Source organism: Streptomyces sp. SP17BM10 (genome assembly GCF_036322405.1).
Taxonomy (GTDB): domain Bacteria; phylum Actinomycetota; class Actinomycetes; order Streptomycetales; family Streptomycetaceae; genus Kitasatospora.
The window spans coordinates 282495-337883 of sequence record NZ_JAQYXB010000623.1 but is presented as its reverse complement, the minus strand read 5'-3'; the positions used below and the strand labels follow the sequence as shown (position 1 = coordinate 337883).

The 55389-nt window shown below is 73.4% G+C and carries 54 protein-coding genes (2 of these 54 running past the window's edge); 20 read left to right on the top strand and 34 right to left on the bottom strand.

Going from position 1 to position 55389, the window contains the following annotated elements:
• The 3 genes from PUR71_RS25985 to PUR71_RS25975 all read right to left on the bottom strand — a co-directional run.
• Positions 1 to 2428 carry the 5' portion of an FAD-binding and (Fe-S)-binding domain-containing protein gene (locus PUR71_RS25985; RefSeq protein WP_329929532.1) on the bottom strand. The gene continues 578 nt to the left of window position 1, outside the view, so 2428 of the gene's 3006 nt are visible here — the first part of the coding sequence; the start codon lies at positions 2426 to 2428; the stop codon falls past the left edge of the window.
• A 125-nt stretch (positions 2429 to 2553) separates the two neighbouring features.
• A complete protein-coding gene (locus tag PUR71_RS25980) occupies positions 2554 to 3570 on the bottom strand; it encodes a glycosyltransferase family 2 protein (RefSeq protein ID WP_329929531.1) in 1017 nt (338 codons plus the stop codon).
• Positions 3571 to 3775: 205 nt separating this feature from the next.
• Complete coding sequence (locus tag PUR71_RS25975) at positions 3776 to 4468, bottom strand: transglycosylase SLT domain-containing protein (RefSeq protein ID WP_329929530.1); 693 nt, start codon at positions 4466 to 4468, stop codon at positions 3776 to 3778.
• A gap of 607 nt (positions 4469 to 5075) precedes the next feature.
• Here PUR71_RS25975 and PUR71_RS25970 point away from each other — a divergent pair.
• Positions 5076 to 5843 (top strand): S1 family peptidase, encoded by a 768-nt coding sequence (locus PUR71_RS25970; protein WP_329929529.1) that lies wholly within the window; start codon positions 5076 to 5078, stop codon positions 5841 to 5843.
• A 281-nt stretch (positions 5844 to 6124) separates the two neighbouring features.
• On the opposite strand, the gene PUR71_RS25965 is transcribed toward PUR71_RS25970, so the two are convergent.
• From PUR71_RS25965 to PUR71_RS25955, 3 genes are all read right to left on the bottom strand, one after another.
• Positions 6125 to 7288: a helix-turn-helix transcriptional regulator gene (locus PUR71_RS25965; protein WP_329929528.1), complete on the bottom strand. Its 1164-nt coding sequence runs from the start codon at positions 7286 to 7288 to the stop codon at positions 6125 to 6127.
• A 192-nt stretch (positions 7289 to 7480) separates the two neighbouring features.
• Positions 7481 to 8929 (bottom strand): amino acid permease, encoded by a 1449-nt coding sequence (locus tag PUR71_RS25960; RefSeq protein ID WP_329929527.1) that lies wholly within the window; start codon positions 8927 to 8929, stop codon positions 7481 to 7483.
• 241 nt (positions 8930 to 9170) lie between these two features.
• Positions 9171 to 9392 (bottom strand): hypothetical protein, encoded by a 222-nt coding sequence (locus PUR71_RS25955; protein ID WP_329929526.1) that lies wholly within the window; start codon positions 9390 to 9392, stop codon positions 9171 to 9173.
• Between the two features lie 92 nt (positions 9393 to 9484).
• Here PUR71_RS25955 and ku point away from each other — a divergent pair, with 92 nt between their 5' ends.
• Together ku and PUR71_RS25945 are read left to right on the top strand one after the other, a co-directional pair.
• Positions 9485 to 10432 (top strand): non-homologous end joining protein Ku, encoded by a 948-nt coding sequence (gene ku, locus PUR71_RS25950; RefSeq protein ID WP_443077567.1) that lies wholly within the window; start codon positions 9485 to 9487, stop codon positions 10430 to 10432.
• Positions 10433 to 10497: 65 nt separating this feature from the next.
• Positions 10498 to 10782 (top strand): hypothetical protein, encoded by a 285-nt coding sequence (locus tag PUR71_RS25945; protein WP_329929525.1) that lies wholly within the window; start codon positions 10498 to 10500, stop codon positions 10780 to 10782.
• 30 nt (positions 10783 to 10812) lie between these two features.
• Here the strand turns inward: PUR71_RS25945 and PUR71_RS25940 are convergent, their stop codons facing one another.
• A complete protein-coding gene (locus PUR71_RS25940) occupies positions 10813 to 12201 on the bottom strand; it encodes an NADP-dependent succinic semialdehyde dehydrogenase (protein ID WP_329929524.1) in 1389 nt (462 codons plus the stop codon).
• Positions 12202 to 12324: 123 nt separating this feature from the next.
• Positions 12325 to 12606: a DUF6158 family protein gene (locus PUR71_RS25935; RefSeq protein ID WP_329929523.1), complete on the bottom strand. Its 282-nt coding sequence runs from the start codon at positions 12604 to 12606 to the stop codon at positions 12325 to 12327.
• A gap of 206 nt (positions 12607 to 12812) precedes the next feature.
• Here PUR71_RS25935 and PUR71_RS25930 point away from each other — a divergent pair, with 206 nt between their 5' ends.
• Positions 12813 to 13811 carry an adenosine deaminase gene (locus tag PUR71_RS25930; RefSeq protein ID WP_329929522.1) on the top strand — a complete coding sequence of 333 codons (999 nt, stop codon included), beginning with the start codon at positions 12813 to 12815 and terminating at the stop codon, positions 13809 to 13811.
• A 50-nt stretch (positions 13812 to 13861) separates the two neighbouring features.
• Here PUR71_RS25930 and PUR71_RS25925 read toward each other — a convergent pair whose 3' ends face one another.
• From PUR71_RS25925 to PUR71_RS25910, 4 genes are all read right to left on the bottom strand, one after another.
• Positions 13862 to 14476: a vitamin K epoxide reductase family protein gene (locus tag PUR71_RS25925; RefSeq protein ID WP_329929521.1), complete on the bottom strand. Its 615-nt coding sequence runs from the start codon at positions 14474 to 14476 to the stop codon at positions 13862 to 13864.
• Positions 14473 to 15264, bottom strand: a complete 792-nt coding sequence (locus tag PUR71_RS25920; RefSeq protein WP_329929520.1) for a DsbA family protein — start codon at positions 15262 to 15264, stop codon at positions 14473 to 14475. Before PUR71_RS25920 ends, PUR71_RS25925 begins: the two co-directional genes overlap by 4 nt.
• Positions 15265 to 15394: 130 nt before the next feature.
• Positions 15395 to 16057 (bottom strand): hypothetical protein, encoded by a 663-nt coding sequence (locus tag PUR71_RS25915; RefSeq protein WP_329929519.1) that lies wholly within the window; start codon positions 16055 to 16057, stop codon positions 15395 to 15397.
• A 106-nt stretch (positions 16058 to 16163) separates the two neighbouring features.
• The gene (locus tag PUR71_RS25910; RefSeq protein ID WP_329929518.1) at positions 16164 to 16607 is read right to left on the bottom strand and encodes an SRPBCC family protein; all 444 of its coding nucleotides are present in this window, start codon (positions 16605 to 16607) and stop codon (positions 16164 to 16166) included.
• 211 nt (positions 16608 to 16818) lie between these two features.
• Between PUR71_RS25910 and PUR71_RS25905 the strand changes: the two genes are divergently transcribed.
• Entirely contained in the window at positions 16819 to 17688 is an 870-nt protein-coding gene (locus tag PUR71_RS25905; RefSeq protein ID WP_329929517.1) for an Fpg/Nei family DNA glycosylase, read from the top strand.
• A gap of 36 nt (positions 17689 to 17724) precedes the next feature.
• Here PUR71_RS25905 and PUR71_RS25900 read toward each other — a convergent pair whose 3' ends face one another.
• Both PUR71_RS25900 and PUR71_RS25895 read right to left on the bottom strand, forming a co-directional pair.
• A complete protein-coding gene (locus PUR71_RS25900) occupies positions 17725 to 18585 on the bottom strand; it encodes an SAM-dependent methyltransferase (protein WP_329929516.1) in 861 nt (286 codons plus the stop codon).
• 199 nt (positions 18586 to 18784) lie between these two features.
• A complete protein-coding gene (locus PUR71_RS25895) occupies positions 18785 to 19117 on the bottom strand; it encodes a hypothetical protein (protein ID WP_329929515.1) in 333 nt (110 codons plus the stop codon).
• Between PUR71_RS25895 and PUR71_RS25890 the strand changes: the two genes are divergently transcribed.
• The 4 genes from PUR71_RS25890 (at position 19101) to PUR71_RS25875 (ending at position 22903) form a co-directional block, all read left to right on the top strand.
• A complete protein-coding gene (locus PUR71_RS25890; protein WP_329929514.1) occupies positions 19101 to 19718 on the top strand; it encodes a polysaccharide deacetylase family protein in 618 nt (205 codons plus the stop codon). The genes PUR71_RS25895 and PUR71_RS25890 overlap by 17 nt on opposite strands.
• A gap of 160 nt (positions 19719 to 19878) precedes the next feature.
• Positions 19879 to 20208: a hypothetical protein gene (locus PUR71_RS25885; RefSeq protein WP_329929513.1), complete on the top strand. Its 330-nt coding sequence runs from the start codon at positions 19879 to 19881 to the stop codon at positions 20206 to 20208.
• Positions 20209 to 20339: 131 nt separating this feature from the next.
• On the top strand, positions 20340 to 21212 hold the full coding sequence (locus PUR71_RS25880; protein ID WP_329929512.1) for a sulfurtransferase: 873 nt from the start codon (positions 20340 to 20342) through the stop codon (positions 21210 to 21212).
• A gap of 191 nt (positions 21213 to 21403) precedes the next feature.
• A complete protein-coding gene (locus tag PUR71_RS25875; RefSeq protein ID WP_443077576.1) occupies positions 21404 to 22903 on the top strand; it encodes a M1 family metallopeptidase in 1500 nt (499 codons plus the stop codon).
• A 154-nt stretch (positions 22904 to 23057) separates the two neighbouring features.
• Here the strand turns inward: PUR71_RS25875 and PUR71_RS25870 are convergent, their stop codons facing one another.
• The 7 genes from PUR71_RS25870 to PUR71_RS25840 form a co-directional block, all read right to left on the bottom strand.
• Positions 23058 to 24029 carry an NAD-dependent epimerase/dehydratase family protein gene (locus tag PUR71_RS25870; protein WP_329929511.1) on the bottom strand — a complete coding sequence of 324 codons (972 nt, stop codon included), beginning with the start codon at positions 24027 to 24029 and terminating at the stop codon, positions 23058 to 23060.
• A 160-nt stretch (positions 24030 to 24189) separates the two neighbouring features.
• On the bottom strand, positions 24190 to 25137 hold the full coding sequence (locus tag PUR71_RS25865) for a PfkB family carbohydrate kinase (RefSeq protein ID WP_329929510.1): 948 nt from the start codon (positions 25135 to 25137) through the stop codon (positions 24190 to 24192).
• A gap of 80 nt (positions 25138 to 25217) precedes the next feature.
• Positions 25218 to 26000: a CPBP family intramembrane glutamic endopeptidase gene (locus PUR71_RS25860; RefSeq protein WP_329929509.1), complete on the bottom strand. Its 783-nt coding sequence runs from the start codon at positions 25998 to 26000 to the stop codon at positions 25218 to 25220.
• 7 nt (positions 26001 to 26007) lie between these two features.
• The gene (locus PUR71_RS25855; protein ID WP_329929508.1) at positions 26008 to 28560 is read right to left on the bottom strand and encodes an MMPL family transporter; all 2553 of its coding nucleotides are present in this window, start codon (positions 28558 to 28560) and stop codon (positions 26008 to 26010) included.
• On the bottom strand, positions 28557 to 29492 hold the full coding sequence (locus tag PUR71_RS25850; RefSeq protein ID WP_329929507.1) for a class I SAM-dependent methyltransferase: 936 nt from the start codon (positions 29490 to 29492) through the stop codon (positions 28557 to 28559). The genes PUR71_RS25855 and PUR71_RS25850 overlap by 4 nt, the downstream gene beginning before the upstream one ends.
• A 73-nt stretch (positions 29493 to 29565) precedes the next feature.
• Complete coding sequence (locus tag PUR71_RS25845) at positions 29566 to 30156, bottom strand: hypothetical protein (RefSeq protein ID WP_329929506.1); 591 nt, start codon at positions 30154 to 30156, stop codon at positions 29566 to 29568.
• Entirely contained in the window at positions 30153 to 31403 is a 1251-nt protein-coding gene (locus PUR71_RS25840) for an aminotransferase class I/II-fold pyridoxal phosphate-dependent enzyme (protein ID WP_329929505.1), read from the bottom strand. Before PUR71_RS25840 ends, PUR71_RS25845 begins: the two co-directional genes overlap by 4 nt.
• Before the next feature lie 638 nt (positions 31404 to 32041).
• On the opposite strand from PUR71_RS25840, the gene PUR71_RS25835 reads away from it, so the two are divergent.
• The 3 genes from PUR71_RS25835 to PUR71_RS25825 all read left to right on the top strand — a co-directional run bounded on the left by PUR71_RS25835 (position 32042) and on the right by PUR71_RS25825 (position 33590).
• Positions 32042 to 32614 (top strand): TetR/AcrR family transcriptional regulator, encoded by a 573-nt coding sequence (locus tag PUR71_RS25835; protein WP_329929504.1) that lies wholly within the window; start codon positions 32042 to 32044, stop codon positions 32612 to 32614.
• Between the two features lie 171 nt (positions 32615 to 32785).
• Positions 32786 to 33118, top strand: coding sequence for a DMT family transporter (locus PUR71_RS25830; RefSeq protein WP_329929503.1), 333 nt, complete (start codon positions 32786 to 32788; stop codon positions 33116 to 33118).
• A 28-nt stretch (positions 33119 to 33146) separates the two neighbouring features.
• Positions 33147 to 33590 (top strand): DUF5360 family protein, encoded by a 444-nt coding sequence (locus PUR71_RS25825; protein ID WP_329929502.1) that lies wholly within the window; start codon positions 33147 to 33149, stop codon positions 33588 to 33590.
• Positions 33591 to 33742: 152 nt separating this feature from the next.
• Here PUR71_RS25825 and PUR71_RS25820 read toward each other — a convergent pair whose 3' ends face one another.
• A complete protein-coding gene (locus PUR71_RS25820; RefSeq protein ID WP_329929501.1) occupies positions 33743 to 34555 on the bottom strand; it encodes a class I SAM-dependent methyltransferase in 813 nt (270 codons plus the stop codon).
• Positions 34556 to 34782: 227 nt separating this feature from the next.
• Between PUR71_RS25820 and PUR71_RS25815 the strand changes: the two genes are divergently transcribed.
• On the top strand, positions 34783 to 35292 hold the full coding sequence (locus PUR71_RS25815) for a DinB family protein (RefSeq protein ID WP_329929500.1): 510 nt from the start codon (positions 34783 to 34785) through the stop codon (positions 35290 to 35292).
• Positions 35293 to 35448: 156 nt separating this feature from the next.
• Positions 35449 to 36594 (top strand): NADH:flavin oxidoreductase, encoded by a 1146-nt coding sequence (locus PUR71_RS25810; RefSeq protein WP_329929499.1) that lies wholly within the window; start codon positions 35449 to 35451, stop codon positions 36592 to 36594.
• Between the two features lie 61 nt (positions 36595 to 36655).
• Here the strand turns inward: PUR71_RS25810 and PUR71_RS25805 are convergent, their stop codons facing one another.
• Both PUR71_RS25805 and PUR71_RS25800 read right to left on the bottom strand, forming a co-directional pair.
• Positions 36656 to 37123, bottom strand: a complete 468-nt coding sequence (locus PUR71_RS25805) for a hypothetical protein (protein ID WP_329929498.1) — start codon at positions 37121 to 37123, stop codon at positions 36656 to 36658.
• A gap of 244 nt (positions 37124 to 37367) precedes the next feature.
• Positions 37368 to 39029, bottom strand: coding sequence for a CehA/McbA family metallohydrolase (locus PUR71_RS25800; protein ID WP_329929497.1), 1662 nt, complete (start codon positions 39027 to 39029; stop codon positions 37368 to 37370).
• 422 nt (positions 39030 to 39451) lie between these two features.
• On the opposite strand from PUR71_RS25800, the gene PUR71_RS25795 reads away from it, so the two are divergent.
• Positions 39452 to 40165 (top strand): polysaccharide deacetylase family protein, encoded by a 714-nt coding sequence (locus PUR71_RS25795; protein WP_329929496.1) that lies wholly within the window; start codon positions 39452 to 39454, stop codon positions 40163 to 40165.
• A 35-nt stretch (positions 40166 to 40200) separates the two neighbouring features.
• Here PUR71_RS25795 and PUR71_RS25790 read toward each other — a convergent pair whose 3' ends face one another.
• The 3 genes from PUR71_RS25790 to PUR71_RS25780 form a co-directional block, all read right to left on the bottom strand.
• Positions 40201 to 40584, bottom strand: a complete 384-nt coding sequence (locus PUR71_RS25790; RefSeq protein ID WP_329929495.1) for a barstar family protein — start codon at positions 40582 to 40584, stop codon at positions 40201 to 40203.
• Positions 40585 to 40660: 76 nt separating this feature from the next.
• The gene (locus PUR71_RS25785) at positions 40661 to 41314 is read right to left on the bottom strand and encodes a 4'-phosphopantetheinyl transferase family protein (RefSeq protein WP_329929494.1); all 654 of its coding nucleotides are present in this window, start codon (positions 41312 to 41314) and stop codon (positions 40661 to 40663) included.
• Between the two features lie 168 nt (positions 41315 to 41482).
• A complete protein-coding gene (locus PUR71_RS25780) occupies positions 41483 to 41671 on the bottom strand; it encodes a hypothetical protein (protein ID WP_329929493.1) in 189 nt (62 codons plus the stop codon).
• 248 nt (positions 41672 to 41919) lie between these two features.
• Here PUR71_RS25780 and PUR71_RS25775 point away from each other — a divergent pair, with 248 nt between their 5' ends.
• Entirely contained in the window at positions 41920 to 42858 is a 939-nt protein-coding gene (locus tag PUR71_RS25775; protein ID WP_329929492.1) for a phosphatidylinositol-specific phospholipase C, read from the top strand.
• Between the two features lie 60 nt (positions 42859 to 42918).
• Here PUR71_RS25775 and PUR71_RS25770 read toward each other — a convergent pair whose 3' ends face one another.
• Entirely contained in the window at positions 42919 to 44544 is a 1626-nt protein-coding gene (locus PUR71_RS25770) for an alpha/beta hydrolase (protein WP_329929491.1), read from the bottom strand.
• 171 nt (positions 44545 to 44715) lie between these two features.
• Between PUR71_RS25770 and PUR71_RS25765 the strand changes: the two genes are divergently transcribed.
• The 4 genes from PUR71_RS25765 (at position 44716) to PUR71_RS25750 (ending at position 47447) form a co-directional block, all read left to right on the top strand.
• A complete protein-coding gene (locus PUR71_RS25765; RefSeq protein WP_329929490.1) occupies positions 44716 to 45678 on the top strand; it encodes a DUF6528 family protein in 963 nt (320 codons plus the stop codon).
• 266 nt (positions 45679 to 45944) lie between these two features.
• A complete protein-coding gene (locus tag PUR71_RS25760; RefSeq protein WP_329929489.1) occupies positions 45945 to 46256 on the top strand; it encodes a hypothetical protein in 312 nt (103 codons plus the stop codon).
• Entirely contained in the window at positions 46253 to 46822 is a 570-nt protein-coding gene (locus PUR71_RS25755) for an acyl-CoA thioesterase (protein WP_329929488.1), read from the top strand. The genes PUR71_RS25760 and PUR71_RS25755 overlap by 4 nt, the downstream gene beginning before the upstream one ends.
• A gap of 229 nt (positions 46823 to 47051) precedes the next feature.
• Positions 47052 to 47447 carry a DUF2267 domain-containing protein gene (locus tag PUR71_RS25750; protein ID WP_329929487.1) on the top strand — a complete coding sequence of 132 codons (396 nt, stop codon included), beginning with the start codon at positions 47052 to 47054 and terminating at the stop codon, positions 47445 to 47447.
• On the opposite strand, the gene manA is transcribed toward PUR71_RS25750, so the two are convergent.
• From manA to PUR71_RS25720, 6 genes are all read right to left on the bottom strand, one after another.
• A complete protein-coding gene (manA, locus tag PUR71_RS25745; protein WP_329929486.1) occupies positions 47411 to 48682 on the bottom strand; it encodes a mannose-6-phosphate isomerase, class I in 1272 nt (423 codons plus the stop codon). The genes PUR71_RS25750 and manA overlap by 37 nt on opposite strands.
• A 24-nt stretch (positions 48683 to 48706) precedes the next feature.
• A complete protein-coding gene (locus PUR71_RS25740; RefSeq protein ID WP_329929485.1) occupies positions 48707 to 49636 on the bottom strand; it encodes an ROK family protein in 930 nt (309 codons plus the stop codon).
• Positions 49637 to 49742: 106 nt separating this feature from the next.
• The gene (locus tag PUR71_RS25735; protein WP_329929484.1) at positions 49743 to 52784 is read right to left on the bottom strand and encodes an alpha-mannosidase; all 3042 of its coding nucleotides are present in this window, start codon (positions 52782 to 52784) and stop codon (positions 49743 to 49745) included.
• A gap of 25 nt (positions 52785 to 52809) precedes the next feature.
• Positions 52810 to 54075 carry a glycoside hydrolase 5 family protein gene (locus PUR71_RS25730; protein ID WP_329929483.1) on the bottom strand — a complete coding sequence of 422 codons (1266 nt, stop codon included), beginning with the start codon at positions 54073 to 54075 and terminating at the stop codon, positions 52810 to 52812.
• A gap of 31 nt (positions 54076 to 54106) precedes the next feature.
• The gene (locus PUR71_RS25725; RefSeq protein ID WP_329929482.1) at positions 54107 to 54961 is read right to left on the bottom strand and encodes a carbohydrate ABC transporter permease; all 855 of its coding nucleotides are present in this window, start codon (positions 54959 to 54961) and stop codon (positions 54107 to 54109) included.
• A gap of 4 nt (positions 54962 to 54965) precedes the next feature.
• Positions 54966 to 55389, bottom strand: the final stretch of a protein-coding gene (locus tag PUR71_RS25720) for a carbohydrate ABC transporter permease (RefSeq protein WP_329929481.1). Its footprint extends 449 nt past the window's final position; only the last 424 of its 873 coding nucleotides appear in the window; the start codon falls outside the window, past its right edge — the gene reads right to left on this strand; it ends in the stop codon at positions 54966 to 54968.

Below are 55389 nucleotides of genomic sequence, written 5' to 3'. Positions count from 1 at the left end.
GCAGGCCGGCCGCGTCGAGCGCGCGCAGGCTGCGGCGCAACGCCCGGCGGGCGGCGTCGAGTTGACCGGTGGAGTACCACGTGAGGCCGCAGCAGACCGGGCCGGCGGGCAGGCGGACGTCGAAGCCCAGGTGCTCCAGCACCTCGACGGCCGAGCGCGCCACGCTCGGCTGGAGGTGCTCGGAGAAGGTGTCCGGCCAGAGCAGGACGGGCGGTGCGCCCGCCGGCGCCGGGTGGGCGGCGCGGTGCCGGCGGTACCAGCGGGTGAAGGTCTCCGGCGGGAGGACGGGCAGGACGCGCCGCCGGTCGATCCCGCCGAGCCGCTTCAGCAGGGTGGCGGCCGGGGAGCGGGCGAGGGCGTTGGCGGCGCCGGGGGCGAGGGCGGCGGCGCGCAGCCAGAGCGGCAGCCAGCCCATCGAGTAGTGGGAGCGCGGGCGGACGCGATGCCGGTAGTGCTGGTGCAGGAACTCCGTCCGGTACGTCGCCATGTCGACGTGCACCGGGCAGTCGCTCGCGCAGCCCTTGCAGCCCAGGCAGAGGTCCAGCGCCTCCCGGACCTCCTCCGAGCGCCAGCCGTCGGTGATGGCGGCCTCGGAGGGGTGGCCGGGGGGCGTCCCCGCGCCGCGCAGCATCTCGGCGAGCAGCCGGGCCCGGCCCCGGGTGGAGTGCCGCTCCTCGCTCGTGACCATGTAGCTCGGGCACATCACCCCGGTGGTGGGGTCGACGCATTTGGCGACGCCGACGCAGCGGTGCACGGCCTTGGTGAGGCTGCCGCCGTCCTGCTCGTACGGGAGGGCGAGCGGCAGGGCGCGGCGCGGGGCGGTGACGAAGCGCAGGTCGGCGTCGAGCGGGCGCGGGTCGACGACGGCTCCCGGGTTGAGCAGGTTCTCCGGATCCCAGATGTGCTTGAACTCCCGGAAGAGGTCGATGACTTCGGGCCGGTACATGCGCGGCAGGAGCTCGGCACGGGCCTGTCCGTCACCGTGTTCGCCGGAGAGCGAACCGCCGTACGAGACGGCCAGGTCGGCCGCTTCCTCCAGGAACTCCCGGAAGACCAGCACCCCTTGGGGCTCGCCGAGCGGGAAGTCGATCCGCAGGTGCACGCAGCCCTCGCCGAAGTGCCCGTACGGGACGCCGCGCAGGCTGTGCCGGCGCAGCAGCGCGCGGAGGTCGCGCAGGTAGTCGCCGAGCCGCTCGGGCGGGACGGCGGAGTCCTCCCAGCCCGGCCAGGCCTCCCCGCCGCCCGGCAGCCGGGTGACGGTCCCGGCGCCCGCCTCGCGGACGGCCCACAGCTGCCGCTGCTCGACGGGGTCGGTCACGAGGGCGACGGCGGCCGACGGCTCGCGCCGCACCGCGTCGGCGAGTCGGCGGGCGGCCTGGTAGGCCTCGGTGCGGGTGGTGCCGCCGACCTCGAGGAACAGCCAGCAGGCGCCGGCGGGCAGCCGGTCGAGCGCGGGCGGACGGGGGCCCGCGGCGAGGAGGGCCTCGATCAGGTCGGCCGCCATGCCCTCGGCGGTCAGCGGGCCCAGCGGCAGCAGGGCGGGGATCGCGTCGGCGGCGGCGCCCTCGTCCGGGTAGCCGGCCACGACGAGGGCGCGGGCGGGCGGGTCCTCGACGAGCCGGACGGTGGCGCCGAGCAGCAGCGCGCAGGTGCCCTCGGTGCCGGTGAGGGCGCGGGCGAGGTCGTGGCCGTGCTCGGGGAGCAGCGCGTCGAGTGGGTAGCCGGAGCCGCGGCGCGGCAGGCGGGCCGGGCTGGGCAGGCCCTGGCGGATGGTCGCGAGGTTGCGGTCGCTGAACTCCTGGAGCCGCGTGTGGAGTTGGCCGGCCCGACCGGGCAGGGCGCGCAGCGCGTCGCGGTCGGCGGGGGTGAGCGGCCCGCCGACGGTCAGCTCGGTGCCGTCCGCGAGGAGCAGCTCCAGCCGCTCGACGCTGTCGGAGGTGCGCCCCCAGGCGAGCGAGTGCGAGCCGCACGCGTCGTTGCCGATCATGCCGCCGATCGTGCAGCGGCTGTGCGTGGACGGGTCCGGGCCGAAGCGCAGCCCGTGCGGGCGGGCGGCGCGCTGGAGGTCGTCCAGGACGGCGCCGGGCTGGACCCGTGCCGTGCGCGTCTCGGGGTCGACGTCGAGCACCGCGCCCAGGTGGCGCCGGAAGTCCAGCACCACCGCGCCCGGCCCGATCGCCTGCCCGCCGATGCTCGTGCCCGCCCCGCGGGCCACCACCGGCACCCCGTACCGGCGGCACAGCGCGAGCGCGGTGCGGACGTCGTCGAGGTCGGCCGGCTTGACCACGCCGAGCGGCAGGTGGCGGTAGTTGGAGGCGTCGTGGCCGTAGACCGTGCGCTCGGCGGCGCCGAAGCGGACCTCGCCGCGCAGCTCGGTGGCCAGCTCGCGGGCCAGTTCGGCTCCGGGGACGGCGGACGGACGGCTCACCGGGGACCTCCGGGGCGGGGCGGCGACGGCTCCGGCCGATCATGGCAGCTCGACGCGCCGCGCGGAACCGGCCACCCCGCGCGTTCCTCCGTCGGGGTGGCCGCGCGAGGGCCGCGCCCCCGGCCTCAGGACTTGCGGCGGTTGGCCCCCGTGAGCGTGCCGCGCGCGATGTGGGACAGCTTCGCCACCTCGAACGCCGGGTACGCCCCGCCGGCCAGCAGCGCGAACTTGACGCCCTCGCGCCCGCCCGGCTTCTTGTGCCCGGGCGGCAGGAAGCGGCGGTGGTGCTCGGCGGCCCGGTGGAAGAACTGCGGCCGCTCGGCGCGCGTCACGCACCCGGCGAGGTCGAACACGAACAGGTAGTGCCGGATCATCCGGACGAACACCGCGTCGCGGACGGCGTACAGGTGCGGCTGGTCCTCCAGCAGCGCGAAGGTGCGCTCGTACTGGTCGAAGAGGTCGAAGACGCTGCCGCCGGGCGAACCGGTCGGGTGGACGGTCTCCCGGCGCCGCAGTTGCACGCACTCGCGCGGCAGGACGGCCACCCGCTGCGCGGAGAGCATCGCCTCGTACACGACCGGGACCTCCTCGTACCGGCCGTCGGGGAAGGCCAGCTTGAGCTCCGTCCAGTGGTCGCGGCGCAGCAGGCGGTCCCAGATCAGCGGTGGCGCGCCCAGCAGCTCCGGGCGGTCGAACGGCCCGGACACCTCGGCCCCGGCCGCGGCCAGCTGCTGCGCCGCGCCGCCGGCCCACTCGCGGCCGTTGTGCAGCCGGGTGTGCCCGAACTGCAGGACGTCCACCGGGCCGGTCTCGCCGAGCCGGTCGGCGAGCGCCTGGAGCCCGTCGGGCGGCAGCACGTGGTCGGCGTCCAGGAACAGCAGGTACTCGCCGGCCGCCCGCGCCGCCCCCGCGTTGCGCGCCACGCCCACCCCGACCGCCGCGTCCAGGTGCAGCACCGACACCTGCGGGTGCTTCGCCGCGAACGCGTCCACGAGGTCGCGCGGGGTCTCGGCGGAGCGGTCGGCGACCACGATCACCTCGAGGTCCCGGAAGGACTGGCCGAGCAGCGAGTCCAGACAGTCCGCCAGCTGTTCGTGCTGGTCGTAAGCGGGGAGCACGACACTGATCAGGGGTGAGGGCATGACGCCGGAGCGTAAGAGGGCGCGCGAACCGTGGCAAAGCCCTGACGCCCCGTAATTCGGACCAATCCCCGGCAAACCGTACGACCGTGCGCCATATCTTCACGCCGCCTGCCGGACGCGTCCACGCCAGAAACCTGGCCGTATCCGAACGGCACGGGCCCGCGGCGCGATGTGCGCCGCGGGCCCGTGGGTGCCGATGCTCGGCTTAGTACCAGTGGTGGGCCTGCCAGAAGGACCACGCGCCGCAGGGGCTGCCGTAGCGGGAGTTCATGTAGTCCAGGCCCCACTTGATCTGGGTGGCCGGGTTGGTGCGCCAGTCGGAGCCGGCGGAGGCCATCTTGGAGCCGGGGAGGGCCTGGACGAGGCCGTAGGCGCCGGAGGAGGCGTTGACGGCGAGGGGGTTCCAGCTGCTCTCGTGGGACACGATGTTGCTGAAGCACTGGAGCTGGCCGGCGGGCACGAGCTGGGCGGCGATCTGCTGCGGGGTGCCGGTGGGGGCCGCGGCGGGGGCGCTGAGGGCCGGGCGCTGCTGGGAGCGCGACGCGGCGGCCTCGGCGTCGGCCTTCGCCTTGGCGTCCGCCTGGGCCTTCGCGTCGGCCTCGGCCTGCGCCTGGGCGGCGGCCTGCTGGGCCTGGGCCTGCGCGGCCGCGGCGGCGTCCGCCTGGGTCTGGGCGGCCTGGGTCTGGGCGGCCTGCGCTTGGGCCTGCGCGGCGTCGGCCTGCGGGGCCTGCGGCGCCCGGGCGGCCTGGTCGGCGACCGAGACGGCGGCGACCGGGGTGGCGGCCTCGGCCGTGTCGCCGGCCTGCGGGATCGCCAGGGCGGCGGTGGCGGCGCTCGCCACGACGAGGGTGGCGACACCGGTGATCAGGGAATTGCGGCGGGCATGGCTGAGCGGCATGACTGCGGAGGGTCCTTTTCCGTCGGGCGGCATCACGCGACCGTCCTCGGACGGCTGCGGCGCCCCGGCGGAACCGGCGGGGCGGGTCGGGCGGCGCGGCGGAGGGACCGTCGGCGCTGCCTGGCGACGAGCCATTCTTGGCAGGGCCGTGGACGGGTGGCAAAGGCGCTCGCTACTACGCCGGGTCGTGGGTGCGGCAGGGTGCGGGCGCCCGGTTTGAGCGAATTGCCCGGATTGCGTGGTTGTAGGTTGCGGGCCGGTTGCGGACGGTGATCCAGAGGGCGAACGGCGTGGTGGCCTGCGTTCTTCAGGTGGGGCGAGGCGGTGGGTGGGTCCGGCGGTGGATGAGTCGGACGTCCGGTGCCGGGCTTCTGCTACGGAGGGTCGTAGACGGGGAATCGTCTGTGGGCGGCCTCACACGTTTGGCGGGCGGAGTTCGGCGGAGAGTAGTCGGATGGTCACCGCGATGGGGTGGAATCTCGCCTTGCCGTGTTCCTGCCAGGTCGGGCTGGCAGGGCTCGACCCCTCCTCGCGGGCCGCGGTGGCGCGCCACGCTCAAGCCTCCCGACGTGTCCAGGAGGCAGCGATGAAGCGTCAATTCGGAAGGATGGCAAGCCTGTTGGCCGGCCTCGTGTGCGCGGTGGGCATGACGGCCCTCCCGGCCGCGGCCGCCCCGACGCCGTCCCGGACGGTGGTCGGCGGCACCCAGGCCGCGCAGGGCGAGTTCCCGTTCGTGGTCCGGCTGTCGATGGGCTGCGGCGGCGCGCTCTACGGCCCGCAGATCGTCCTCACCGCCGCGCACTGCGTGAACGGCACGGGTGCCGACACGAGCATCACGGCCACGCTCGGCGTCGTCGACCTCGACGGCCCGGACGCCATCACCGCGCAGTCCGCGTACGTCTACCGGTCGCCCGCCTTCAGCGGCGCGGAGAACGGCGACGACTGGGCGCTCGTCAAGCTGAGCGCGCCGGTCAGCGGCGCGCGGGTGGCCACGCTGCCGATCACCACCAGCACGGCGTACGACGACGGCACCTTCACCATCGTGGGCTGGGGCGCGGCCACCGAGGGCGGCGACCAGCAGCAGTACCTGCTGAAGGCCACCGTGCCGCACGTGGACGACGCGACCTGCACCACCGCCTACCCGAACCTCGTCACCTCGGCCTCGCTGTGCGCGGGCTACGTCGACCAGGGCGGCGTCGACACCTGCCAGGGCGACTCCGGCGGCCCGATGTTCCGGGCCGACGCGGCCGGCCGGCCCGTCCAGGTCGGCATCGTCAGCTGGGGCAACGGCTGCGCCCGCCCGGGCTACCCCGGCGTCTACACCAAGGTGAGCACCTACGCCGCCGACATCGCGGCGGCCGCGGCCACGCTCTGATCGGGGATGCGGAGAGGCGCCCGGAAGCCGGTCCTCGGCTCCCGGGCGCCGGTGCGTGCGGAGGAGCCGCCTTGGGGCGGTTCGGGCGCGCGGGCGAAGGGGGCCGAGGGGGCGGGGGCGGCGGGCCTGCCGGGCGCGTGCGGGGCCGGCTGTGCGGACCGGGGGGCGGGCGTGCCGGGGGCCGCTGGGTGGCCCCCGGGCGTGGCGTACAGGCGTGGACGGGACGGGGCGTGGGCGGGATGCGCCTGGACGGGGCGTGCGTGGCTCGCAGGCGTCCCGGCCTAGCGGGCCGGGGCTCGCGACAGCAGGCAGCGGGCCAGTCGGGCCTCGTGGGCGGTGCGACCCCTCGGGGTGGGCGGGAGGTGGGCGAGGAGGGCGGACGCGGCCTCCGGGTCGCCCGCGTGGGCGTGGGCGGTGGCCAGGCGGGCCGTGACGAGGGCGTGGTCGTGGGGATGGGTGGACGGGGGCAGCTGGGTGAGCGCGGTGCTCAGGTGGGCCGCGGCGGTGCGGGCGTGGGACGGGCTGGCGAGGCTCGCGGCGAGGTCGCGGTGGCACGTGCCGTGGGCGACGGTCAGCACGAGGTGGGCGCGGGCCAGCCACGGGCTCGGTTCGCCCGCGCGCAGGGCTATCCCGGTCAGCCGCTCGGCGTCGGCGAGGGCGCGCAGGGCGTCGCCGGCGGCACCGGCGCGGCCGTGCGCGTGGGCCGCGGCGAGAGCGGCCCAGGCCTGGACGCCGGGCCGGGCGGGCAGGAGGAGCGCGGCGGCGCGGGCGGCGCCGGCGAGGGCGAGGGCCGTCGTGGGGTCGCCGCTCCACCAGTGCACCGCGCTCTGCCGGGCGAGCAGGTCGGCGACGGCGGCCCGGTCGCCGGCGGCGCGGGCCCAGGCGAGCCCGCGGCCGTACCAGGCGTGGGCGCGGGCCGGGCGGTCGCCGTCGAAGTGGGCCCAGCCGGCGAGCTCGGCGTAGCGGGCGGCGAGGGAGAGGACGGGGGCGTCCTGCCGCCAGCCGGCCAGGGTGCGGGTGTGGTGCTCGAGGACGGCGGTCAGGTCCTCGCCGCCCACGTGACCGAGGGCGGTGCGGTAGACGGCCAGCAGGCGGCGCTGGACGTCGAGGGCGGCCGCGTCGGGCCGGGCGGCATCGGCGGCTCCGGCCGTGCCGAGCGGGCCGAGGGCACCGAGGTGCTCGCGTTCCTGCTGCACGGACTGCCAGAGCCCGGCGAGTTCCCCGCCGGTGCCGAGCAGTTCGTCGGCGCGGGCGGCGAGTCCGGGCGGCGGCCAGCGGCGCGCGTTCTCGATCCGGCTGATGAGGGAGTCGTCGTAGCCGAGCCGGCGGCCGAGTCCGGCCTGGCTGAGGCCGTGGACCTCGCGCCAGTGCCGCAGCCGGTGGCCGAAGCGCAGCCGGGCGGAGACGGGGACGGCGGTGGGGGAGGGGACGAGGGGGAGCGGCACGGGGCCTCCCGGTGACGGTGGGGGTGCGCTCCGAGGGGGAAGCGCCAAGCCGGGTATCCCCATTGACGCAGACCCGTCAAACGGGTGCCTGGTCAAGCGGGAGCGGCGCTCTCCCGGAAAAACGCGAACCGGGCCCGGGAGCCTCCGCAACGGCTCCCGGGCCCGGCGTCGCGCACGCGCGGGGCGGACGGCTCAGGAATCCGCCGCCACCGCGGCCCGCCGCCGGCGGCCCACCACGGCCGAGGCCGCGAGCACGATCGCCGCGGCGACCAGCGACAGGTACATCTGCTTGCGCCCGTCGGAGTCGGTGAACATGTACGCCATCACGAACCCGATCATGCCGATCGCGAACCAGGTCAGGTACGGGTACAGCCACATCCGGACGGTCAGCCGCTCGGGCATCTCGCGCTCGATGATCTTGCGCATCCGCAGCTGGGTGCCGCAGATCACCAGCCACACGAAGAGCGCGATCGCGCCCGAGGAGTTCAGCAGGAACGCGAACACCGTGTCGGGGGAGGTGTAGTTGAAGAAGACGGCGATGAAGCCGAACACCACCGAGGACAGGATCGCGACCCGCGGCACGCCGCGCTCGGTGACGGTCGCGAACGCCTTGGGCGCGTCGCCGCGCTGGCCGAGCGAGAAGGCCATGCGGGAGGCCGTGTACATCCCGGAGTTGAGGCAGGACAGGACGGCCGTCAGCACGATCACGTCCATCACCTGGCCGGCGTGCGGGATGCCCACGTGGTTCAGCACCGCGACGTACGGGCTGGCCTTGACCTCGGCGGAGTCCCACGGCAGCAGGGTGACGACGAGCAGGATCGAGCCCAGGTAGAAGACGCCGATGCGCCAGATCACGCTGTTGGTGGCCTTGGTGACGGCCTTCTCCGGGTCCTCGGACTCGCCGGCGGCGAGCGTGACGATCTCGCTGCCCATGAACGCGAACACGACGGTGAGCATGCCGGTGAACACCGCGCCGACGCCGTGCGGCAGGAAGCCGCCGTGGCCGGTGAGGTTGGTGGTGCCGACCGAGTGGGTGCCGGGCAGCAGGCCGAACACGGCGAGGATGCCGATCACCAGGAACGCCGCGATCGCGACGACCTTGATCCCGGCGAACCAGAACTCGAACTCGCCGTAGGACGACACCGAGGCGAGGTTGGTGGCGGTGAGCACCGCCATCACGATCAGTGCGAACGCCCACTGCGGCACGCCCGGCATCCACTGGTTGAGGATCTTCGCGCCGGCGGTCGCCTCGACCGCGAGCACCACGACCCAGAAGAACCAGTACAGCCAGCCGATGGTGAACCCGGCCCAGCGCCCGAGCGCGCGGTCCGCGTACGCCGAGAAGGAGCCGCTCTGCGGGTCGGCCGCGGCCATCTCGCCGAGCATCCGCATCACCAGCACGACCAGCAGGCCGGCCAGTGCGTAGGAGAGCAGGATGCCGGGGCCGGTGGACGCTATGCCCGCGCCGGAGCCGACGAACAGACCGGCGCCGATCACGCCGCCGATGGCGATCATCGACAGGTGGCGGTTCTTGAGCCCGGCCTTCAGGTGGCCGTCGCCGCCGTGCCCGCCGTGCCCGTGCGGTCCCGCCTGCTGGGGGACCTTCGCCGTCGTAGCCGGCTTGGTGGTGTCCGCACTCATCAAGGGTGCCCTTTTGCCTTTCCCGCGCGGTGTGACCCTCGGCTCGTCTCGCCGGAGGGTTGTGGGGACAGACCCGCGCATTGCGGTGCAACCTAACTTCTACGCCCGAGTATCGGAACACGGCCTCGATAACTGTTCGGTAAGCGGACGAGAAAGCGCAGGTCAGAGCGGGTGCGGAGGTGACGTGGAAGCCTCAAATCTGACGCAGTGTCAGATGGCGGGGGGTTCCCGGGCGGGAGGTCTATGCCTCTCGAAGCTCCAGGACGACGATCCGGCGGGCGTCCGCCGGTCGCCCGGTGAGGCGGGCCGCGAGGATCCGGGGGATGTCGCCCTCCTGTGCGTGGCCGGGCAACAGCGACACCTCCGCCCATCGGACGCCGGGCTCGCCGGCGACGGCGTACGCCACCCGGTACGTCGTCCGCTCCGGCGGCGGTGCGTGCTGCTCCCGCCCGTCCGCAGTCATCGGCACCCGCCTCCTCCGGGCCATTGTCGACCCGGTGTGGCCGAAAGGGGCGAATCCGGGCAGAGTGGGATTCTCCGGAAGGGGTCGGCCTCATGCCCATGCAGACCACCTGGAAGGGGACGATCAGCTTCGGGCTGGTCAGCATCCCCGTCCACCTGTACTCGGCCACGCAGGAGCACGACGTCCCGCTGCACCAGGTGCACGCCAAGGACGGCGGGCGGGTGCGGATGAAGCGGTACTGCGAGCGGGAGGAGAAGGAGGTCCCGTACGGGGAGATCGCCAAGGGCTACGAGTCGCCGGACGGTCGCACCGTCACCCTCACCGACGAGGACCTGGCCGACCTCCCGCTGCCCAGCAAGAAGATCATCGACGTGCTGGCCTTCGTCGACGCCGCCGAGATCGACCCGCTGATGTTCTCCAAGGCCTACTACGTCGGCGTCGCCGACAAGGGCGCCGCCAAGCCGTACGCGCTGCTGCGCGACGCGCTCGTGGAGTCCGGCCAGATCGCCGTCACCAAGATCGCGCTGCGCACCCGGGAGTCGCCCGCGGTGCTGCGCGTGCACGACGGCACGCTCGTGCTGCAGACCTGCATCTGGCCCGACGAGGTGCGGCCGGCGGCCGGGATCGCACCCGAGGAGGACGTCAAGGTGCGGCCGCAGGAGCTGAAGATGGCCCGGTCGCTGATGGAGACGCTCTCCGAGGACTTCGACCTCTCCCAGCTCCAGGACGACTACCAGCGGGCCCTCCAGCAGGTCGTCCAGGCCCGGCTGGAGGGCGTCGAGCTCCCGCACGAGGAGGAGCCCGGCGCGGCGCCCGACAACGTGATCGACCTGATGGCGGCGCTGCGCAGCAGCCTCAAACAGGCCAAGGTCGCGCACGGCGGCGACGGGCCTGCGGAGGAGGGGCCCGCGCCGCCGCGCAAGCGGGCCGCCCCGGCGAAGAAGACGGCGGCCGCACAGTCGAAGGCGACCGCCGCCAAGCCGAAGCCGGCCGCGAAGAAGACCACCCGCAAGTCGGCGTCCCCCCGCAAGGCCTCGTAGACCGTGCGGGGAGCGCCGCGAACCCGGTAGTTCCCATTCCCGACCGAGGACGGGAGACGATCCTCATGGACCTGCTGACCTACAAGGCACTCGACACCGGCCCCGATGCCCCGAAGGACCCGAGCCTGGGGCACCGGGCCTGGCACTGGCTGCTGAGCCTCACCCCGACCGCCGTGACGCTGATGGTCGCGCTGTCGATCGGCCTGTGCATGGCCGCGGTGCAGGTGTCCCAGTGGTTCGTGCTCACCCTGATGTCCGTCTTCTGGGCCCTGACGTTCGTCGCGCTGGTGGGCGTCGTCGCCCGCTGGATGACGACGCCCGGCCGGGGCAGGCACCGGATGGCCGCCTGACCCCGGCCCGCGGCGGCACGGGATCCGGGCTCAGCCGATCCACACCGTGGTGACGTTGCAGAACTCCCGGATCCCGTGCCCCGACAGCTCCCGCCCGAACCCGGAGCGCTTGACGCCGCCGAACGGCAGCGCCGGGTGGGAGGCGGTCATGCCGTTGAAGAACACGCCGCCCGCCTGGATGTCGCGCACGAAGCGCTCCTGCTCGCCCGCGTCCGTCGTCCAGACGTTGGAACTCAGGCCGAACGGCGTGTCGTTGGCGAGCGCGACGGCCTCGTCCAGGTCGGCGACGCGGTAGACGGTGGCGACCGGCCCGAAGGTCTCCTCCAGGTGGATCCGCATGGCCGGGGTGATGCCGGTGAGCACGGTCGGCTCGTAGAAGTACCCGGTGTCCCAGCCCTCGGGGCGCCCGCCGCCGCACTCGACGCGGGCGCCGTGGGAGCGCGCGTCCTCGACGAGTTCCTCCAGGTCGTCCCGGCCCTGGCGGCTGGCGAGCGGGCCGACGTCGGTCGCCTCGTCCATCGGGTCGCCCACCCGCAGGGCGCGCATCGCCTCGGTGAAGCCGGCGGTGAAGGCGTCGTAGACGTCCGTGTGGACGATGAAGCGCTTGGCGGCGATGCAGGACTGGCCGTTGTTCTGCGCCCGGGCCCGGACGGCGGTGCGGACGGCGGCGTCGAGGTCGGCGGACGGCATCACCACGTACGGGTCGCTGCCGCCGAGCTCCAGGACGGCCTTCTTGACCTCGTCGGCCGCGGTGGCGGCGACGGCCCGCCCGGCCGGCTCGCTGCCGGTGAGGGTCACGGCGGCCACCCGGCGGTCCCGGATGACGTCCTCGACCGCGCCGGAGCCGATCAGCAGGGTCTGGAAGCAGCCCTCGGGGAAGCCGGCCCGGCGGAACAGCTCCTCCAGCGCGACGGCCGTGCGGGGCACGTTGGACGCGTGCTTGAGCAGGCCGACGTTGCCCGCCATCAGCGCGGGCGCGGCGAACCGGATCACCTGCCAGAAGGGGAAGTTCCACGGCATGACGGCCAGCACGGCGCCGATCGGACGGTAGCGGACGTAGGCGCGGGCGGCGCCCGAGTCGGCGACGTCTGCCGGGGCCGGGTGCTCGTCGGCGAGCAGCGCCTCGGCGTTGTCGGCGTACCAGCGCATCGCCTTGGCGCACTTGGCGGCCTCGGCCCTGGCGGCGGTGAGCGGCTTGCCCATCTCCTCGGTCATCGTGCGGGCGATCGCCTCCTGGTCCTGGTCGAGCAGGTCGGCGGCCCGGCGCAGCAGCGCGGCGCGCGAGGCGAAGGTGGTGGTCCGGTAGCTGTGGAAGGCGGCCTCGGCGAGGGCCAGGCGCCGGTCGAGGCCGGCCGCGTCGAGGGGTTCGAAGGTCTGCAGGATCTCGCCGGTCGCGGGGTTGACGCTTGCGATGGGCATGCGGGGGGCTCCCAGGGTCTCGGGGAAGGGCCTGTGCCCAACCTGCCCGACCGGCCGTCCCCGGACACGCCACCGCCGCCCGGCGTGTCCCGCCGGGCGGCGCGCGGGGACGGCCCGCGCGGACTACTCGGGCAGGGACTCCACCCGGGCGGCCGCCTCACGCGCCCGGGCTCCGGCCCGGGTGCGGCCGGCCGTCACCAGGCGGTTGGGGAAGCGGTGCAGGTACTCGGCCTCCAACTGGCCGGTGCGCAGGGTGTGGCGCTTGAGCGCCTCCTCGGAGCCGTACAGGAACGTCTCGTGCCGTGTGCGGTGCAGCTGTTCCAGCTCGTGCAGCAGGGTGTCGTTGCCCAGAGCGTGCGGAGAGACGCCCTCGGGCCTGAGCTGCGGGGCGGTGGCGTGCCGCATGTCCGTACCTCCTCGCGTAGTGCCCCCCGGTGCCCCCCTTGTAGTCGGTGCCCGGCTACCCGCTCCAGTACACGCGGTCGGGTGACGGGCGGCATCTCGAGGTGGGCGCCGTGCCGCCGGCCGGGGCAGGCTGTGATCACCGAGCCCCGACAGGAGACGTAGGATGAATCCTTCGTTTCCATAGAAACCGCGCGGACGGATCGCTCATGCCCCTTCCCAAGGCCGAACTGCACCTGCACATCGAAGGCACGCTCGAGCCCGAGCTCGCGTTCGCGCTCGCGGATCGCAACGGCGTCGTGTTGCCGTACGCCGGCACCGAGGAGCTCCGTGGGGCGTACTCGTTCAGCGATCTGCAGTCGTTCCTGGACCTGTACTACGCGCTGATGGCCGTGCTGCGCACCGAGGACGACTTCGCGGACCTCGCCGACGCCTACCTCGCCCGGGCCGCCGAGCAGGGCGTGCGGCACGCGGAGATCTTCTTCGACCCGCAGGCGCACACCGCCCGCGGGGTGCCGATCGGGGTCGTCGTGGACGGGCTCACCCGGGCGCTCGGGCGCAGTGAGGAGCGGTACGGCGTCAGCACGCAGCTGATCATGTGCTTCCTGCGGGACGAGTCCGCCGGGTCGGCGCTGGAGACCTTCGAGGCCGCGCGGCCGTACTTCGACCGGATCGCGGGGATCGGGCTCGACTCGGCCGAGGTCGGCAACCCGCCGGCCAAGTTCCGCGAGGTGTACCGGCGCGCGGCCGAGGCCGGGCTGCGCCGCGTCGCCCACGCCGGGGAGGAGGGGCCGGCCGCGTACGTCACGGAGGCGCTGGACGTCCTGGGCGTCGAGCGGATCGACCACGGGCTGCGCTGCCTGGAGGACGGCGAGCTGGTGGCCCGGCTGGTCCGCGAGCAGGTGCCGCTGACCCTGTGCCCGCTCTCCAACGTCCGCCTGCGCTGCGTCGACACGCTCGCCGACCACCCGCTGCGGGAGATGCTGGACGCCGGGCTGCTCGTCACCGTCAACTCCGACGACCCGGCCTACTTCGGCGGCTACGTCGACGACAACTTCCGGGCCGTCCAGCAGGCCCTGGCGCTGGAGCCGGAGACGGTGCGGCTGCTCGCCGCGAACTCGTTCCGCGCGTCCTTCATCGACGACGACCGGAAGGCCGAACTCCTGGCCGAGGTGGCCGCGTTCACCTTCCCGCCGGTCGAGTTCTGACGGTCGGTCGCGCCTCCGCCCCGGGATCGAGGGGGCGGAGGCGCGACCCGTCAGAGCAGGGTGCTCCAGTAGTACCAGAAGCGGTCGAGCACCAGCAGCGCGATCACCGCGTACCAGAGCGCCGGCACCACCCAGTGGTAGCGCGCCGCCTCCCGCACCACCGGCCGCAGCCCGCGCCCCACCGGGATGACGCCCGAGCGCAGGTTGTGCAGCGTCGTGTACCAGAACAGGGCCACGACGCCGACCCACACCACCATGCAGTACGGGCAGAGCGCGCCGATCCGGTAGAGCGACTGGTACATCAACCAGGTCACGAAGCCGATCCCGAAGACCGTCCCCGCCTGGAGGCCGAGCCAGAACCAGCGCCGGTACGACGCCCCCGCGAGCAGGCCCGCGCCGATCGCCGTCACCACGGCGAAACCGGCCAGGCCGAGCAGCGAGTTGGGGAAGCCGAAGGCCTCGGCCTGCTCGCTGCGCATGATCGAGCCGCAGCTGATGATCGGGTTGATGTTGCAGCTGGGCACGTACGACGGGTCCTTCAGCAGCCGGAGCTTGTCCAGCGTGAGGACCGCCGAGGCGAACAGGCCGAGCGCGCCGCCGACCAGCAGCAGCCAGGCGAACGGCCGGCCCGCGCCGTACGTCCGCGCGGCGGGGGCGGTCGTCACCCGGTCACCTGCTTGACCATCGCGGTGAACTGCTCGGGGCTGACGGCCTTCCCGCCGGTGAGGACGTCGAGCTTCTTGCCGTCCAGCTCGACGGTCGGGGTGCCGGTGACCTCGCTCTTGTTGAACTCCTGGTTCACCTTGGCCGCCCACGGCACGTAGGTGCCCTCCTGGACGGCCTTCACGAAGGCGTCGGTCTTCAGGCCCGGCACCTGGCCGGCCAGGTCGAGGATCTTGTTGGTGTCGCCGAAGGTGTCGGTGCGCTCGTCGGGCTGGTTCTTGTAGAGCACGTCGTGGAACGCCTTGAACTTGTCCACGCCCTCGTCGAGAGCGGCGCCGGCGGCGGCCAGCGCGGTGCGCGAGCCCTTGCCGCCGAGGTTGTCGTCCAGGAACGTCGCCAGGTGGTACTCGATCTTGTAGGTGCCGGCATCGGCGAACTGCTGGATCGCCGAACCGGTGGTGGTCTCCAACTGCTCGCAGAACGGACAGCGGAAGTCCTCGTAGACCGCCAGGGTGTGCGGGGCGTCGGCCTTGCCGTACGTGATCACGGTGCCGTTGGTGCCGCCGGCGTTGGCCGGGACGACCAGCGGGCCGCTCGCGGAGCTGTCGGAGGATCCGGAGGAGCCGCTCGCGGCGAAGGCCACGCCGCCCACGATCGCGAGCAGCGCGACGGAGGCGGTGCCGACCACGACGCGGCGGCGGACCCGGTCGGCGCGCTCGGCCTGCTCGCGGGCGGCGCGCATGCGCTCGGTGGCGGAGGTCTTGGTGCTGGTCTTGCGGGAGTTGCTCATGGGGTGTCGTCCTGTGCTCTCGGGTGCTCGCGGGCCCGCGGGCGAGTGCGCGCGGGCGTGCGGAAGGGCGGGCGCGCGCGGAATCGGCGCGCGGTGAGAGGACCGGCCGCGACCGTGGGTGAGAGGTCGCTCAGCAGGCCGGGGCGAACACCGGCGGACCGCGCCGCACGGCGGGGCCGAGCACGACGTCCTCGGCCGGGACGCGGACCCGGCTGGCCTGCGGGAACGGCACCCGGACCACCGGACGGGCCGGGACGGGCGCCGAGAGCAGCGGCAGCAGGCGGGCGGCGGCCGGCAGGTGCCGGTGCAGGAACTCGCCCGACATCCGGGCCGAACGGGCCAGGCCGGCCAGCGCGGCGTCCGCGCGGTGCAGCCAGAACGCGCCGGCCAGCGCGATCGCCGTGTGCAGCAGCAGGAGCAGGGCCAGCCCGGTGTGCGGGGCGGCCCCGTGCCCGAGGAGGAAGCCGCCCAGGGAACCACCGCCGCACAACAGCGGGTCGAAACCGCGGGCGGTGCCGGGCGGCAGGGCCGGACAGCTCGCCTGGGCGTAGCCGAACAGCGCGCTCACGCCCAGCTCCAGCGGCAGGAACACCGCGGCGACCGCCGGGTAGCCGCGCTCGCGGCCGGCGAGCGCGAAGGCCACCGCGAAGACGGTGGCCGAGGCGACGGCCAGCGTGCCGGTGGGTAGCGAACGGCCGGTGACGAGCACCTGGCCGAGGCCGGCGAGCAGCACGACCAGCGCGGCGAAGACCGCCGCGCGGAGCGTCCTGGTGACCGGGCCCGAAGAGTGCATCGCACCCGAGTCTGCCATAGGTCGGAACCCGAACGGTCCGGTCGGCGGCGTCCTGTGGGGCGCCTCACCACCACTACTGAGCTGGGCTTATGCGGTCCTTACGCGATCATCGCGCAGCTGCGACCCGTGCCTCGACGAGGTCCCGGAAGTGTTCGAGATCGCCGCGCACGGCCCGCTCGATCGCCCCGGCCTGGGCGAAGCCGCGCGGCCCGCCGAAGGCCTCGTGCACGGCCTGCGGGTCGTACTCCACCCGGATCTGCAGCCGGGTGTGCCCCGGGTCGATGGGCAGCAGCGCGAACGCGCCCCGCAGCCGGACCCCGTCGAGCGTCCGCCAGGCCATCACCCGGCCCCGGCCCCGGTCGGTGATCTCGGTCTCGACGTCCCGCTCGGAGCCCCCGACCGCCACCCCGAGGTGGGCGAGGTTCCGCCCGTGCGGGTAGGCGCTGCGCACCCCGTCGACGAACCGCGGGTAGTCGTGCACCCGGTGCAGCTGCTCCCAGGCGGCGAGGACGGGCACCGCTATGTCGATCTGCTCCTCCAGGGTGCTCATGCGCGGCCCTCGATGATTCGCTCGCTGCGCTCGCTCATGCGCCCACCTCGTTGCGCTCGCTCATGGCCTGACCGGACCCTCCTGCGGTTGACCGCTCCTCTGGTCGATCGTGGGGTGTTTCCAGCCTGCGCTCCGCAGCGCCCGTGGGCAAAGGGCGCAGGGGCGCAGCCGCCGGGGCGCGGGGAGCGGGGCCGTGCGGGAGACTGGGCGCATGCCGGAGCTGCCGGAGGTCGAGGCGCTGTGCGCCTTCCTGCGCGAGCGGCTGACCGGGCGGGTCGTCGCCCGGGTGCAGCCGGTGGCGATCAGCGCGCTGAAGACGTACGACCCGCCGGTCACCGCCCTGGAGGGCCTGACGGTCGGGTCGGTCGCGCGGCACGGGAAGTTCCTGGACATCGAGGCCGGCGGGCTGCACCTGGTGATCCACCTGGCCCGCGCCGGGTGGCTGCGCTGGAAGGACGAGCTGCCCGCCGAGCCGCCGCACCCGAGCCCGAAGAACCCGCTCGCGCTGCGGGTGCGCCTGGCGGGCGACGCCGGGGACGGCTTCGACCTCACGGAGGCGGGGACGAAGAAGGGGCTCGCCGTCCACGTCGTGCGGGACCCGGCCGAGGTGCCCGGGGTGGCCCGGCTCGGGCCGGACCCGCTGGATCCGGGCTTCACGCCCGAGCGCTTCGCGACCCTGCTGCACGGCGAGCGGCGGCAGCTCAAGGGCGTCCTGCGGGACCAGACCGTGCTCGCGGGCGTGGGCAACGCCTATTCGGACGAGGTGCTGCACGCGGCCCGGATGTCCCCGTTCAAGCTGGCGTCGAGCCTGACCGACGAGGAGACGGCCCGGCTGTACGCGGCGCTCGGCGACACGCTGCGCGACGCCGTGGAGCGCTCGCGCGGGCTCGCGGCCGGGGAGCTGAAGGCCGAGAAGAAGCTGGGCATGCGGGTGCACGGCCGCACCGGCCGGCCGTGCCCGGTGTGCGGGGACAGCGTGCGCGAGGTGTCGTTCGCGGACTCCTCCTTGCAGTACTGCCCGACCTGCCAGACCGGCGGGAAACCGCTGGCGGACCGCAGGCTGTCCCGGCTGCTGAAGTGAGCGGTGCGGCAGCCGGGACGCGGGCGGGTGCGGGGCTCAGCGCTTGATCGCGACGCCGCCCCAGTAGTACGCGGCCCACGGGTTGGCCGGCGGCGGGCCGTCCGGGCGCCAGGCGAGGACGGGGGTGACGCCCGGCTCGACGAGGTCCCAGCCGTCGAAGAAGCGCACGACGTCGTCGCGGGTGCGCGGCACGAGGGTCATCCCGCCGGCCCGGGCGGCCTCGGTGACCTGGCCGACGGCCACCGGGTCGAAGTCCTGGGTGGGGGTGGTGAGCGCGAGGCAGCTGCCGGAGGGCAGGGCGTCGCGCAGCGCGGCGACCCGGCCCCAGGGGTCGTCCTCGTCGGCGATCAGCATCAGCACGGCGATCATCAGGAGGCCGACCGGCTGGTCGAGGTCGAGCGTCGCGGTGAGCGCCGGGTCGGAGAGCAGTTCCTCGGGCTTGCGCAGGTCGGCGTGGATGTAGGTGGTGCGACTGGCCGGGGTGGAGACCATCAGGGCTCGGGCGTGGGCGAGCACGATCGGGTCGTTGTCGACGTACACCACGCGGGTGCCGGGGCTGACCTCCTCGGCGATCTCGTGGGTGTTGGGGGAGGTGGGGATGCCCGTGCCGAGGTCGAGGAACTGGCGGATGCCGTGGTCGCTGGCGAGGTGGCGCACGGCCCGGCCCTGGAAGGCGCGGTTGGCCCTGGCCATCTCCTTGATGCTGGGCACGGCCTGCTCGATGGCCTCGGCCATGGCGCGGTCGGGCGGGAAGTTGGTCTTGCCGCCGAGCCAGTGGTCGTAGACCCGGGCCGAGTGGGGAGCGGTGGTGTCGACGCCGAAGCGTTCCCACTGGCTCGGCTCGGTGGGCTCGTCCTCGTGCTGGTCCCGGTCGGGGAGGTCCTGACTTCTCGTCATGGCCACGTCCTCTGATGGCAGATCATCACACTGGAGGGGGTCAGCGTAGCGGTCCTGGGGGGAACCTGTGAGTCCGGTGGGGGGAAGCTGGGAGCTTGGGCCGTCGGAGTGGTGATCCGGTCCGTCGGAGTGCCGACCGGGAGCGGGGGCGACGGGCGGGGGAAGCATCCACAATGCTGTCAGATCGTCTGATTACCTCTCAGGACACTTCGTCCAGGTCCGGAAGCCGTGCCCCGTCGCGCAGGCTGTTGCTGGTGGCTGCCGGAATGTCGCTGCTCGGCGCGGCCGGCTGCCAGAACCCGTTCGACGGCGCGGATCCGCCGCCGCTGCCCGGGCCGGATGCCGCCGAGGCGGGGGCGGCGGGGGCCGCGCCGGTCGGGTCCCCCTCGCAGTGGGCCTCGGCGAGCGGCTCGGCGGTGCCGTCGCCGACGTTCTCGCCGTCGCCGACGTTCTCGCCGTCGGCCACGCCGACGCCCGCCGCGAAGGGCTCGCCGAGTGCGCAGCCCGTCCAGCCCGTGCACAAGGTGCTCACCCAGGCGGAGGGGAAGCCGGTGTACGAGCTCGACCCCTCGCGGAAGGTGGTGGCGCTCACCATCGACGACGGTCCGGATCCGCGCTACACCCCGACCGTCCTCGACCTGCTCCAGAAGTACGGGATCCGGGCGACCTTCTTCCTGATCGGCGAGAACGCCGTCGAGCACCCGGCGCTGGTGCGGGAGATCGCGGACCGCGGGCACCACATCGCCAACCACACCTGGACCCACCCGGACCTGCGGCACCTGTCCGAGACCAAGGTCCGGGACGAGCTGGAGCGCACCTCGGACGTGCTGTTCAAGACCACCGGCCGGCAGCCGACCTGGTTCCGCGCTCCCGGCGGGGACTGGTCGGACGTCTCGCTGCGGGTGGCCGCGGAGCTCGGGCTGCGGAACATGGCCTGGTCGGTCGACCCGCGGGACTGGGCCCGGCCGGGGACCTCCGCGATCATCGACACCATCCTCAAGGACGTCCGGCCCGGCTCGATCGTGCTCAACCACGACGGCGGCGGGGACCGCTCGCAGACGGTGGCGGCGATCAAGGCGTACCTGCCGGTGCTGGTCGACTCGGGGTACTTCTTCACCGCCCCGCCGAACTGAGCGCCACGCACGTCGGCCGGTGCGGCGGGTAGCGGCCTTTCCTCGTAAACCACCCGAAAGGGTGTAAGTGGAGAACCGTTTCTGCTCTTTTTGGGCCCATAGGGTGATCTCGCACCAATTCACCAGGTACCGCCGGGTACCTCCTGAAAGGCCCTCAACAATGCGTCTCCGCAACGCCGTACTGGCCTCCGCCAGCGCTCTCGCCCTCGTCCTCGCCCTTCCGGCCTCCTCGGCCGATGCCGCCGTCGGCGACTTCCTCTACAGGGTCGGCCCGGGCGTCCCGGCCGGGCTCGCCGACCCGGAGAGCGGCACGTGCATCAACCTCTTCGGGGCGACCGAGAAGGATCCCGCCTTCGCGCCGGAGAACTTCACCACCTCCACGGCCACGGTGTTCCTGGACTTCGACTGCAACGGCGACGTGTTCTACGTCATGAACCCGGGCAAGAAGCTCGGAGACCGGCTGAAGCTTCGCTCGGTGATCTTCTCCTGACCGGCGGCGCCGGTGAGGTGGCCGGGGCCGGGCAGTCGGCGTACGTTCGAACTGTCCGGCCCGGTCGCCGGTCCTTCGCCGTGCCCGTGGTCGGGCGCCCCGGTCCCGGGCGGAGCGAAGGAGGGCCCGGTATGACCGGCAACGGCTACGCACACCCCGAGGCGCTGGTCCGCACCGACTGGCTGGCCCACCACCTGGACGACGGCACCGTCCGGGTCGTCGAGGTGGACGAGGACACCGGCGCGTACGAGCGGGGCCACATCCCCGGCGCGGTCGGCTGGAACTGGGTCACCGACCTGCACAGCAGCGTCGGGCGCGACTACGTCGACCGGGCGGGCGTCCAGCACCTGCTGCGCGCGGCCGGCGTCGAGGACGACACCACCGTCGTGCTGTACGGCGCCAACAACAACTGGTTCGCCGCGTACGCGTTCTGGCTCCTGCGACTGCGCGGGTTCGGACCGGTGCGGCTGCTGGACGGCGGGCGGAAGAAGTGGGAGCTGGAGGGGCGTGAGCTCACCCACGAGGTCATGGACTACCAGCACACCTCCTACCGGCTCACCGGGCCCGAGCGGCCGGAGCTGCGCGCGCTGCGGGACGAAGTGCTCGGCAAGGCCGAGGTGTTCGCGAAACCGGGTACGGACGCGGTGCTGGTGGACGTCCGCTCGCCGGCCGAGTTCCGGGGCGAGCTGATCGCGCCGCCGCACCTGCCGCAGGAACAGGGGCAGGTGCCCGGGCACATCCCCGGGGCGCTGAACATCCCCTGGTCGCAGGCGGCCAACGAGGACGGGACGTTCCGCTCGGCGGAGGAACTGCGGGCGCTGTACGGGGGCCGGGGCGTGGAGCCGGAGCGCGAGGTGATCGCGTACTGCCGGATCGGCGAGCGGTCCGCGCACACGTGGTTCGCGCTGACCGAGCTGCTCGGGTATCCGCACGTGAAGAACTACGACGGCTCCTGGACGGAGTACGGCTCGCTGGTGCGGGCGCCGGTGGCACTGGGGGCCTGACGGGCCCGGTCGAGGCGGGCCGCCGCAGGCTTTCGGCCGCTTGCTTCATTTCGGCTTGTTTCTTTGCATGAACATCTCATAATTCGGGAGTGGAGCCGGGGCCACCGGGACAAGGATCGATCCGACCCTTCGTCCCAGTGATCCTGGAGGACCCGTTGCGCAAGAGGCTGATCGTCTCCGCCGCGAGTGCCATGGCCCTGTTCCTCGCCGTCCCCGCGTCGGCCGCCGACTTCCAGCCGGGCGCACCCGGCATCGGCGACTCCTACTACCCGACCTACGGCAACGGCGGCTACCACGTCTCCCACTACGACATCCGGCTGAAGTACCAGCCCGCCACCGACGAGCTGGAGGGCACCACCACCATCCTGGCCACCGCCACCCAGGACCTCTCGCGCTTCAACCTCGACTTCGCGCTGGACGTCCAGGAGGTCCGGGTCAACGGCCGGCCCGCCACCTTCGCCGCCGGCGGGGTGCAGGAGCTGGAGGTCACGCCGGCCCGGCCGCTCGCCAAGGGCAGCCAGGCCACCGTGGTCGTGCGCTACAAGGGCGTGCCGTCCACCGTGAAGCGCTACGGCTTCACCGCGTGGCAGCGCACCCCGGACGGCGCGGTGGCGGCCGGTGAGCCGGAGGCGGCGTGGTGGTGGTTCCCGAGCAACGACCACCCCAGCGACAAGGCCACCTTCGACGTCTCGGTCCAGGTGCCCGACGGCAACGAGGTGATCAGCAACGGCCTGCTCGTCGGCAAGAGCTCGAAGGCAGGCTGGACCCGCTTCAGCTGGCGCGAGAACAAGCCCCAGGCGACGTACCTGGCCACCCTGGCGGTCGGCAAGTTCGACGTCACCCAGGACACCACGGCGAGCGGCCTCCCGGTCTACAACGCGTACAGCAAGGACCTCGGCGAGAACGCCGACGCCGCCCGCGCCAGCGTCGAGCGCACCGGCGAGCTCGTCGACTGGCTCAGCGGCTACTTCGGCGAGTACCCGTTCAGCTCGGCGGGCGGCTACGTGCCCAACGTCAAGGCCGGGTTCGCGCTGGAGAACCAGACCCGGGTGTTCTACGGGCCCCGGCAGTTCGCGCGCGGCTCCAACGCCTCGGTGGTCGTGCACGAGCTGGCCCACCAGTGGTACGGCGACAGCGTCTCGGTCGCGAACTGGAGCGAGATCTGGCTCAACGAGGGCTTCGCGTCGTACGCGCAGTACCTGTGGTCCGAGCACGAGGGCGAGGGCACCGCGCAGGAGCTCGCCGACTACGTCTACGCCTCGCACCCGGCCGACGACAAGTTCTGGGCCGTCAAGCCGGGCGACCCGGGCGCGGACAACCAGTTCGACTCCGCCGTCTACGACCGGGGCGCGGTGGCGATCCAGGCGCTGCGCAACGCCGTCGGGGACGACGCCTTCTTCCGGATCCTGAAGGGCTGGCCCACCGAGCACCGCTACGGCAACGCGACGATCAAGGAGTTCCAGGCGTACGCGGAGAAGGTCTCCGGGCAGTCGCTCGGCGACCTCTTCACCACCTGGCTGTACACCCCGTCGAAGCCGGCCCTCGGTCCGGTGCCGAAGGCCGGTGCGGGCGCGGCGGCCTCGCTCGCGCCGCGCTCGGACGCGGCCGGTGCCGACGAGCCGCAGGCCGTCGTCGAGCCGAAGTCCTGGCAGAAGATCCAGGACAGCCACGCCGGGCACGGCGAGCGCTGACCTCCGGATCGACCTCGCGCTGTCCGCCGCTCCCGGCCCACCGGGGCGGCGGGCGGCGCACGGCGTGACGGACGATCAGGTCACGGCGGGGGTGCGGCGTTCGGTGAGGGCGGCCTCGGGGTGCTCGGGGGCGTCGATGCGATGCGGAGGTCCCTCAGTGGCCCCCCGCGTGCTCGGCGAGGATGCGGGCCTCGTCCTCGGGGGTGAAGCCGTGGCCCAGCGGCGGTGCGCCGCGGTCGCGGTCCCAGGCGAGGACGTCGGCGGCGGTGACCGCGAGCGGGGTGGTGGGCAGGCCGGCCGCGCGGGCGCGGGAGGCGTCGCGCTGCTGGCCGGGCCACAGCGGCTTCTCGCGCACCAGCGGGAAGAACGGTGGCGGCGCCGTCTCCGGCGGCACCGGGACGACCTCGACCTCGGTGCCCGCGACCTCGGCGCAGGTGGCGATCACCCCGCCCAGCGTGACCGGTTCGGCCGGGCCGACGGCGTGGAACGCGCCGGGCCGCTCGTCCTCGACGAGCCGCAGCACGAAGCGGGCGAGGTCGCGCGAGTCGACCACCTGGACGGGCTGTTCGGGTCGCCCGGGGAGCGCGATCCGGCCGCCGCGCGCCGCCCGGCGGGCCCAGTAGGTGAGCCCGCGCTGGTCGTCGTGCGGCCCGGCCACCTTGCCGGGCCGCACGATCGTCGCCCGCTCGCCGTAGCGGGCGACGACCTCGTCCTCGCAGGCGACCTTGAGCCGGCCGTACGTCTCCTCGTCCAGGTCCTCGGCGTCCTGCAACGGCGCGCGGCGCGGGGTGGACTCGTCCGAGCCGGGGGCGAGTCCGGCGCGCTCGTAGACCGCGTGGCTGGAGATGAACAGGTAGCGTCCGACGGAGTCGCCGAGCGCTTCCATCGCCTCGGTGACCTGGCGGGGGAAGAAGCCGCTCAGGTCCACGACGGCGTCCCAACTGCCGCTCCGGAGCGCCGAGTAGTCGCCCGTGTCGCGGTCGCCGGTGAGGCGGGTGGCGGAGGGGAAGAGGCCGGGGTTCGTCCGGCCGCGGTTGAAGAGGGTGACGTCGGCCCCGCTGTGCAGGGCTTCGTCGGCGATGGTGCGGCCGATGAAGGAGGTGCCGCCGAGGAGGAGGATCCGCATACGGCCGAGCCTACTGGGGCGGTCTCCGGCAGTTGACGAGTGGTCACCGTGCGGATCTCCGTGAGGTCGTGGTTCCGTACGTCCTGGTTGGTGCGGTGGGAGCGCGCGGGCCGTTCGGGGAGAGTGTGGTGCACCGGCCGCCGGGTCGTCAGGGGCGGCCCTACCGCGCGTCCGCGGTGACCGCGTAGACGTCGGCGAGGCGGGCGTCGAAGGCGGGCCGGGTGAACAGGTAGTCCTGGCTGCCCGCCGACTCCAGGGCGTAGGCGGCCAGCACGCAGCCCGTCCGGGCGGCCCGTTCGTCGTCGAGGCCGTCGGCCTTCGCGGCGAGGAAGCCCGCCCGGAACGCCCCGCCGCCGCCCGCGCCGTCGGGCAGCCGGGAGATCGGCGCGGCGGGGACGGCGATGGAGGGGCTGGTGGCGTAGTCGATCCAGACGCCGTCCCGGCCGAGGGTGGTGATCCAGGCGCCGACCCGGTTCAGCACGTCGGCCGCCGCCCAGCCGGTGTGGTCCAGGAGGGCGGCGCGCTCACGGCGGTTGGTGACCAGGTGGGCGGCGCCGGTGAGGACGGCGTCGGCGCCGGCCCGGCCGAGCTGCTCGGTACGGCCGGCCACGTCGACCAGGTACGGCAGCCCGCGGCGGCGGCACTCGGCGGCCCGGGCGGCGAGCACCTCGGGCTCGGCGGGGCCGAGGAAGACCAGGCCGACGTCCTGCGGCCACCCTTCGGGGCCGGGCGCGTCGTCCTCGGCGAGGGCGCCGGGGTGGTAGGAGACGATGCGGTTGTCGTCGGCGTCGGTGGTGCGGGTGTAGCGGGCGGTGGCCAGGCCGGTGGAGATCCGCACGCGCGAGGTGTCGACGCCGACCTCCTCCAGCCGGGCCCGGTACTCGCCGAAGTCCTTGCCGGCCGCGCCGAGCAGCAGCGGCGCGCGGCCGAGCCGGCCGAGGCCGAAGGCGACGTTGGCGGCCACGCCGCCGTAGCGGACCTCCAGGTCGTCGACGAGGAACGACAGGGACAGGTGCTGGAGCTGGGCCGGCAGCAGCTGGCTGGTGAAACGGCCGGGGAAGGTCATCAGGTTGTCGATGACGATCGGGCCGGTGACGGCGATTCTCATGGGGTGCCTCACCTGGGGTGATCGGGAGCGAGCGGACTAGTGCCGGGGGAGGCGCCGGGGGAGGCGTCGGAAGAGCCGGTTCACAGGGCCCAGAGGACCCAGGCCAGCAGGAGCAGGTTGGCGGTGCCCTGCGCGACGGCGCTCGCGAGCGCGGAGCCCGTCCAGGCGCGGCAGACGCCGAGGGCGACGCCCATCGCGAAGACGGACGGGAGGACGCCGCAGATGACCCGGGCGTTGAACGGGTTGAGCCCGTAGTCGCCGAGGTGGACGAGGGCCCAGCCGGCCGAGGTGACGGCGATCGCGACGAGCGGGCCGCGGGTGCGCTCGACGGCGTCGAACAGCACGCCGCGGTAGCAGACCTCCTCGACCAGCGGCACCAGGAAGCCCATGCAGAGCACCATGGCGGTTCCGGCGACGACCGGCTGCCCGGGCGCCATCTGCCGGAAGAGCTCCGGGACGAGGGAGGTCCAGTTGTCGGCGCCGCGGCCGAACGCGGCCCGCGTGGCGAACACGGTGTCGGCGTAGGCGAGCACCACCAGGCCCGTCCCGGCGAGGGCCGGGAGGAGGCGGAAGCGGCGCAGGCCGGCCGCCGCCCACCCGGCGCGGTCCAGGACGGCGATGACGGCCGCGCTGAGGCCGACGGAGAGCACCATCAGCGGCATCGACACCGCTCCGGCGATCCGGACGGCGGCGAGCACGGCGAACACCTTGGCGGCGGAGGAACCGGGCGCCCGCCGGTGGTGCTGTCTGAGCCGGTGCAGGCCTCGCCGGTGCAGCGCGCGCCGGTGCGGCGTGGTGCGAGCCCGCCCGGGGGTGGCGGGCGCGGGGGCGGCGGGCGCCACCCCCGGGCGGTCCGCGGTCACGGCCGGCTCACCCCGCCTTCGCGGGGGCGGGGGCGGAGGAGCGGCGCAGGCTGGGCAGCCACCAGTTGTAGCGGCGGAACAGCAGCAGCGTCGCCGGGACGAACAGCATCCGGATGAGCGTGGCGTCCAGCAGGACGGCGAGGCCGAGACCGGCGCCGTACTCCTGGAGCATGATCGTCGAGGAGAGCGCCATGGTGCCGAGGCTGCCGGCCATGACCAGGCCCGCCGCGTTGATCACCCGGCCGGTGTCGACCACCGCCCCGACGGTCGCGCTCTCCTGGTCGGCCCCGCCGCGCACGAGGTCGCGCACGCGGGTGACCAGGAAGATCTCGTAGTCCATGCCGAGGCCCATCATGAGCACCGTGAGGAAGATCGGCAGGTCGTCGATGATCGCCTTGTCGAGCCAGAAGTGGAAGACCAGCACGGTGATGCCGATCGCCCACACGTTGCTCATCATGATCGTGAGGATCAGCCGGATCGGGATCAGCAGCGAGCGCAGCGCGAACACCAGCATCACGAAGACGCCGACCGAGACGAGCCCGATCATCTGCCAGAAGCTGGAGTCGAGCGCGTCGCCGTACTGCCGGTCGACCTGGGTGGCGCCCCCGACCGCGAGCGGGCCGACGTCGCCGGCCGTGGCGGTGACGTCCTGGACGCGGTCGACGGTCTTCACCGCGGCCTCGGTGTAGGGCTTGTCGGCGAGTTCGACGACGATCCGCAGCGCGCCGTCGTCGGACAGGTAGTCGCGGCGGACGTCCGGGCCGAGCGCGTCGAGGTCGGCAGCGCTCACCGGGGTGCCGAACGGCCTGGTCACGGCGGAGACCCGGGCGACGCCCGGCACCGCGGCCAGCTTGTCGGTGAGGGCGGTGACCGCCTTGCGTCCGCTGTCGGTGAGGTGGTGCTGCCCGTCCACCACACCGGAGTCGGCGCGTCCGACCACGAGCGTGGGCAGGACGGCGGCGTCGCCCCACTCGCGGGCCACCAGGTCGAAGCCCGTCCGGGAGTCGGTGGCCGGGCTGAGCGCGACCGGGTCCGCCGTGGAGCGGTGCTGGGCCGTGATCACCGCGAACGGGACCGTGACGGCCGCGAAGACCAGCACGATCGCCACCTTGCGGCGTCGGGCGAGGTCGGCGGCCCGCTTCAGGTGGCGGCCGAGCGCGCTGCCGTGCTCGAGGTCGGCCAGGGGGTTGCGGCCGAGCCAGAAGAAGCGGTCGCCGAGCAGCACCAGCAGGGCCGGGGTGAGCGTCAGCGCGGCGAGCAGGACGATCGGGATGCCGATCAGGCCCCCGTAGCCGAGCGGCGGGATCCAGTCCACGGGCGAGAACAGCGTGGCGCCGAAGGCCAGCACCACGGCGACCGCCGCGAGCAGCATCGACTCGCCCGCGTGCGCGGTGGCGTGCACCGCGGCCTCCTTCGGCGAGCGGCCGGCCAGCCGCTCCTGCCGGTAGCGGGAGGACAGCAGCATGCTGTAGTCGACGCCGGCGCCCAGCATCACGAAGTTCATGATGGTGATGGTGAACTGGGTGAGCGTCACGCCGTGGCCGAGCGCGAAGAGCGCGGCCTGGCTGACGGTCATCGCGAGGCCGATCGCCGCCACCGTGAGCACGGCCGGCACGACGGCCCGGAAGAACAGCAGCAGGACGACGAGGATGATCGCGTAGGCGACCGTCTCCATCAGCGCGTTGTCGTCCTCGGCCTTCTTGTACGTGTCCTTGATCAGCGCCAGCTCACCGGTGACGTGGGCCTCGACGTCCGGCCCGGCCCCGGCGGCGCGCTGGGCGTCGGCGATCGCCGAGCGGAGCCAGTCCACGTCCGGGTCGTGCCCGGCGCGCTTGGCGAAGCTGACCGAGACCAGCGTGGCCCTGCCGTCCTCGGCGACCAGCCGGTCGACGGCCTCGGCGGGCACCGGCACCGGGAAGCCGCGCCAGTCCGTCGCCTTCGCGAACGCGGCCGAGATCGGCTGGAGTCGGGCGTCGTCGGTGACGGCCACCGCCTGGCGGGCCGGCTCGGCGAGGGCCGCCGGGACCTGGCCCGCCGCGACGGCGGCGTCCACCGCCTGACGGCGGGTGTCGGGGGTCGCCGGCGTCTGCGCGGCGGCGAGCTGCCGGTCGACCTGGGTGCGCAGGCGCTTGAGGTACTCGGTGGTCGAGTCCCGGTAGAGCGTGTACGCCGAGGTGGACTGCTGCACCTCGCCGGTGCGCACGCGCTCGGCGATCCGGTCGTCCAGGTCGGCGAGCATGGCGCGCAGGCGGGGGCTGCGGACGTCCGGTGCGCCGATCGCGACGATCGACTCGCGCTGCGAGCGGGCCGGGAACGACTCCTCGACGAGCCGGTCCGCCCGGGCGCTGCTGGTGCCCGGCACGACCTTGGACGCCCCCTGCTTGGTGAGGACGTCGCCCAGTTGCGAGGCGAACGGGAAGCACGCCGCGATGATCAGGGCCCAGATCACGAGCACGGTCTTCGGGCGGGAGGTGAGCCCCGCGGCGAGGCGCAGCAGCCGGTGCTGCACCGCGCCGTGGGTGGTCTCCGCCGCCGGTGCGGGTGTGGCGGTGGTGGTCATGCGCTGCGGACTCCCTCGCGGTGCCGGCCGCCCGGCCCGGTGCCGGTGGTGGCGCCCGGGTTGGTCCCGGTGACGACGACGAAGGTGTGGCGCAGCTCCAGCGCGCCGTGGCGGGCGACGTGGTCGGCGAGGCCCTTGCGGATCAGCTCCAGGGCGTGCTCCTCGCGGCTCTGGTCGACGGCGTCCTTGAAGCCGGCCGCCGCGCCGGAGCGCTGGACCCACTCCAGGGCCTCCTCCGGGGTGGTGGCGGGCAGCACCTGGTGTCCGTCGCGCTGGACGTCCACGGTGAGGCCGGCCTTGGTGAACCAGCGGGCCACGGTGGCCGCGTCCTTGGGCAGGTTGACCCGGATCATGCCGGTGAGCAGCGACGGGTCGGCGGTGAACACCTTCTCCAGCTGCTCGATCAGCGTCTTCAGGGCGTCGCCGCGGGTCTCGATGACGACGATCCGGCCACCGGGGCGCAGCACCCGCTTGATCTGTTCCAGGAGTCTGACCGGCTTGCTGTAGCAGATCGCCCAGCCGACGACGACGAGGTCGGCGCTGTCGTTCGGCCGGGTGCGCAGGAACTCCTCCATGTCCCCCTCCTCCAGGGAGACTTCGAGGTCCGGGGAGCGCATCGCCTCGGGCAGCACCTTGGCCTTCGCGACGGACAGCATGCCGGGGGACTTGTCGACCGCGCGGACGGAGCCGCGGCCCTCCAGCTTGCGGACGATCTCGTGGGTCAGGTGGCCGGTGCCGCAGGCGAGTTCGAGGACGTCGTCGCCGGGACTGACGGTGACCTCGCGCAGGGCGGCGAGCGAGTGGACGCCCATGACGGGGCTGAAGTAGGTGTCGTAGCTGGAGCTCGCGGCGTCGTAGTCGGGCGTGGTGTCGGCGTTGGTCCGGCTCAGGGTCAGTCGCAGGGCGCGGGCGGCGAGTCCGAGGCGGCTCATGGCTGGCTCCTTTGGGTCGGGACGGGTGCGGGCGTCGGTGTCGGGGTGGTGCTCGGCTCGGTTCGTCGAGGGGCTACTCGGGGTGGGGCGTTGTCGTGCGGGTGTCTCCGTGGGTGAACTGTGCGGTGGATCCGGCCGGTTGGACGGGCCTGGCCAGGGCGGCGACGAGCATCAGCCCGCCGGTCCCGGCCAGGGTGCCGAGCAGGGCCGCCGTCGCCGCCGGGGCCGAGGCCGCCGCGAGGGCCCCGGCGGCCAGTGCCACGAGGGCACCCGCCGCGACCGCCGCGCGGGGCGCGGCCACGACGACGGTGAGCACGGCGGCCGAGGCGGCCAGGGCCGCGCACCACGGGATGTCGGAGGTCGCGGCGGCCGGCAGCGCGCCGCCGACCAGCAGCAGCCCGGCGGCCGGTGCCCAGGCGGGCCGGTGCCGGCGGGCCCGCCGGTGGAGCGCGGCGGCCAGTGCGGCGAGCGCGGCCCCGGCCGCCGCGGCGACGCACCACGGCAGGTCGGGCGCGTGCCCGGCGCCGGGGGCGAGGCCCGCGCCGAGGACGGCGCCGGCCGAGGCCCCGGCCAGGGCCGCGACGGCCGCCCGGAGCGCGGGCGGCGCCGCCCGGCCCGGGGTGGCGGGTCGGGTGCCGGGCCGCGGGTCGGCCGTCGTGCTCACGGCCGGGCCGCGGCGCCGGAGTCGGCGAGTTCGGCGAGCGCCTCGACCGCGTACCCGTCGTCGGCGTCCGGTTCGTCGTCGGCGAGGAAGTGCTCGGCCCTCGCGCCGAGCGCGTCCAGCACCCGGTCGAGGTGTTCGGTGGTGTGGGTGGCCATGAAGCTGAGCCGCAGCCGCGGCGACGCGGCGGGCGGCAGGACGGGGTTGGTGTAGACGCCGGCGTCGATGAGGTCCCGCCACAGCAGGAGGGTCTCGATGGTGCCGCGGGTGCGCAGCGGGATGACCGGGGTCGCGCTCTCGCCGGCGCTGATGCCCCGCTGGGCGAGGCCGGCCCGCATGTACTCGGCGTTCTGCTGGGCGCGGTCGGCCCGCCAGGGCTCCTCGCGCAGGATGCGCAGGGCGGCCAGCGCGGAGGCGGCGCTGGCCGGGGTGGCCGAGGCGCTGAAGATCAGGCTGCGGGCGTGGTGCTTGAGGTAGTGGATGACGTCGTCGTCGCCGACGACCGCGCCGCCGAGGGAGGCGAGCGACTTGCTGAAGGTGACGGTGATGAGGTCGACCCGGTCGGTGAGGCCGAAGTAGGAGCAGGTGCCGCGGCCCTTGTCGAGCACGCCGAGGCCGTGGGCGTCGTCGACGACCAGGCGCGCTCCGCGCCGCTCGCACACCTCGACGATCTCCGGCAGGGCGCAGAGGTCGCCCTCCATCGAGTACACGCCGTCGACGACGACGAGCTTGCCGGCGCTGTTGGGGACGGAGGCGAGGGCGCGGTCGAGCGCGGCCGGGTCGTTGTGCCGGAAGCGTCTCAGCTTGGCGTCGCTCAGCCGGCCGCCGTCGACGACGGAGGCGTGGGCGTCGCGGTCGGCGAAGACGACGTCGCCGCGGCCGGCGAGCGCGCTGATGGTGCCGAGGTTGGCCTGGTAGCCGGTGGAGATGACGGCGGCCGCGGGCTTGCCGTAGAAGTCGGCGAGCTCGGCCTCCAGCTGGTCGTGCAGGGCCAGGTTGCCGTTGAGGAACCGGGAGCCGGTGCAGGAGGTGCCGAACTGCTCCACCGCCTGGGCGGCGGCCCGCTTGACGCGCGGGTCGGCGGTGAGGCCGAGGTAGTTGTTCGACCCGCACATGACCAGCTCGCGGTCACCGAGAGTGACCGTCGTGCCCTCGTTGCCGGTCAAGGGCAGGAAATACGGGTAGATGCCGGCCGCCATGGCATCGCGGGCGGCCGTGTAACCGGAGACTTTCGAGAATATGTCCACCATATTTCCCTCGAATTCAATGGGCGGTGCCCCGGCGGGCCCGGGCGCCGGGATTCACCGGCGCGCCGAACACGAAATGTCATGGACACCCGACCGCGGACGGGCAGGTGAAAGTGCCAAGGGTGCGGGAGAGTGGCCCGGGTTGGGGACGGCGCGCCGTTGCGCTGTACCCGGGCTCGGTGCACCCGGTCGTGCCGATGCTCGGCAGACGATCGACGAAGGACGGGTGTGGGGCGGTCGGCAGGGTCAACGCCCAGCGTGGGATGACTGCTTGGCTGCTCGCCGGTCAGTGGGTCAAGGGCCGTCCGCAGTCGTGCCGGCCCTCGCCGAACCCGCGTGGAAGCAGCCGGAACCGCATGGCTCGCAATGATCCCCCGTGGATGTCGAAGAGCGTTCCCCCCGGCTCGGGTGAATTCCCGGGCCGCCTTTTCGATCATCGTGCGCAGCAAACATGAGACCGCTGACAGGTGGAGCTTCCGCCGTTTCTCCGCCGTCGGCCGAGGAAACGAAAGCATGCGCGATGGAGGCTGTCAACAACCATTCGGCGGTGGCGCGTTGGCGTTTCTGTCTGGTACTCGCCGGTCTGCTAGGCTGCGTCCGACCGTCTGGACGGTTTGTCACACGGAGAGAGGGAACCACCGGTGCGTGATCAACTGCTCGACGCCGTCGAGCGGCTTCTGGTGCGAGGGGGTGTCGACGCGGTGCGCCTGGACGCCGTCGCCGTCGAGGCCGGCGTGAGCAAGGGCGGGCTGCTGCACCACTTCCCCAGCAAGCGGGCGCTCGTCCAGGGCGTCGTCGAGCGCCTCGCGGACCGGTTCGAGGCCGTACTGCCCGCTCCGGACGCGCCGGCCGGCGCGTTCGCGCTCGCCTGGCTGGACGCCAGCATCCCGGCGGAGTCGCCCGCCGGGGACACCAGCGGTGCCGACCAGGTGCCGGTCGCCCTGCTCGCCGCGGCCGGCGGGCCCGAGGTGCTCGACGTGCTGCGCGAGCGCTACGACCGGTGGCAGCGACGGCTCGTGGACAACGGGCTGGATCCGGCCGTCGCGACGCTCGTCCGCTTCGCGGTCGACGGCTGGTGGACGTCCCGGCTGCTCGGCCTCGCCACCCCGCACGACGACCTGCACCGACGGCTGCGCGCGCTGATCGTCGAACTCACGCGAGGGGAAAGCGGTTTCGCGCGGCGGGCGGATCCGGGAAACCGAGATTTCACGTAGCGCACGCGCCCCGTTCACACCGCACGACCCGAGCAACGACCCGAGCACCACCCCAGCAGGACCCGAGTGACACCGCACGGAGCCGGGCGATCGAGGGGGTCGCCCGGCCGGTCGACCCGGACGGGACCACCCCGTCCGGCCGAGTCACCACGATGACGGGGGACGGACGGCATGACGGCATACCTTCTGGTCGGAGCGGCGATCTGCGCCGAGGTCACGGCCACCCTGGCGCTGCGCGCCTCGCACGGTCTCACCCGGCTGATGCCCAGCGTGGTCGTCGCGATCGGCTACGTCGCGGCCTTCGTGCTGCTCGCGCAGGCGCTCAAGTCGCTGAACGTGGGGCCGGTGTACGCGGTCTGGTCCGGCCTCGGCACGGTGGGCGCGCTCGTCGGCGGGGTGGTCGCCTTCGGCGAGCCGGTCAAGCCGGCCTCGGTGGCCGGGGCGGTGCTGGTCGTGGCCGGCGTCGCGGTGATGTACCTCGGCGGGGGGATGAGCCACGAATGACGGTACGACCCGCGGCAGAGGAGTCCCCATGCGTGCCACGTCCGCCCCGAGCCGGGTGCTGCGCTTCACGAAGGCGTCGATGCTCGTCACCGACGTCGGCTTCCTGCTGTACTGGGCGGCCACGCTGCTGGCCCTCGTCCCGGCCGAGTACGCGTACAAGGACTACGACAACCCGGTTCTGAGCGACTGGAACTACTCCTTCGTGCTGCTGGACGTGCTCGCGAGCGCCACCGGCCTCACCGCGCTGCGGCTCGGCCGCCGCGGCGCGGCGGGCGGGGCCCGGCCGCTGATGCTGGTCTCGCTCGCGCTCACCAGCACGGCCGGGCTGCAGGCGGTCGCGTTCTGGGCGCTGCGCGGGGACTTCTCGGTGGCCTGGTGGCTGCCGAACCTGTTCCTGCTGCTCTTCCCCGTGCCTGGCATCGTGCACCTCGTGCGGCGGATGGCGGCCGGGGCGGACGGGGCGCCGGCCTGAGTCCTGGCCTGAACCCTGGCTCGACCCCTGGGGTGACCTCCGGACTGCACTCGATCGCTCAGTGGGCCCGTTCCTGTTGATGGCGGTGCTGTTCGGCACCGCCATCAACAGGAACGTTCTCCGGGGCGCGCGCCGGGTCCGTCCAGGTGGGCTCAGGAGCGGTCGGCGGTGACGACGTGGTAGTCGAGCAGGCCGTCCCGCCAGGCGCCGAGGAAGTTGCGCGTCCAGTGCCCGGCCGGGACGGTGTCCGCCAGGTAGCGGTCGAGGCCGGGCCACACGGCCGCGCCGATCGACTCCGTGATGACGCCGGTGAACCCGGCCGTCGCGAGGTCGGCCGTGAAGCCGTCCAGTGGGTGGGCCACGTCCAGCCCGTCGGCGAAGCTGCCCAGCAGGAGGCTCAGCCGCTCGGCGGCCTCCGGGCCGGCGGCCGCGAAGAACGTCGTCACCACCAGCCGGCCGCCCGGCCTCAGCACCCGGGCCGCCTCATGGGCGAAGCCCGTCAGCTCGCGGAAGTGCTGGGCCGCCTCGACGGAGTAGACCCCGTCCAACGAGCCTGCGGCAAAGGGAAGTTCATCCGCTCGGCCGAGGGTGTAGGCGAGCCGGTCCGGGTAGGTGGCGAGTGCCTTGGCGTTCACCGTGCGGGCGCGTTCGATCTGGTCCGGGTGGATGTCGACGCCCGTCACGGCCGCGAATCTGAACTCGCGCAGCGCGAGCGCCGCGCCCAGTCCGCGCCCGCAGCCGACCTCCGCCAGCCGCAGCTGGTCGCGGGGTTCGGGGAAGGCGCGCAGCACCCTGCGGTACAACTGCTCCTGGCTGTGCACCCGGTCCTCCGGCGTCGGCGCGGCGAGGTCGATCCCGTGCCAGTCGCCGAAGTTGATGAAGCCGCCCGCGAAGCTCGCGGCCCGGCTCAGGTCGTCCGTGCCGTACGTCCGGTGCACGGTGGGAGGGATCCGGCTCTGATCCATGGTGTCCTGCCTTCGGGGTGTCGTCGGGTCCGGAGGGGTGTCGTCGGGTTTGGAGGGTCGTCGCACGCCGCTCGTCCGGCGCGCCGCGGTACGTACCCAAACCGGCGAAGGTGCGAACGCGGCGGAGTCGGGTGATTGCGGAGAGGCGTCAGGGAAATGTGGTGCCGGTGGGGTCGCCGTCGGCTACAGTCCGCCGTGATCTCGCGGACCGAGGAGAGAGTGACCACGTGGACACCGACAACCGCCCCAAGCCCCCGCTGACCGGCGGCGAACGCGAGACCCTGCGCGCGTTCCTCGACTTCCACCGCGCGACGCTCGCCATGAAGTGCGAGGGCCTGACGGACGAACAACTGCGCCTGCGGTCCAGCCCGCCGTCCACCCTCAGCCTCCTCGGGCTGGTGCGGCACATGGCCGAGGTCGAGCGCACGTGGTTCCGGCGGGTCATCGGCGGCGAGGACGTCCCGCTCGTCTGGTCGCCCGAGGGCGACTACCAGGCCGCGTACGACGCCACCGGCGCCACCCGGCGCGAGGCCTTCGCCGCGTGGCGGGCCGAGGTCGAGCACGCGCGCCGGATCGAGCGCGAGGCGCAGTCCCTGGACGTGACGGGCTACCAGCCGCGCTGGGGGGAGACGGTCTCGCTGCGCCTCGTGATGCTGCACCTCATCCACGAGTACGCCCGGCACAACGGGCACGCCGACTTCCTGCGCGAGGGCATCGACGGCACCGTCGGGGCGTAGCGGGCGCCGGACGCGTCCGCGAGGGCAGCGGCGGGGCAGTGGCGCGGATCACAGCGTCCTCCTCGCGCGCGGCGAAATGCGGCGGCCGATCAGGTGGTTGGCACGGGCGACCGTTCACGATTCCGTGCACGCCCACCGGTACCCACGAGGAACCCCATGACCGTCACCGAGCCCGCCGCGTCCGCCGATTCCGCCGCTGCCCGCGCCGCCCGGATCCTGTCCCGGCCCGTCACGATCAACGGGCTGACCGTGCCCAACCGCATCGCCATGGCGCCCATGACGCGCCGGTTCTCGCCGGGCGGCGTGCCCGGCGAGGACGTGCGCTCGTACTACGCCCGGCGCGCCGCCGCGGGCGTCGGCCTGATCGTCACCGAGGGCACCTACGTCGGCCACGACTCGGCCGGCCAGGCCGACGACATCCCGCGCTTCCACGGCGAGGAGCAACTGGCCGGGTGGGCCAAGGTCGCCGAGGACGTCCACGCGGCGGGCGGCACGATCGTGCCGCAGCTCTGGCACATCGGCATGGCCCGCAAGCAGGGGGACCCGCCGGTCGCCGACGCTCCGGCGGTCGGCCCCTCCGGCATCCGCCTGGACGGCACCGAGGGCAGCGGCCGGGCGATGACCCGCACCGACCTCGACGACGTGATCGGCGCCTTCGCCGCGGCCGCCGCGGCCGCCGAGCGCATCGGCTTCGACGGCATCGAGCTGCACGGCGCCCACGGCTACCTGATCGACCAGTTCCTGTGGGCGGGGACCAACCGCCGCACCGACGCCTACGGCGGCGACCCGGTCGCCCGGACCAGGTTCGCCGCCGAGATCGTCGCCGCGGTGCGCGAGGCCGTCTCCCCCGAGTTCCCGGTGATCTTCCGCTACTCCCAGTGGAAGCTGGAGAACTACGACGCCCGCCTCGCCGAGACGCCGGAGGAGCTGGAGGCGATCCTCACCCCGCTGGCCGAGGCCGGCGTGGACGCCTTCCACGCGTCGACCCGCCGCTACTGGGTCCCCGAGTTCGAGGGCTCCGACCTCAACCTGGCCGGCTGGAGCCGCAAGCTCACCGGCCGCCCGGCCATCACCGTCGGCTCCGTCGGCCTCGACGGCGACTTCGTCGGCCACTTCATGGGCCAGGGAGCCCCCGTCCAGAGCATCGACGACCTGCTGGACCGCCTGGAGCGCGACGAGTTCGACCTGGTCGCCGTCGGCCGTGCCCTCCTCCAGGACCCGGAGTGGGCCGCCAAGGTCCTCGCGGGCCGCTTCGGCGACCTGCGTTCCTACGACGCCGCTGCCGCCCGCACGCTCAGCTGACCTTCGGGACGTGCACGAGGCCCTGATCGTGCGTGCGGTCGGGGCCCCGTGCCGGTGGGGCTCACCAGCCGAGCAGGTGGGCGCCCTCACCGAGCGCGGTCAGGATCGTTTCGGTCGTTTCGGCGGCCGCCTCGGGGGTGCCGGGGGCGTCCGCTTCGAGTGTCACGTAGTGCAGCGCGGCGCCGGTCGTGCGGCTCTCGCGGCGGAACGTGTCGAGCGCCGGCGGCGCGGCCGGGCACTCCACGACGACCTGGTAGCCCCCGGTCGCGTACGCGAACGCCGCCTGCGCGGCGGCCGCCAGCGCGGTCGCGTCCTGGCGCTCGGCCCCCGGCAGCCCGGGGGCGATCCGGCCCCGGCGGATGACGCGCACGAAGTCGTCCGTCCGCAGGTGGACGCTCGGGTGCAGCTCCTCGGCGAGCAGCGCGGCCACCCGGCTCTGTCCGGCGCCCGACGGGTCGACGAGGACGACGACACCGCCGGCGCCCCGGCCGCCCCCGAGCTCCGGCCCACCTACGGTCGTACGGTTCACAGCTGCTGATCCCTTCGCGGGCCGGGGACGGACGGGTAGCCGGGGCGAGGCGGTCGGAGTGCGAGCGGGCCGGGCGGCCCCGATGCGGGCAGCGGCCCTGGTCCGGACGGTGGTCCGGATGCGGACAGCCGACCGCCTCGTCCCTACGACTGATGCTTTCGGGGATCAACCTAGTCCACCCGGGTGCCCCGAGTCGTCCCCCGTCCGGCCCCGGGCCGCGCCCGGCGGTGTCGGGCGTGCGAGCTCAGCGGTCCTCGGCGCGCAGCACGATCGGGTTGGTCAGCGCCGCCATGGGGCCCCACGGCAGCTCCTCGCCCATCGTGTTGCCCCGGCCCGGCGACCCGTCCGCCCGCGGGTGGCGCACCTCGGCCCGGACGTACGCGGCGAGCGAGGCCGTCGTCCGCCACACGACCGTGCCCGCGCCGCCCGCCGGCAGCGACTCCTGGTGCAGCTGGCCCTCGTCGGTCAGGAACCGCACCGTCCCGCCCGGCACCCCGGACACATCGAGCCGCACGTCCAGCGGCGCGTCCGCCGGGACGGCCAGCTCCTCGCCGATGCCGGCCTGACGGCCGTCCCCCGTCACGGTGAACTCCAGCCGCACGGCCGCCGATTCGGCCAGCCAGCTGCGCCCGGCGCGCAGCCCGTCGAGGACCGCGTCCCGGGTGAGGTCCTCGGCCAGCACCACGTTGTGCGGCAGGCCGATCACCTGCGGCGCGCTGTGCGCGTCGCTGTTGCCCATCGCCGGCAGCCAGGAGCGGCCGTCCCGCAGGGCCACCGCGAGCCGTGCGTCCCACGTGTCCACGGCCGACTCGTCGTCGTACGTCCAGGGCCCGTTCCAGACCTCGACCGCGTCCGCCTGCTCGTAGCCGAACTTCCACTGGCACGCGACGTACGGACAGTACGGGTGCGCGGGCACCACCAGGCCGCCGGAGCGGTGCACCTGGCGGACGAAGCGCGGGAAGGCCTCGTCGCGCGAGCGGTAGCGCCAGTCGACGAACTCGCCCGCCGGGAGGCCGAGCGCCAGCCAGTGGCCGTTGCGGGTGGTGATCTCCTCGCCCGGGACGATCAGCAGGTCGGGGCCGGCCAACGGGCCCCACACGGCGTGCGAGGAGCTGGTGTTGTGGTCGGTGGAGACGATGAAGTCCAGGCCGGCGGCGCGGGCTCCGGCCGCCACCTCCTCCGGCAGCCTCCGGCCGTCCGAGTGCACCGTGTGCAGGTGGCAGTCGCCGCGGTACCAGGCGCGGCCGCGGCCCCGGGCCCGCTCGGCGGGGTACGACGGTGCGAACTCCGGGCCCGGCTCGCCGAACCGGAGGGTGACGTCGACCCGGTAGTCGAGGCCCTGCGGCGCTACCTGGTAGGGGCCGAGCACCACGTGCCACGTGCCCGCGCCGACCGGGCCCGGCAGGTAGCCCGGGGTCGCGGAGTCGCGCGCGATGCGGAATTCCGTGCGGAAGCCGCCGGACCAGCCGCGGAAGCCCGGGCCGCCGAGGTCCGTCCCGCGCTCGTCGAAGACGCCGATGTCGCACGAGTTGCCGGGGGTGCCGGTCGGGACCGGGGGTTTGTCGTAGGTGTAGGAGACCGCGATCTCACGGACGCCGTCCGGGACTTCGACGGGGAGGTGGACGAAGTCGGGGGAGCCGGTGGGGAGGTGGCCGGTGAGGGTGAGGGTTCGGTCGGCGGGTCGGGACGCCTCTGCTGAGGCGGGGGTCGGGGTGGTTGAACCCAGGGCGGCCGCGGCGCCGGTGGCGAGGCCGGTGCGGAGGAGGGTGCGGCGGGCGGGGAGGCGGTTGGGGTGGTCGGGGTGGTCGGGGAAGGTGGGCAGGTCGGGCGGGTCGGTCTGGTCGGTCTGGTCGGTCCGGGGCGGTGTCGGGTGCTCGGGGGTGGGGTGCTCGGGCGTGGCGGGCATCGGGGCCTCCGGTGTCGGGAGGGGTGCGGCTTCGCCCGTGTCCCTACCCGTGGCGGTGAACCCCGGGTGAGCCGGGCCCCACGGTGGCGGGGCGGGCCGGTGAAAGCGGGCCCGACCGCGGCCGGCGGGCCGTGTCGCTACGGCGGGGGCGGGTTGCGGCGGGCGAGGATCGACCGGTTCATAGAAGCAGACGGTCAGGCAGTCGGATCATCGTGGAGGTCGGTGTGTCACTCAGTCGGCGGGCCCTGCTGGCGGCGATGGCCGGGAGCACGCTGGCGGGGTGCGGGGGCGCCAAGGGTGGCTTGGGGGCGGCGTCCGCCTCGGTGGGGGTGGCGTCCGCCTCGGTCGGGGCGGCGGTCGTTCCGGCTTCGGGTTCGCCGTCCGTCTCCGCTGTTCCTTCACCGCCGGCCACGGCCTCCGCTGTGCCGCACGAGCTCACCAGGGCGGAGGCCGTCGCCCGCTACGGTGGCGCGGCACCCACGGAGTGGGGGCTGGACGTCGCCGGGGTGACCGGCGATCTGCCCGCGGGGCAGCAGGCGACCGCGCTCACCTTCGACGCCTGCGGCGGCTCGGGCGGCAGCGGGTACGACGCCGACCTGATCGACTTCCTGCGGGCGCACTCCGTGCCCGCCACGCTCTTCCTCAACGCCCGCTGGATCGACGCCAACCCCGCCGAGTTCGAGCACCTCGCCGCCGACCCGCTCTTCGAGATCGGCAACCACGGCACCGTCCACCGCCCGCTCTCCGTCACCGGCCGCTCGGCCTACGGCATCGCCGGCACCCGGGACGTCGGCGAGGTGTACGACGAGGTCGCCGGCAACGCCCACAAACTCACCGAACTGCTCGGCCGCCCGCCCCGCTTCTTCCGCTCCGGCACCGCCCACTACGACGACGTCGCGACGAAGGTGGTCGCCGACCTCGGCGAACGCGTCGCGGGCTTCACCGTCAACGGCGACGGCGGGGCCACCCTCACCGCCACCGAGGTCCGGCAGGAGGTGGCGGCGGCCCCGCCGGGGTCGATCGTCATCGCCCACATGAACCACCCGGGCGGCGGCACCGCCCGTGGCTTCGCGGCGGCCCTGCCCGGGCTGCTGGCGGCGGGGCGGCGGTTCGTGCGGCTGTCGGACGTGTTCTGAGGGAGGCTGCGGAGGTCTGAAGGAGTCGTCCTTCCTCAGGTGAGGCGCAGGCCGCCGGGGAGCTCCTCCTCGATGATCCGCACCAGCCAGTCGAACACCGTCGGACCGCGGCCGGCCCTGGCCTCGGCGAGGTCGGCGGCCACCCGCTCCCGGTTGGTGAAGTGGCAGCGGGTGAGACGGTCCTCCAGCTGGCGGACGGTCTCGGGGTAGCCGAGGTTGCGCCGGGACACCTCGTGGTGCTGCCACTCGATCGCGTAGTCGCCGTCGTCGGGCGTGCCGAAGCCGCCGCGCAGGCAGTCTGCGAAGGCGTCGAGGTTCCGGCCGAAGTAGCCGCCGCAGCCGATGGATTCGCCCACGACCTTCCAGAAGTCGTCGAGGTTGCCGACCAGGGAGCCATCGATCACATATGTCACGGTCACAGGCTGAGGATAGTGGGGATGGGGGCCGCTGCGCGGGGCTTGTGTGTGGGGGTGGGTTGAGGGGGTGGGGCTTTGGTCAGGGGGTCACGGCGATGGCTGTGGCCAGGAGGCCCTCGTGGACCTTCCAGCGGCCCTCGAAGCCTTCGATCCGGCGCGTGCCGACGATCGGGCCGGGGACCAGGAGGCGGGCGGTGAAGGTGCCGTCGGGGGAGAGGATGAGGTCGGCCTCGCTGGTGTCCAGGAACTTGCCGGTCAGGGGGAACCACGCCTTGTAGACGGACTCCTTGGCGCTGAACAGGATGCGGTCCCACGGGACGTCGGGGCGCAGGAGCAGGAGGGAGGCGATCCGCCGGCGCTCGTCGGGGAGGGCGATGATCTCCAGTACGTCGTCCGGGAGCGGCAGTGCGGGTTCGGCGTCGATGCCGACGGAGGCGAGGTCGGTGGCGCGGGCGACGACGGCGGCGCGGAAGCCGTCGCAGTGGGTGAGGCTGCCGACGACGCCGTCCGGCCAGCTCGGCGCGCCCAGGTGGCCGGGGATGATCGGCCGGTAGGCGACGCCGAGGCGGGTGAGTGCGGCGCGGGCGCAGTGGCGGGCGGTGGTGAACTCGCGGCGGCGCTTGTCGACGGCCTTGGCGACGACGGCGGCCTCGGCGGGTTCGAGTCGGGCCTCCGGCGGGTCGTCGTACGCGACTTCGGCCGCCACGACGTCCGGCAGCAGGTCCCCGATCAATGCGTCCTCCCCTGGCTCGAAGCCGCGCGGGCCCCCGCCGCGCGGCTTCGAGCCTAACGCGGCGAGGGCCGTGGGAACCGGGACTTGGCGATCTTGGCGGCCTGGGTGATGGTTCCCGGGGCGCCGGGGAGGAGCTGGGTGCCGGCCGGGCACCGGTCGCCGTGGGGGCTACTGCCCGAGCAGGCGGGCGAAGTCCAGTCCGAGGCTGCCCAGTACCGGCAGTGCGCCAAGGTCGGTGACGGTGCCCACCGGGATGCTGTAGCCCTGGTTCACCTCGCGGGCCTCGGGCGTGGCCGTCGCGGCGGTGGGGACGGCGAGGGCGCCGAGGATCAGGGCGCTGAGCAGGGCGGTGCGCATGGGCGGTGCCTCCGGGGGCTGGCGTGATGGCCTGACAACGCCGGCGGCGGTGGCGTGGTCACGCGGCTTCGGCCCTTCGGCCGCATTCGTCATGATTCCCGACTTGTCGTCATGGCTGTCCGGAGGCGGTTCGGTGAGGGCCCTGCTCTGGTGAACCTCCTTGCCCTCAGGGCGCGTTGGAGCATAGTGAGAGCACCACCTCCTGCGGGCACCCCTCGTGGGTGCCCCCCCCGAGTCCGGGAGTACGGATGAGCCTCATGCCCCGCCGCACAGCCCTGAAGGCCGGTGCCGCCGCGCTCGCCGTCGGCGCGCTGACCAGCCCCGCCGTCGCGGCGGACCGCGTGCCGCGCGCCGCGGAGGCCGACGACCGGGAGTGGATGGGCCGCCTGGACGACGACGTCCCGCTGACCGGCCTGACCATCCCGGGCACGCACGACTCCTGTTGTACCGACCCCCTGCACGGCACGGAGTGGTCGCACACCCAGAACTGGGGGATCCCCGACCAACTCCAGCGCGGCATCCGGTTCCTGGACATCCGCTGCAACGGACTCGAAGGCACGGCCAGCGAGTTGGGGATCTACCACAGCGACAACTACCAGTACATCCGGTTCCAGGACGTGCTCAACCAGTGCACCTCGTTCCTGAGCGCGCACGCGGGGGAGGTGGTGGTGATGCGGATCAAGAACGAGTACGCGGGCGGCAACCGGCTCGACGCGGCCGAGTTCCGGCGCCGGATCGACTACTACCTGGACGACTTCGGCTTCCGGCGCTGGTTCTGGACGGACGCCCGCTGGCCGGCCCTGGGCGAGGCGCGGGGGAAGATCGTGCTGGCGGCCGACTTCGACAACCCGTGGCCGGTGATCCAGTGGTCCAGCGGCGGCAACGACTGGTTCGACACCCAGGACCGCTGGGACGGCATCGAGAACTCCCAGAAGGCGCGGCTCGTCACCGCCCAGTTCGACAAGGCCGCCCTGGATCCGGGTGCGACGCGGATGTTCGCCAACTTCACCAGCTTCGCGGGCGGTCTGAACTTCCCGCGCCACAACGCCCGGTTCATCATGCCCGAGGTGTTCGCCTACCTCGACGCGCGGAAGGCCCAGCGGGCCCGCTTCGGCACCGTCCCGATGGACTTCCCGGACCAGTACCCGGCGATCCTCCGGCTGCTGATCGACAAGAACTTCGTCTGAGGCGGCGGGGACCGCCCGTGCGCCGTCGCCCCGTCCCGGGCGACGGCGCACGGGCGGGAGTCACCGCAGGACGCCGTGGACGGCCTCCGGGTCGGTGGGCGACAGCGGCGCCGCCGGGGCCGCGGTCCTGGCGGTGAGGGTCGGCGGGGGCGTCACCAGGACGGGCGTCGGATCGGCCTCCGGGGCACAGGTCTTGGCGATGCGGCCCTTGCCGTCGGGGAGGCTGCCGTCGCGCAGGTAGGCGGTGAAGGTGTCGTCCAGGCACGCGTTGCCGTGGAACAGGATCTCGTGGAAGCTGCCGCCGTCCTGCACGACCAGCTTGCTGCCCGGAAGCGCGTCGTGCATCGCGAGGCCGCCCTCGTACGGGGTGGCGGCGTCCTCGGTGGCCTGGAAGAGGAGGACGGGCGGGAGGCCCTTGCCGGTGATCTTCAGCCGGCCGGCCTGGTTGCCCTGGTAGGGCCAGAACATGCAGGCGGCGTTGTACCACATGTTGTTATAGGTGTAGAAGGGCGCTTCGGCGTTGACCTTGGCCTGGTCCTTCTTCCAGGTCTCCCAGTCGCGCGGCCACGCGTTCTCGGTGCACTGCGCGGCGTTGTAGGCCGGGAACGTGCCGTCGTCGGAGCCGGGCGCGGCGTACTTGTTGTAGGCGATGTTCAGCGGCCGGGTGTCGTGCTGGACGAGGTAGGAGGACAGGACGGTCGCCATCCGGGGCCAGCGCAGGAAGTTGTAGCCGCCGCCGTAGAAGGTGTCCTCGAACTCGGCCGGGCCGATCTTCCCGGGCGCCGGCGCGGCGTCGACCGGGTCCTTCCGCAGGGCGTCCTCGACCTGGGCGTACGCCTTCTCGACGGCGGCCCGGTCGGTGCCGAGGTGGTAGACGGAGTCGGCCTTGGCGGCCCAGTCGGCGAAGGCGTCGAAGCGGCGCTGGTGCTCCTTGTCCTGCAGGATGTTGTGGTCGTACCACGTGATGGTCGGTCCGACGATGCTGTCGAGCACCATCCGGCGGACGTGCTTCGGGAACAGCTGGCCGTACGTCGAGCCCAGCGAGGTGCCCCACGAGCCGCCGTAGAAGTTGATCTTCTGGACGCCCAGTGCGCGGCGGATGCTGTCCATGTCGCGCGCGTTGTCCACCGTCGTCATGTGCGGCAGCAGCCAGGACCAGTCGGCCGCGCAGTCGGCGGCGTACCCGGCGGCCTTCTTCAGCCACGCCTTCGACGTGCCCTGACTCACCTGGTAGTCGGGCCGCTCGGCGTCGAAGTAGTGGGCGTCGCACACGACGTGCGGGTCGCTGGCGTTGGTGCCGCGCGGGTCGAAGCCGATCCAGTCGTAGGTGGAGGCGACGTCCTGCGGGATCTGCCCCGCGATGTAGGCGGGCATCCAGAGCCCGGAGTCGCCGGGGCCGCCCGGGTTGAGCAGGATCGGGCCCTGCTGCTTGTCCTTGGGGGCGGTGGCGGGCAGCCGGTTGAGCTTGATCTTGATCTTCCGGCCGTGCGGGTCGGCGTAGTTCACGGGCACGTCGAGCATCGCGCACTGGAGCGCCGGCGTGGCGGCGTCGTTGCAGGAGCTCCAGGCGAGGGTGCCCTGGCCGGTGTCCTCCAGGGCGGCGGTGTCGGGCTCGGCGGCGGAGGCGGCTCCGCCGAGGGCGGCGACGGCCGCGACGGCCGAGAGGAGGGCGATGACTTTTCTCATGGGGAGCATGATGTGATACGTGAAATGGTACTGCCAGGGGCCTGGCCGGACTTTACCAAGGCTTGACGGTGGGGGAGTCCGGTGGCCGGGCCCAGCACGGGGCCGGGGTCCACGCGCTCGTTCGGCGGAGCGTGTGGTGCGGCGGGAACGCGGGCCCGGCACGGTGGTGGCGTGCCGAGGACGACGCTCGTGGGCCTGAGCGCCCTGCTGCTCTGCGCGCCCGCCACCGGGGCGCACGCGGTCGAGCCCGGCTGGGCGGTGGCCGTCGTCGACCAGGCCTCGCGGCGCGTGCTCGTCCTGGCGGACGCCGAGGACCTGCCGGCCTACCGGGGCCCCGACCTGCCGCCCGTCGTCTGGAGCTGGAGCGCCGACCGGGCGCCGGACCTCGCCGACCTCGCGCCCGCGCACACCTGGAGCCTGCCGGACGAGGTCAAGACCCGAATACGGGCCGGGCGGCGCTACGTACTCGTCACCGCTTCCGGCGGCCTCGCCGCCGTGATCGAGACCGCCACGCGCACGACCCGCTGGGCCACCGACGTCGGTGAGGCGGCCAACCCGCACAGCATCGAACTGCTCCCGGACGGCGACGTCGCCGTCGTCGCGAGCGAGGGCGGCTGGGTGCGCCTCTACGCCGCCTCGCAGGGTCCGCGGGCCACCGCACACGCCGAGTACCCGCTCCCGGGCGCGCACGGCGTCCAGTGGGACGAGCGCGGCGGCCTGCTCTGGGCGCTCGGCGACGGCGAGCTGACCGCCCTGCGCGTCGGCGGCACCCCGGGTGCGCCCACCCTGACCGCCGTCCGCACCGTCCCGCTGCCCGGCCACGGCGGGCACGACCTCGCCCCCGTCCTCGCCGCGCCCGGGCGGTTCTGGGTGAGCACCCTGGGCGCGCTCTGGCAGTACGACACCGCCACCGGCCGCTTCACCCGGGTCCGCCTCGCGGACCGCGCCGCCGAGCGGGACCTCAAGAGCGTCGGCGACGAACCCGGCACCGGACGACTGCTCACCGTCACTCCCGAGCACACCCCGCCCTGCGACTGGTGCACCTCCGTCCTCACCTTCCACCGGCCCGGCGGCACCCGCGTGCTGCGCGGCACCCAGCTCTACAAGGCGCGCTGGTGGGGCGGGGGTTGGTGACGGCGGCAACGGTGCGCAGGGGTGGCGGAGGGTGGCGAATACACGCCCCGCGCCGGGGCATTCGGCTGATGCGGCATATTTTGTGCCCCGCCAAACTACTCCAATGGTAGTGAGTTTCCCGGGAGCGTCCGCAAACCTGTCGCGGGCCGTGCGGGCTGGGATAGCGTCCGTTCCGCCCGGGGGTGGTCCGACCGTTCCCCCCGCGCAATCCGACGCATTCGACCAGGGCCGGGCCCCGCCCTGCCGCGACTTCTGTGGGAGAAAACATGCGCAATTGCGTTTCCGAGCAGCAGCCCCCCGCGGTCGACGATCTGCGCCTCGCGGTCGACTCGCTGGCCGCCTTCCCGGCCCACAGCGCGGCCGGCGGCGCGGACGTCACCGAGCGCCTGGCCGCCGTCGCCGAACTGTGCCGCTCGGTCGACGCGGTGCTCGACAGCCTGGTCGTCCAGACCGCCGCCGAGGCTGCCGAGGAGGGCTGGACCGCCGCCCGCATGGCGAGCGAACAGTCCGCCTACTACGCCAGGTTGCAGCGGGCGCTGCTGCCCGCCGAGGCCGGCGCCCGGCCGGCGCAGCAGTGAGCGCCCTGCACCCGGGCGCACACGTGCTGGCCTGCCCCACCCGGTGGAGCGACGTCGACGAGAACGGGCACATCAACAACGCCCGGCTGGTCGGCTACGTCCAGGAGGGGATTTACGACCTGTTCCGCCACCACGCGACCGCCGTGCGGGAATCGCTCTTCCCGTCCGGATTCATCATCGCGCGGCACGAGATCGATTACCTGGAACAGTTGCACCACCGGCCCGAGCCATTGTCCGTCCGGCTCTCCGTGGAACGGATCGGGCGCAGTTCCGCGCACGTCGAGGTGAATGTCTGCCGGGAACCGCTGGTCTTTATGCGGGCCCGAACCGTGGTGGTCGCCAGGGACCGCGAATCCGGGCGGTCACGGAAACTCAGCCAGAACGAGCGGCGTTTTCTCTCCGGGTTTATGCCGGAATCGCTGAGGGTCGACGCGGCCGCTCCGGCGGCTCCGACGGTGCCGCGGTCCGGGGCTGCGGCCGGGGCTCCGCAGTGGGTGGCGGCCCGTGCCGGCGCGCCTGTCGCGGCGCGGCGCGCGCGGCGGCGCTGCCGGGCCTCTGCGGTCTGATCCGGATTCGCTCCGGGTTCGATCCGGGTGTGATCGACAATGGCGTCGGTCCGCCCGCCCGCCCGCTGCTCGGCCGCGGTTCCGCGGTTCCGCAGTACGCTGAGCAGCACGGGCACCGGTACGTTCCGTGCTGGTCACGTGCTGCGATGGTTCTTCTTTCCGCACGCGCAGGTCGCGTCGTGGCCGGCGCCGCGCCCCGCCGGTACCCGCCGAGCGGAAGGAGGACGCGATGACCATTTCCTCGGAGGACTTCCTCGCCCGCGTCGTCGAACGCGGGGAGTACGGGGACCGTGCGGAGGCCGAACACGCCACCCGCGTCGTGCTCGGCCTGCTCGGGGAGCACCTGGTCGGCGGCGAACGGGGCGAGCTCGCCGAGATCCTGCCCGCCACCTACGCCACCCTCCTGCGCGACACCGCACCCACCTGTGCCCCGCTCACCGCCGAGCGCTTCGTCGAGGCCGTCGTCGGCTGGATCGACGGGGCCACCCCGGCGACCGCGAAGTGGGACATCGGGGCCGTCCTCAGCACCACCGCCGACCTCGCGCCCGGGGACCTCGTCGACCGCGTGCTCGACCAGCTCCCCGACGGCTACGACCTGCTCTTCGGCCACCCGCTGCCCGCTTGAGCCGGCGGGGTGGTGGTGCCGGTGGTGCCGGTGGTGGCGCGGAATACCTCGGCGTTCGGGCCGGTCAGCCACACCGGCCCGGCGCCCGGGCGCAGGTAGGCCGCGGCTCCGCGCGGGAGCGCGAGGGCGGCTCCTCCGGGGGAGTGGAGGCTTGCTTCGGCTTTCGTGCAGAGAAGGATCTGCGGGGTGGGGAGGTCGGCTCGGGAGGGGGACTCGGTGGGGTGGAGTCCGGTCAGGCTGAACTCTTCGGCGGGGGCTTGGAATCGGCCTTCCGGGGTGGGGGTGAGGATGTGCGCTTCGGAAGGGTGGAAGGACGTCGCGGCCAGGAGGGCTTCCGTGTCGATGTGCTTCGGGGTGAGGCCACAGCGCAGCACGTTGTCCGAGTTCGCCATCACCTCGACTCCTGTGCCCCGCAGGTAGGCGTGCGGGACGCCGGCTCCCAGGTAGAGCGCCTGGCCGGGGGCGAGGCGGATGTGGTTGAGGAGGAGGGCGGGGATGAGACCGGGATCGCCGGGGTGCTCGTCGGCGGCTCGGGCGTAGGCGGCGCAGGCCTTGGCGTGGGGGCTGTCGGTGGCCGCGATGCGGCGTAACCGGTGGGTCAGGGCGCCGAGTTCGCGGTGGTTCGGGCGGTTCTCGGCGAGGACGCTGCGGAGGAGGGCGGGGAGGACCTCGGTGGCGCGGCGGCTGCGGAGGGCGCTGGCCCAGGGTTCGAGCAGCGGGACGTCGAGGGTGTCCAGGAGAGTGGCGGTGGCCTCGGCCGGCCTGAAGCCGCACAGTGCCTCGAAGTCGCTGAGGGCACAGATCAGTTCGGGTTTGTGCCCGCGGTCCTTGTACGTTCTGTCGGGTGCGTCGAGGGGGATGCCCCGTGCCTCCTCGTCGTCGAAGCCGGCGGCTGCCTGCTCGCGCGTGGGGTGCACCTGGACGGACAGGGGCCGGTCGGCGGCGAGCACCTTGAGGAGGAACGGGAGTGTCGGGCCGAAGTGGTGGACGGTGCTGGGGCCGAGCATCGTCATCGGCTCCCTGGCGATCAGCGCGTCGAGTGGTTGCGGGCCGGCGGGGGTGTCGAGGAGGGACGGGGCCGACGGATGCGCGCCCATCCACAGTTCGGCCTGGGGCTCTCCGGTCGGTGCCCTGCCGGTCAGCTCGGGGATGGCGGTGCGTGAGCCCCAGGCGTAGGTCCTCACGGGGTTGTGGAGCAGGGCGAAGCGAGGGGGAGGGGGTGCGAGAGGGGGCATGGGGGTTCCGGAGGCGGGAGTCGGTCAGCGGCAGAGGGCGGCGGCGCCGATCAGGCCCGCGTCGGTGCCCAGTTCGGCGTGGCGGACATCGAGGTCCCGGACGTAGGGGAGGGCCGCGTACCTGGTGAGGTGGTGGGCGAGCGGCGTGAACAGCAGCTCGCCTGCGGCGGCGACTCCTCCGCCTACCACGACCCGGTCGAGGTCGACGAGTGTGGCGGTCGCGGCGATTCCGGCGGCCAGGGCTTGGGCGGCTCGGTCGAAGGACGCCAGCGCGATCGGGTCTCCGGCTGCGGCGGCTTCCGCCACGGCGCGGGCCGAACGGTCCTTGCCGGCCGGCTGCCAGCCCTCGGCCAGGGCGCGGCGGGCGATCGCCGTGCCGCTGGCGATGCCCTCCAGGCAGCCCCGCGAACCGCACGGGCACGGCGCGCCGTCCAGTTCGACGGTGATGTGACCGAGGTGGCCCGCGTTTCCGCTCGGGCCGGGGCGGACGGAGCCGTCCAGGACCAGGCCCGCCCCTACGCCGGTCGACACCACCAGGCACAGGGCGTTCGCGGCTCCTCGCGCGGCCCCGCGCCAGTGCTCGGCCGCGGCCATCGCGACGCCGTCTCCGGCCAGGTGGACGGGCATCCTGCGGGTGGCCACGGCGGGGTGCGCGGCGACCTCGGCGAGCAGGGGGAAGCCGCGCCAGCCGGGGATGTTGACCGGGCTCACGGTGCCCTCGACCAGGTCCACCGGGCCGGCGCTGCCGATGCCGACGGCGGTGACGTCGGGCCAGTCCGGTGAGGTGGTGAGTGCGTCGAGCACTTTGCGGACGGTCGCGAAGACCGCCTCGGCGGGGTCCTCTGCGGGGGTCGGGAGCTGGGTCCGGTGGTGGAGCTGTCCGTCGTCGTCGACCAGTGCCCCGGCGATCTTCGTGCCGCCGATGTCGATGGCGGCGTAGAGGGGGGTGGGCATGGGGGTGGCTCCTGGAAGGTGGTTGAGGGGGGCGTATCGGTGCGGGATGAATGGGGGGACCGGGGGCAGGTGGCCGCTGCCGGCGTTGCCCGCAGCGGCCACCTTGTCACGCCTGGGCGCTCAGGCGCAGGGTGACCAGTTCGAACGGGCGCAGGGCCAGCTCGACCTCGCCGTTGGCGACGGTCACCTCTCCGCGGGTGCCCTCCCACGGGCGTTCCAGCAGGTCGCACGGTTGGGCGCCGGCCAAGGGGAAGGACGTCGTCAGGCTGCCCCTCGCCCGGCCTCCGTTCGCCTCGTAGAGGCGGACGATCAGGTCGCCGCTGCGGTCGTCGGCGAGCTTGACGGCGCTCACGACCAGGGCTTCGTTGTCGACGGTGACGAGCGGAGCCACCGCCTCCGCGCTGCCCGTGACCCTCCGCTCGGGCAGGCCGATCCGGTAGCCCTCGCGGACGGCGTCGGCGATCGTCGCGCCGGGGACGAGGGCGTGGTGGAAGTGGTGCAGGCCCTGGTCGGTCTCGGGGTCGGGGAAGCGCGGGGCGCGCAGCAGCGAGAAGCGCACGGTGGTGGTCGTCCCCCCGTCGGTGTCGCGCACGGTCCGGGTGACGTCGTGGCCGTAGGTGGACGCGGTGACGAGGGCGACGCCCCAGCCGGGCTCCTCCAGGTGGACGAAGCGGTGGTTGCAGGCCTCGAACTTCGCGGCCTCCCAGCTGGTGTTGGTGTGGGTCGGGCGGTAGAGGTGGCCGAACTGGGTCTCCGCGGCGTAGCGCTCGGTGTGGAGGTCGACGGGGAAGGCGGCCTTGAGGAACTTCTCGGTCTCGTGCCAGTCGACCTCGGTGTCGATGTCGAGGCGCTGCTCGTCCGCGCGGAGGGTGAGCGTCTGGACGACGCGGGAGGAGGAGAAGGACCGCTCGACGCGGACGGTCACCCGGTCGGGGTGGGTGGTGGCGGTGAGTTCGTCGACGTCGGTGAGGTCCGTTTCGGTGTTGCGGTAGAACTGGTCGACGTCCCACGCGTCCCACATGTTGGGGAAGTCCGGGTGCAGCTGGAGGAGGTTGGCCCTGGCGTTCGGGGGGAGCGTTTCGCGGCCGCTCCTCACATCGACGACCGAGGTGATCAGGCCCTCGCTGTCGATGGTGACGTTCAGCAGGCCGTTGCCGAGGGTGAATCCGCCTTCGGGGCGGTCCGTCGCGGTGCAGCCGCCCTCGGTGGCCGCTGCTGGTGCTGCTCCGCCTGCGGGGGCCCCGGAACGGCTGTGTGGGGCGGAGTTGAAGATCAGGTTCTGTGCGCCGGCGGTGTCTCCGGCCAGGGTCTGCTGGGCGTTTCGGATGAGGAGTTCCAGTTCCTCGGCGAGCGTTGCGTAGGTCGCCTCGGCCTCGCGGTGCACCCAGGCGATGGACGAGCCGGGCAGGATGTCGTGGAACTGGTGCAGCAGCACCGTCTTCCAGATCCGGTCCAGATCCTCGTAGGGGTACGGCGCTCCGGTTCGCAGGGTTGCCGTGGTGCACCACAGTTCGGCCTCTCGCAGCAGGTTCTCGCTGCGCCTGTTGCCCTGCTTGGTCTTCGCCTGGCTGGTGAGCGTGGCCCGGTGCAGCTCCAGGTACAGCTCGCCGACCCACACCGGCGGGTTCGGGTACTCGGCCTCGGCCTTCGCGAAGAACTCGGCCGGGCGCTCCCACCGGACCGTCGCCGAGCCCTCCAGGTCCTTCAACCGGGCGGCCTTCGCGACCATCTCGCGCGTCGTGCCGCCGCCCCCGTCGCCCCAGCCGGTGGGTGCGAGCGAGTGCCTCGCGACTCCCTTGTCCTTGAAGTTGCGTGCGGCGTGGGCGATTTCGCTGCCCTTCATCGAGCAGTTGTAGGTGTCCACGGGCGGGAAGTGGGTGAAGATCCGGGTGCCGTCGATCCCCTCCCAGAGGAAGGTGTGGTGCGGGAACTCGTTGACCTGGCTCCACGAGATCTTCTGTGTCAGAAGCCACTTGGATCCCGCGTTGCGGATGATCTGCGGCAGGCCCCCGGTGAAGCCGAACGTGTCGGGCAGCCACGCCTCGTGGTTCTCCAACCCGAACTCGTCGAGGAAGAACCGCTTGCCGTGCACGAACTGCCGGGCCATCGCCTCCGAGCTCGGCATGTTGGTGTCCGACTCGACCCACATGCCGCCGGCCGGCACGAACCGCCCGTCCGCCACGGCCTTGCGCACGCGGGCGTACACCTCGGGGCGGTGCTCCTTGATCCACGCGAACTGCTGCGCCTGGGACATGGTGTAGAGGAAGTCGGGCTCGTCCTCCAGCAGCGCGGTCATGTTCGCGGTGGTGCGGGCCACCTTGCGGACCGTCTCGCGCAACGGCCACAGCCAGGCGGAGTCGATGTGGGCGTGGCCGATCGCGCTGATGCGGTGGGCGGATGGGGACGCGGGGGCGGAGAGTACGGCGGAGAGTTGTGAACGTGCCCGTCCTGCGGTGGTGTTGACGTCCTGCAGGTCGATCGCGTCCAGTGCTCGTTCTACGGCGCGCAGGATCTCCCAGCGGCGGGCGCTCTCCACCGGGAGTTCGGCCATCAGTTCGCCCAGCACCTCCAGGTCGGTCACCAGTTGCCACACCGTCTCGTCGAAGAGGGCGAGGTCCATCCGGGCGAGCTTGTACCGGGGTTCGCTGCCGGCCGTCTCCTTGTCACCCAACTCGGTGGGCAGGAAGGGATGGTAGTCGAGGATGACCGGGTTGGACGCCGCTTCCACGTGCAGGAGGACCGCTTCGCCGCCGGCCGCCGGGGACGCGACGCGTACCCACTGGTTCCGCGGGTTGAGCCCCTTCACCGGGGTGCCGTCGGGGCGGTAGACCAGGCCCTCGCACTGGAATCCGGGCATGTTGGCGTCGAAGCCGAGGTCGATCAGCGCCTCGACCGTCCGCCCGGCCCACTCCTGCGGCACCGTGCCGGTCACCGTGAGCCAGCTGGTGCCCCACGGCGCCCCCCACGCGTCGCCGACCGCGATCGGGGAGCGCGGCGCGGCCAGGCCCTCGGCGACCGGGACGGGCTCGCCGGGCGCCGTCCAGATGCCGACGGTCAGCGGGACGGATTCGGGGTACACGGCGGGGCGGACGCGCTCGTCCAGGACGCGCTTCAGACGGGACTCGACCAGGCTGCGGTCATCGTGCATGGCGGCGGGCTCCGTTGCTCGGGGGTCAGGGAAAACGTACGCCTTCGGGGTGGACCACCTCGGTGATTCCCCGCGCGTCCAGGTGGGCGCGGTCCTCGGCGTGTTCGGCGAGGACGGTGGTCGGACGGGCGCCCTCCCGGGTGAGGTGCATGAACGCCTCGAAGACCGCGCCGCCCGGTCCGCAGATCGACCGGTGGGGGGCCGTCACCTCGTCGCCGGCGGCGATCACTACGGCCGTCGTCCGCGGCTTGGGCGGCTGCCAGGTGCGGCGTGCCTCGGCCGCTGCTCCGGCGAGCCGGGCGCCGGCCGGTTTGGTCGTGCGGTCGGTGGTCAACAGGCCGAGGCCGTACTCGAGTTCGGGGAAGTCGGCGAGCGAGCGGTCGACGTCGTGGGAGCACCACCAGGTGACGCCCCACAGGTCCGGGCAGTCCAGGACGGCCTCGAGGGTCGCGCCGGTGAACCGGGCCGCGTCCTCGGGGGCGATGTGCGGGGCGGGGGCGCCGACCTCCTGGAGCCAGACCGGGCGGGCGGGGTCGTCCGCCCACGCCTTGGCGAGCTCGACCAGGTAGGCGGCGTGCTGCGCGGTCGCGGTGGACCCGGCGCCGTAGCGCTGGGCGGTGCCGTTGAACACCCACGAGTGGACGGCCGTGGCCGCGCCGATCCGGGCCGAGTGCCACGGCGTGAACGGGTGTGCGTCGAGGTAGTGGGCGGCGTCGTAGGAGGCGTGCAGGTGGAGCCGGCCGGGCGCGCCCTCCTCGCACGCGGCGAGCATCCGGCGAAGCCACGCCTCGGCCTGTTCGGGGGTGATCCGGTCGGGGTCGGGGTGCGGGTCGCCGGAGAACTGGTCGATCTCGTTGCCGAGCGTCAGGCCGAGGAAGTTGGGCTTCTCGCGCAGCGCCCCGGCCAGGGTGCGCAGGTAGGCGGCCTGGCCGTCGAGGACGTCGGGGTCGGTGAAGAGGTTCCGCCGGTGCCAGGTCTGGGTCCAGGACGGCAGGAAGTCGAAGCTGGAGAGGTGGCCTTGGAGGCCGTCCACGGCGACGTCGAGCCCGCGTTCCCCGGCGGCGTCGACGAGTCGGGCGAGCTGTTCGACGGCGCGCGGGCGGATCAGGGTGCGGTTGGGCTGGAAGAGCGGCCAGAGCGGGAACACCCGGACGTGGTCGAGGCCGAGCGCGGCGACCGAGTCGAGGTCGGCGCGCACGGCGTCGAGGTCGAAGTCGAGCCAGTGGTGGAACCATCCCCTGGTGGGGGTGTAGTTGACGCCGAAGCGGGGGACGTGCGGAGCGGTGGTCATGGATCCTCGACGGGTAGACGGGACGGTGGGCTCAGCCCTTGACGGCTCCCTCCTCCACGCCCTTGAAGAAGAAGCGCTGGCAGACCGCGAACACCACGACGATCGGCAGGAAGGCGATCATCGTGCCGGCCGCGATCAGCCGGGGGTTCGCGGAGAACGTGCCGTTGAGGTACTGGAGTCCGACGGTGAGCGTGTACTTCTGCGGGTCGTTGAGCACGATCAGCGGCCACAGGAAGTCGTCCCAGGCGCCGATGAACGTGAAGATGACGATCACGCTGAGCATCCCGCGCACGTTCGGCAGGCCGACGTGCCACAGCCGCTGCCGGACGTCGGCGCCGTCGACCAGGGCGGCCTGGTCGAGTTCGGCGGGCACGGCGGCGAACGCGGTGCGCATCAGCAGCACGTTGAGCATCGCGAGCGCGCCGGGCAGTGCGACGCCGACCAGGCTGTCGGCGAGGCCGAGGCCGCGCACGAGCACGTACTGGGAGACGATCGTGACCTCGCCGGGCAGCACGAGCGTGGCGAGGAACAGGCCGAAGACCAGCCTGGCGCCGCGGAACCGCAGCCGGGCGAGCGCGAAGCCCGCCAGGGTGCAGCCGACGACGTTGCCCGCGATGCAGATGGCGGCCACGATCACGGAGTTGAGGGCGTACGTCCACACCGGGATGGTGTCGGCGACCTTCCCGTAGTTGCCGACGGTCAGGTCCTGGGGGAGGAAGGTCGGCGTGCGGGTGTAGACGTCCTCGTTCGGACCCTTGAGGGACGTGGACAGCTGCCACAGGAACGGGCCGATGACGAGCAGCAGCACGAGGACGAGCAGCACGTAGCGTGCGGCCGTCTGCGCGGCGGTGGGGGTGTCGAAGCCCCGGGAGCGACGGGAGGCCACGGGATCAGTCCGCCTTCCGGTTCAGGCGCGTCAGGAGCAGCATCGGGCCGAGGGTGATGACGAACAGCAGCAGGCTGAGCGCGGAGGCGTAGCCGAGGTGGCCGGTGAAGCCGCGGCTGTACATCTGGATGAGCATCACCACGGACATGTCCCGGCCGCCGGGCCCGCCCTGGCCGTTGGAGAGCACGTACAGCTCGGAGAAGACGCGCAGCGAGCTGACCGAGATGAGCACGGAGATCAGCGTCATCGTCGGTCGCACGCCCGGGAGGGTGACGTGCCACAGGCGGCGCAGCGGGCTCGCGCCGTCGACGGCGGCGGCCTCGTGCAGTTCGCGCGGCACGTTGGCGAGGGCGGACAGGTAGATGACCATGTAGTAGCCCAGGCCCTTCCAGGTGGTCAGGGCGATCGCGCTGAAGAGGAGGAGCCAG

Bases quoted from the DNA above. Each gene is read 5' to 3' on its own strand.
- PUR71_RS25980 (WP_329929531.1), bottom strand. From the start codon at position 3,570: ATGCCCTCACCCCTGATCAGTGTCGTGCTCCCCGCTTACGACCAGCAC.
- PUR71_RS25975 (WP_329929530.1), bottom strand. From the start codon at position 4,468: ATGCCGCTCAGCCATGCCCGCCGCAATTCCCTGATCACCGGTGTCGCC.
- PUR71_RS25970 (WP_329929529.1), top strand. From the start codon at position 5,076: ATGGCAAGCCTGTTGGCCGGCCTCGTGTGCGCGGTGGGCATGACGGCC.
- PUR71_RS25960 (WP_329929527.1), bottom strand. From the start codon at position 8,929: ATGAGTGCGGACACCACCAAGCCGGCTACGACGGCGAAGGTCCCCCAG.
- PUR71_RS25955 (WP_329929526.1), bottom strand. From the start codon at position 9,392: ATGACTGCGGACGGGCGGGAGCAGCACGCACCGCCGCCGGAGCGGACG.
- ku (WP_443077567.1), top strand. From the start codon at position 9,485: ATGCCCATGCAGACCACCTGGAAGGGGACGATCAGCTTCGGGCTGGTC.
- PUR71_RS25945 (WP_329929525.1), top strand. From the start codon at position 10,498: ATGGACCTGCTGACCTACAAGGCACTCGACACCGGCCCCGATGCCCCG.
- PUR71_RS25940 (WP_329929524.1), bottom strand. From the start codon at position 12,201: ATGCCCATCGCAAGCGTCAACCCCGCGACCGGCGAGATCCTGCAGACC.
- PUR71_RS25935 (WP_329929523.1), bottom strand. From the start codon at position 12,606: ATGCGGCACGCCACCGCCCCGCAGCTCAGGCCCGAGGGCGTCTCTCCG.
- PUR71_RS25930 (WP_329929522.1), top strand. From the start codon at position 12,813: ATGCCCCTTCCCAAGGCCGAACTGCACCTGCACATCGAAGGCACGCTC.
- PUR71_RS25920 (WP_329929520.1), bottom strand. From the start codon at position 15,264: ATGAGCAACTCCCGCAAGACCAGCACCAAGACCTCCGCCACCGAGCGC.
- PUR71_RS25915 (WP_329929519.1), bottom strand. From the start codon at position 16,057: ATGCACTCTTCGGGCCCGGTCACCAGGACGCTCCGCGCGGCGGTCTTC.
- PUR71_RS25910 (WP_329929518.1), bottom strand. From the start codon at position 16,607: ATGAGCACCCTGGAGGAGCAGATCGACATAGCGGTGCCCGTCCTCGCC.
- PUR71_RS25905 (WP_329929517.1), top strand. From the start codon at position 16,819: ATGCCGGAGCTGCCGGAGGTCGAGGCGCTGTGCGCCTTCCTGCGCGAG.
- PUR71_RS25900 (WP_329929516.1), bottom strand. From the start codon at position 18,585: ATGACGAGAAGTCAGGACCTCCCCGACCGGGACCAGCACGAGGACGAG.
- PUR71_RS25885 (WP_329929513.1), top strand. From the start codon at position 19,879: ATGCGTCTCCGCAACGCCGTACTGGCCTCCGCCAGCGCTCTCGCCCTC.
- PUR71_RS25880 (WP_329929512.1), top strand. From the start codon at position 20,340: ATGACCGGCAACGGCTACGCACACCCCGAGGCGCTGGTCCGCACCGAC.
- PUR71_RS25875 (WP_443077576.1), top strand. From the start codon at position 21,404: ATGGCCCTGTTCCTCGCCGTCCCCGCGTCGGCCGCCGACTTCCAGCCG.
- PUR71_RS25870 (WP_329929511.1), bottom strand. From the start codon at position 24,029: ATGCGGATCCTCCTCCTCGGCGGCACCTCCTTCATCGGCCGCACCATC.
- PUR71_RS25865 (WP_329929510.1), bottom strand. From the start codon at position 25,137: ATGAGAATCGCCGTCACCGGCCCGATCGTCATCGACAACCTGATGACC.
- PUR71_RS25855 (WP_329929508.1), bottom strand. From the start codon at position 28,560: ATGACCACCACCGCCACACCCGCACCGGCGGCGGAGACCACCCACGGC.
- PUR71_RS25850 (WP_329929507.1), bottom strand. From the start codon at position 29,492: ATGAGCCGCCTCGGACTCGCCGCCCGCGCCCTGCGACTGACCCTGAGC.
- PUR71_RS25840 (WP_329929505.1), bottom strand. From the start codon at position 31,403: ATGGTGGACATATTCTCGAAAGTCTCCGGTTACACGGCCGCCCGCGAT.
- PUR71_RS25830 (WP_329929503.1), top strand. From the start codon at position 32,786: ATGACGGCATACCTTCTGGTCGGAGCGGCGATCTGCGCCGAGGTCACG.
- PUR71_RS25825 (WP_329929502.1), top strand. From the start codon at position 33,147: ATGCGTGCCACGTCCGCCCCGAGCCGGGTGCTGCGCTTCACGAAGGCG.
- PUR71_RS25820 (WP_329929501.1), bottom strand. From the start codon at position 34,555: ATGGATCAGAGCCGGATCCCTCCCACCGTGCACCGGACGTACGGCACG.
- PUR71_RS25810 (WP_329929499.1), top strand. From the start codon at position 35,449: ATGACCGTCACCGAGCCCGCCGCGTCCGCCGATTCCGCCGCTGCCCGC.
- PUR71_RS25800 (WP_329929497.1), bottom strand. From the start codon at position 39,029: ATGCCCGCCACGCCCGAGCACCCCACCCCCGAGCACCCGACACCGCCC.
- PUR71_RS25780 (WP_329929493.1), bottom strand. From the start codon at position 41,671: ATGCGCACCGCCCTGCTCAGCGCCCTGATCCTCGGCGCCCTCGCCGTC.
- PUR71_RS25775 (WP_329929492.1), top strand. From the start codon at position 41,920: ATGAGCCTCATGCCCCGCCGCACAGCCCTGAAGGCCGGTGCCGCCGCG.
- PUR71_RS25770 (WP_329929491.1), bottom strand. From the start codon at position 44,544: ATGAGAAAAGTCATCGCCCTCCTCTCGGCCGTCGCGGCCGTCGCCGCC.
- PUR71_RS25760 (WP_329929489.1), top strand. From the start codon at position 45,945: ATGCGCAATTGCGTTTCCGAGCAGCAGCCCCCCGCGGTCGACGATCTG.
- PUR71_RS25750 (WP_329929487.1), top strand. From the start codon at position 47,052: ATGACCATTTCCTCGGAGGACTTCCTCGCCCGCGTCGTCGAACGCGGG.
- manA (WP_329929486.1), bottom strand. From the start codon at position 48,682: ATGCCCCCTCTCGCACCCCCTCCCCCTCGCTTCGCCCTGCTCCACAAC.
- PUR71_RS25740 (WP_329929485.1), bottom strand. From the start codon at position 49,636: ATGCCCACCCCCCTCTACGCCGCCATCGACATCGGCGGCACGAAGATC.
- PUR71_RS25735 (WP_329929484.1), bottom strand. From the start codon at position 52,784: ATGCACGATGACCGCAGCCTGGTCGAGTCCCGTCTGAAGCGCGTCCTG.
- PUR71_RS25730 (WP_329929483.1), bottom strand. From the start codon at position 54,075: ATGACCACCGCTCCGCACGTCCCCCGCTTCGGCGTCAACTACACCCCC.